The 57,671-nt window shown below is 58.6% G+C and carries 44 protein-coding genes and 1 pseudogene (2 of these 45 running past the window's edge); 16 read left to right on the top strand and 29 right to left on the bottom strand.

Annotated elements, in window-relative coordinates; all coding sequences use genetic code 11:
* Positions 1 to 1,136, top strand: the 3' portion of a protein-coding gene (locus ACL2XN_RS00955; protein WP_410014529.1) for an MFS transporter. The gene continues 76 nt to the left of window position 1, outside the view; 1,136 of the gene's 1,212 nt are visible here — the last part of the coding sequence; the start codon falls outside the window, past its left edge; it ends in the stop codon at positions 1,134 to 1,136.
* A gap of 75 nt (positions 1,137 to 1,211) precedes the next feature.
* Here ACL2XN_RS00955 and ACL2XN_RS00950 read toward each other — a convergent pair whose 3' ends face one another.
* The 4 genes from ACL2XN_RS00950 to ACL2XN_RS00935 all read right to left on the bottom strand — a co-directional run bounded on the left by ACL2XN_RS00950 (position 1,212) and on the right by ACL2XN_RS00935 (position 7,645).
* Positions 1,212 to 1,838, bottom strand: coding sequence for a TetR/AcrR family transcriptional regulator (locus tag ACL2XN_RS00950; RefSeq protein ID WP_410014528.1), 627 nt, complete (start codon positions 1,836 to 1,838; stop codon positions 1,212 to 1,214).
* A gap of 108 nt (positions 1,839 to 1,946) precedes the next feature.
* Entirely contained in the window at positions 1,947 to 3,362 is a 1,416-nt protein-coding gene (locus ACL2XN_RS00945) for an efflux transporter outer membrane subunit (protein ID WP_413729890.1), read from the bottom strand.
* Entirely contained in the window at positions 3,355 to 6,492 is a 3,138-nt protein-coding gene (locus ACL2XN_RS00940) for an efflux RND transporter permease subunit (protein WP_413729889.1), read from the bottom strand. Before ACL2XN_RS00940 ends, ACL2XN_RS00945 begins: the two co-directional genes overlap by 8 nt.
* 10 nt (positions 6,493 to 6,502) lie before the next feature.
* Positions 6,503 to 7,645: an efflux RND transporter periplasmic adaptor subunit gene (locus tag ACL2XN_RS00935; RefSeq protein WP_413728102.1), complete on the bottom strand. Its 1,143-nt coding sequence runs from the start codon at positions 7,643 to 7,645 to the stop codon at positions 6,503 to 6,505.
* 423 nt (positions 7,646 to 8,068) lie between these two features.
* Between ACL2XN_RS00935 and ACL2XN_RS00930 the strand changes: the two genes are divergently transcribed.
* Together ACL2XN_RS00930 and ACL2XN_RS00925 are read left to right on the top strand one after the other, a co-directional pair.
* Positions 8,069 to 8,572 (top strand): Lrp/AsnC family transcriptional regulator, encoded by a 504-nt coding sequence (locus ACL2XN_RS00930; RefSeq protein ID WP_413728101.1) that lies wholly within the window; start codon positions 8,069 to 8,071, stop codon positions 8,570 to 8,572.
* A 240-nt stretch (positions 8,573 to 8,812) separates the two neighbouring features.
* On the top strand, positions 8,813 to 9,223 hold the full coding sequence (locus tag ACL2XN_RS00925; protein ID WP_413729887.1) for a DUF2000 family protein: 411 nt from the start codon (positions 8,813 to 8,815) through the stop codon (positions 9,221 to 9,223).
* 24 nt (positions 9,224 to 9,247) lie between these two features.
* Here the strand turns inward: ACL2XN_RS00925 and ACL2XN_RS00920 are convergent, their stop codons facing one another.
* Positions 9,248 to 10,843: an MFS transporter gene (locus tag ACL2XN_RS00920; RefSeq protein ID WP_413729886.1), complete on the bottom strand. Its 1,596-nt coding sequence runs from the start codon at positions 10,841 to 10,843 to the stop codon at positions 9,248 to 9,250.
* Positions 10,844 to 11,124: 281 nt separating this feature from the next.
* Here ACL2XN_RS00920 and ACL2XN_RS00915 point away from each other — a divergent pair, with 281 nt between their 5' ends.
* Positions 11,125 to 11,595 (top strand): cupin domain-containing protein, encoded by a 471-nt coding sequence (locus tag ACL2XN_RS00915; protein WP_413731034.1) that lies wholly within the window; start codon positions 11,125 to 11,127, stop codon positions 11,593 to 11,595.
* Between the two features lie 82 nt (positions 11,596 to 11,677).
* Here the strand turns inward: ACL2XN_RS00915 and ACL2XN_RS00910 are convergent, their stop codons facing one another.
* Positions 11,678 to 12,889: a multidrug effflux MFS transporter gene (locus ACL2XN_RS00910; protein ID WP_410014522.1), complete on the bottom strand. Its 1,212-nt coding sequence runs from the start codon at positions 12,887 to 12,889 to the stop codon at positions 11,678 to 11,680.
* Positions 12,890 to 13,534: 645 nt separating this feature from the next.
* Here ACL2XN_RS00910 and ACL2XN_RS00905 point away from each other — a divergent pair.
* On the top strand, positions 13,535 to 13,843 hold the full coding sequence (locus ACL2XN_RS00905; protein ID WP_410014521.1) for a hypothetical protein: 309 nt from the start codon (positions 13,535 to 13,537) through the stop codon (positions 13,841 to 13,843).
* A 102-nt stretch (positions 13,844 to 13,945) separates the two neighbouring features.
* Here the strand turns inward: ACL2XN_RS00905 and pbpC are convergent, their stop codons facing one another.
* The 10 genes from pbpC to ACL2XN_RS00855 form a co-directional block, all read right to left on the bottom strand.
* A complete protein-coding gene (pbpC, locus tag ACL2XN_RS00900; RefSeq protein ID WP_413729885.1) occupies positions 13,946 to 16,312 on the bottom strand; it encodes a penicillin-binding protein 1C in 2,367 nt (788 codons plus the stop codon).
* 59 nt (positions 16,313 to 16,371) lie between these two features.
* Positions 16,372 to 22,398: an alpha-2-macroglobulin family protein gene (locus ACL2XN_RS00895; RefSeq protein ID WP_413729883.1), complete on the bottom strand. Its 6,027-nt coding sequence runs from the start codon at positions 22,396 to 22,398 to the stop codon at positions 16,372 to 16,374.
* A gap of 105 nt (positions 22,399 to 22,503) precedes the next feature.
* Positions 22,504 to 23,355, bottom strand: a complete 852-nt coding sequence (locus tag ACL2XN_RS00890; protein WP_410014518.1) for a PA4780 family RIO1-like protein kinase — start codon at positions 23,353 to 23,355, stop codon at positions 22,504 to 22,506.
* Between the two features lie 235 nt (positions 23,356 to 23,590).
* Positions 23,591 to 25,036 carry a PTS N-acetylmuramic acid transporter subunit IIBC gene (gene murP / locus ACL2XN_RS00885; protein ID WP_413729881.1) on the bottom strand — a complete coding sequence of 482 codons (1,446 nt, stop codon included), beginning with the start codon at positions 25,034 to 25,036 and terminating at the stop codon, positions 23,591 to 23,593.
* Between the two features lie 125 nt (positions 25,037 to 25,161).
* Positions 25,162 to 25,959 (bottom strand): SDR family oxidoreductase, encoded by a 798-nt coding sequence (locus tag ACL2XN_RS00880; protein WP_413723464.1) that lies wholly within the window; start codon positions 25,957 to 25,959, stop codon positions 25,162 to 25,164.
* Positions 25,960 to 26,035: 76 nt separating this feature from the next.
* Positions 26,036 to 27,112: an ABC transporter permease gene (locus ACL2XN_RS00875; RefSeq protein ID WP_413723159.1), complete on the bottom strand. Its 1,077-nt coding sequence runs from the start codon at positions 27,110 to 27,112 to the stop codon at positions 26,036 to 26,038.
* 9 nt (positions 27,113 to 27,121) lie between these two features.
* Positions 27,122 to 28,714, bottom strand: a complete 1,593-nt coding sequence (locus ACL2XN_RS00870; RefSeq protein WP_413729879.1) for a sugar ABC transporter ATP-binding protein — start codon at positions 28,712 to 28,714, stop codon at positions 27,122 to 27,124.
* A 10-nt stretch (positions 28,715 to 28,724) separates the two neighbouring features.
* Positions 28,725 to 29,339, bottom strand: a complete 615-nt coding sequence (locus ACL2XN_RS00865) for a DUF2291 family protein (RefSeq protein ID WP_413729878.1) — start codon at positions 29,337 to 29,339, stop codon at positions 28,725 to 28,727.
* 68 nt (positions 29,340 to 29,407) lie between these two features.
* The gene (locus ACL2XN_RS00860) at positions 29,408 to 30,340 is read right to left on the bottom strand and encodes a D-ribose ABC transporter substrate-binding protein (protein WP_413729877.1); all 933 of its coding nucleotides are present in this window, start codon (positions 30,338 to 30,340) and stop codon (positions 29,408 to 29,410) included.
* Positions 30,341 to 30,430: 90 nt separating this feature from the next.
* Positions 30,431 to 31,231: a GolD/DthD family dehydrogenase gene (locus ACL2XN_RS00855; RefSeq protein ID WP_413729876.1), complete on the bottom strand. Its 801-nt coding sequence runs from the start codon at positions 31,229 to 31,231 to the stop codon at positions 30,431 to 30,433.
* Between the two features lie 374 nt (positions 31,232 to 31,605).
* On the opposite strand from ACL2XN_RS00855, the gene ACL2XN_RS00850 reads away from it, so the two are divergent.
* The 7 genes and pseudogenes from ACL2XN_RS00850 (at position 31,606) to ACL2XN_RS00820 (ending at position 35,667) form a co-directional block, all read left to right on the top strand.
* Positions 31,606 to 32,415, top strand: coding sequence for a DeoR/GlpR family DNA-binding transcription regulator (locus ACL2XN_RS00850; RefSeq protein WP_410014512.1), 810 nt, complete (start codon positions 31,606 to 31,608; stop codon positions 32,413 to 32,415).
* 59 nt (positions 32,416 to 32,474) lie between these two features.
* On the top strand, positions 32,475 to 32,696 hold the full coding sequence (locus tag ACL2XN_RS00845) for a 5'-nucleotidase (protein ID WP_413723576.1): 222 nt from the start codon (positions 32,475 to 32,477) through the stop codon (positions 32,694 to 32,696).
* Entirely contained in the window at positions 32,617 to 32,787 is a 171-nt protein-coding gene (locus tag ACL2XN_RS00840) for a 5'-nucleotidase (protein WP_413729875.1), read from the top strand. The genes ACL2XN_RS00845 and ACL2XN_RS00840 overlap by 80 nt, the downstream gene beginning before the upstream one ends.
* 22 nt (positions 32,788 to 32,809) lie before the next feature.
* On the top strand, positions 32,810 to 32,968 hold the full coding sequence (locus ACL2XN_RS00835) for a 5'-nucleotidase (protein WP_413723574.1): 159 nt from the start codon (positions 32,810 to 32,812) through the stop codon (positions 32,966 to 32,968).
* A gap of 281 nt (positions 32,969 to 33,249) precedes the next feature.
* Entirely contained in the window at positions 33,250 to 33,501 is a 252-nt protein-coding gene (locus ACL2XN_RS00830; protein WP_413728092.1) for a type II toxin-antitoxin system Phd/YefM family antitoxin, read from the top strand.
* Positions 33,491 to 33,771 (top strand): annotated as a pseudogene (locus tag ACL2XN_RS00825) (type II toxin-antitoxin system RelE family toxin). The gene ACL2XN_RS00830 and the pseudogene ACL2XN_RS00825 overlap by 11 nt, the downstream one beginning before the upstream one ends.
* Positions 33,772 to 34,011: 240 nt before the next feature.
* A complete protein-coding gene (locus ACL2XN_RS00820) occupies positions 34,012 to 35,667 on the top strand; it encodes a putative transporter (RefSeq protein ID WP_413729874.1) in 1,656 nt (551 codons plus the stop codon).
* 75 nt (positions 35,668 to 35,742) lie between these two features.
* On the opposite strand, the gene ACL2XN_RS00815 is transcribed toward ACL2XN_RS00820, so the two are convergent.
* The 5 genes from ACL2XN_RS00815 to ACL2XN_RS00795 all read right to left on the bottom strand — a co-directional run bounded on the left by ACL2XN_RS00815 (position 35,743) and on the right by ACL2XN_RS00795 (position 41,866).
* A complete protein-coding gene (locus ACL2XN_RS00815; RefSeq protein ID WP_413729873.1) occupies positions 35,743 to 37,059 on the bottom strand; it encodes a c-type cytochrome in 1,317 nt (438 codons plus the stop codon).
* A 16-nt stretch (positions 37,060 to 37,075) separates the two neighbouring features.
* Positions 37,076 to 38,851, bottom strand: coding sequence for a GMC family oxidoreductase (locus ACL2XN_RS00810; protein WP_413729872.1), 1,776 nt, complete (start codon positions 38,849 to 38,851; stop codon positions 37,076 to 37,078).
* Between the two features lies 1 nt (position 38,852).
* The gene (locus ACL2XN_RS00805; RefSeq protein WP_413729871.1) at positions 38,853 to 39,578 is read right to left on the bottom strand and encodes a gluconate 2-dehydrogenase subunit 3 family protein; all 726 of its coding nucleotides are present in this window, start codon (positions 39,576 to 39,578) and stop codon (positions 38,853 to 38,855) included.
* Between the two features lie 417 nt (positions 39,579 to 39,995).
* The gene (locus ACL2XN_RS00800) at positions 39,996 to 41,123 is read right to left on the bottom strand and encodes an iron-containing alcohol dehydrogenase (protein WP_413729870.1); all 1,128 of its coding nucleotides are present in this window, start codon (positions 41,121 to 41,123) and stop codon (positions 39,996 to 39,998) included.
* 119 nt (positions 41,124 to 41,242) lie between these two features.
* The gene (locus tag ACL2XN_RS00795) at positions 41,243 to 41,866 is read right to left on the bottom strand and encodes an NIPSNAP family protein (protein WP_410014505.1); all 624 of its coding nucleotides are present in this window, start codon (positions 41,864 to 41,866) and stop codon (positions 41,243 to 41,245) included.
* A gap of 408 nt (positions 41,867 to 42,274) precedes the next feature.
* Between ACL2XN_RS00795 and ACL2XN_RS00790 the strand changes: the two genes are divergently transcribed.
* Positions 42,275 to 43,873 carry an ABC transporter substrate-binding protein gene (locus ACL2XN_RS00790; protein WP_413729868.1) on the top strand — a complete coding sequence of 533 codons (1,599 nt, stop codon included), beginning with the start codon at positions 42,275 to 42,277 and terminating at the stop codon, positions 43,871 to 43,873.
* A gap of 73 nt (positions 43,874 to 43,946) precedes the next feature.
* On the opposite strand, the gene ACL2XN_RS00785 is transcribed toward ACL2XN_RS00790, so the two are convergent.
* From ACL2XN_RS00785 to hutC, 8 genes are all read right to left on the bottom strand, one after another.
* The gene (locus tag ACL2XN_RS00785; protein WP_410014503.1) at positions 43,947 to 44,900 is read right to left on the bottom strand and encodes a chemotaxis protein; all 954 of its coding nucleotides are present in this window, start codon (positions 44,898 to 44,900) and stop codon (positions 43,947 to 43,949) included.
* On the bottom strand, positions 44,893 to 45,183 hold the full coding sequence (locus tag ACL2XN_RS00780; RefSeq protein WP_410014502.1) for an ATP-binding cassette domain-containing protein: 291 nt from the start codon (positions 45,181 to 45,183) through the stop codon (positions 44,893 to 44,895). Before ACL2XN_RS00780 ends, ACL2XN_RS00785 begins: the two co-directional genes overlap by 8 nt.
* Positions 45,170 to 45,988: a phytanoyl-CoA dioxygenase family protein gene (locus ACL2XN_RS00775; RefSeq protein WP_413729867.1), complete on the bottom strand. Its 819-nt coding sequence runs from the start codon at positions 45,986 to 45,988 to the stop codon at positions 45,170 to 45,172. The genes ACL2XN_RS00780 and ACL2XN_RS00775 overlap by 14 nt, the downstream gene beginning before the upstream one ends.
* Before the next feature lie 98 nt (positions 45,989 to 46,086).
* On the bottom strand, positions 46,087 to 47,046 hold the full coding sequence (locus ACL2XN_RS00770; protein ID WP_410014500.1) for a hypothetical protein: 960 nt from the start codon (positions 47,044 to 47,046) through the stop codon (positions 46,087 to 46,089).
* A 55-nt stretch (positions 47,047 to 47,101) separates the two neighbouring features.
* Positions 47,102 to 47,896 carry an amino acid ABC transporter ATP-binding protein gene (locus ACL2XN_RS00765; protein ID WP_410014499.1) on the bottom strand — a complete coding sequence of 265 codons (795 nt, stop codon included), beginning with the start codon at positions 47,894 to 47,896 and terminating at the stop codon, positions 47,102 to 47,104.
* The gene (locus tag ACL2XN_RS00760) at positions 47,886 to 48,683 is read right to left on the bottom strand and encodes an amino acid ABC transporter permease (RefSeq protein WP_410014498.1); all 798 of its coding nucleotides are present in this window, start codon (positions 48,681 to 48,683) and stop codon (positions 47,886 to 47,888) included. The genes ACL2XN_RS00765 and ACL2XN_RS00760 overlap by 11 nt, the downstream gene beginning before the upstream one ends.
* 29 nt (positions 48,684 to 48,712) lie before the next feature.
* Positions 48,713 to 49,552 carry an ABC transporter substrate-binding protein gene (locus ACL2XN_RS00755; protein ID WP_413723169.1) on the bottom strand — a complete coding sequence of 280 codons (840 nt, stop codon included), beginning with the start codon at positions 49,550 to 49,552 and terminating at the stop codon, positions 48,713 to 48,715.
* A 1,854-nt stretch (positions 49,553 to 51,406) separates the two neighbouring features.
* On the bottom strand, positions 51,407 to 52,234 hold the full coding sequence (hutC, locus tag ACL2XN_RS00750) for a histidine utilization repressor (RefSeq protein WP_410014496.1): 828 nt from the start codon (positions 52,232 to 52,234) through the stop codon (positions 51,407 to 51,409).
* Between the two features lie 328 nt (positions 52,235 to 52,562).
* Between hutC and ACL2XN_RS00745 the strand changes: the two genes are divergently transcribed.
* The 3 genes in view from ACL2XN_RS00745 to ACL2XN_RS00735 are tightly spaced (at most 40 nt apart) and all read left to right on the top strand, a layout consistent with a single transcriptional unit that may run on beyond the window.
* Entirely contained in the window at positions 52,563 to 54,614 is a 2,052-nt protein-coding gene (locus ACL2XN_RS00745) for a hydantoinase/oxoprolinase family protein (RefSeq protein WP_413729866.1), read from the top strand.
* A gap of 2 nt (positions 54,615 to 54,616) precedes the next feature.
* Positions 54,617 to 56,584, top strand: coding sequence for a hydantoinase B/oxoprolinase family protein (locus ACL2XN_RS00740; protein ID WP_413723173.1), 1,968 nt, complete (start codon positions 54,617 to 54,619; stop codon positions 56,582 to 56,584).
* A gap of 40 nt (positions 56,585 to 56,624) precedes the next feature.
* A protein-coding gene (locus ACL2XN_RS00735; protein WP_413729865.1) for an ABC transporter substrate-binding protein crosses the window boundary here: on the top strand, positions 56,625 to 57,671 show its 5' portion. The gene runs 498 nt beyond the window's last position; 1,047 of the gene's 1,545 nt are visible here — the first part of the coding sequence; its start codon is at positions 56,625 to 56,627; the stop codon falls past the right edge of the window.

The following is a 57,671-nucleotide window of genomic DNA, read 5'->3' as shown; positions in this document are numbered from 1 at the left end:
TGTGCGTGGCCATTCCTCTCCCTGTCATTCCCGTATTCGTGACCGGGAAACTGGGGTTCGGCAATGTTTACGCAGGTCTCGGCGTTGGCGTCGCCTTCCTGTCGACGGTATTGACCCGCGGCTATGCCGGCAACCTGGCCGACCGCCGTGGCGCCAGGTATGCGGTCAGGATGGGGCTGGGCTTTTATACGTGCGGGGCGCTCATTTCGTCGGGGGCGGGATTTTTGCCCTACGCCCCCTGGCTTGCGTATCTGGTTCTTATCGCGGGCCGGTTGCTGGTCGGCCTGGGCGAAAGCCTGGTCGGCGTCGGCATTATCCTATGGGGGGTGGGTTTGGTGGGGCCCGCGCGTTCAGGCCAGGTACTGGCCCTGGTCGGCGCCGCCATTTACGGCGCCCTGGCCGTCGGCGGCCCGGTGGGACTGGCGCTGCTGAAATGGTTTGGCTTTTCCAGCACCATGGCTGTGAGCGCGCTGCTCTGCGCCCTGGGCCTGCTGGCGATCTGGCGCGTGGCCGGCGTCGCCCCGTCTGCGCACGGCAAACGCCCCGCCTTTACGAACGTGCTCGGCAGAATCTGGCTGCATGGGGTGGTCGTTTGCCTTCAAGGCATTGGATTTGCCGCTATCGGCGCGTTCTTCGCCCTCTATTTCCTGCATCAGGAATGGCATTACGCCGGGCTGGGCCTGACGGCTTTCGGCTGCGGATTCGTCCTGGTCCGCGTGCTATTTGGCCATCTGCCCGATCGCATGGGCGGCCTTCCCGTGGCGCTTGGATCGCTGGCAATCGAAGCCATCGGCCAGATTCTTATCTGGAGCGCGCACGATCCCTCCCTCGCCCTTGCCGGCGCATTCCTTACCGGACTCGGGTGCTCATTGGTCTTTCCGGCCATGGGGCGTGAAGTGGTTCATCTCGTGGAGCCGCATCTGCGCGGCAGCGCCATGGGCGGGTACGCGGCCTTCCAGGATCTCGCCTATGGCTTGACGGGGCCTGTGGCGGGATTTCTGGCGGACCGCGCCGGCTACGGCAGCCTATTTCTGGTCGGCGGGATTGCGGCGGCGATGGGCTTTTTCATCGCGCTTTATCTCTATCGCGCCAATACCGCCGTGGCTGCGCGCAACTCCCGCGCGTCGGGAGATTGACCACGTCAGCGCGTGCGCGGGTTATCCCTGCGCATTCGCCTACGGGCCTCCCAGGCCCTGTTGCTTGCAAATGCATTACTCGGGAGCGGTTTCGGGCCTGGCGGGAAACACCGCCGAGAAGAGGTTCAGATAGATTTGCTGCAAACCCTTATGCGTGGTTTGCCGCTGCTGTGTCAAGATACGCAGCATGGTTCCCTCGGTGAGCACCGCCATCAGCTCCGCCAGACTGGCGGCGGCGTCATGGCTCATCTCCGGATAGGCCTGCATTAGCATCTTGCAGCCCTCCCGGAAGAGTACGGCATCAACATCCAGCAGAATGCGGGCAATACGCGGATTGCGCGTCGCTTCCGCCGAGACCTCCAGCATCAGCGCCTGGTTGATTTCCGTCTCATCGCCATCCAAAAGCCGGTGATCCGCCAGCGCTGAAGCCATATGTTCCAGGTTGTTATCGTTATCAAGCATGAGTTGCACCCGATGCTTGACGATACGATGCGCGATTTCTTCGATAATCGCCTCTTTATTGGTGAAATAGCGGTATATCTGGCCGACGCTCAACTGGGATTGCGCCGCGATTTCAGCCATACCGGCGCCATGGAAACCGTGTTTACGAAAGCATAGGCGGGCAGCGGCAATAATCTGATCGCGCCGATCCGCAATTTTCTGTTGCCTGTCGGGCACCAGGGGTTTGTTTTTAGTTGCCATCAGATCTTAATCCTTTACCGGGGCCAGCAATAAATCTAGCGGTAAGCCGGTCTAAAAGGCAATCGCCAGGCGCCGATGATAGCGGACCGGGGGCGGTAAGCGCCAGGGCTACTGTCGCCACCCGCCGCCCAGAACTTTGTACAGGGTAATCTGTTGCTGCAGTAAATCCAGCTGCGTCGTGATTTGCGACTGTTGCGCGCTATAAAGCGAACGCTGAGCCACCAGCACAGACAGATAATTATCCACACCCTGGCGATAACGCATATTCGACGCATCATAGTTTCGCTGGTTGGCCGCGGTGTTCAGCGAACGGGCGGCCAGTTCGTCCTGATAGGTCGACTGGCCGGCCAGGGCGTCCGAGACTTCTTTAAACGCGGTTTGGATGGATTTTTCATAATTCGCCACCTCGATTTTTTGCGAGGTTTTAGCGATATCCAGATTGGCCCGGTTCACGCCGCCATCAAAAATCGGCAGGGTGATTGTCGGCACAAACGACCAGGCCGCGGTCCCTCCCTCCAGCAAATGTCCCAGGCTGCTGCTTGAGGATCCGCCCGCCGCCGTCAGGCTGATGCTTGGGAAAAATGCCGCCCGCGCTGCGCCGATATTGGCGTTAGCCGCTTTCAGGGTATGTTCGGCGGCAATAATATCCGGCCGCCGCGTCAGCAAATCGGACGGCAGGCCGGCCGGTGTCGCCGGGAAACGCCACTCTTTATTCAGGCGGGCATGCTCGGCCAGACCGGCGGGCAGCCCGGTTCCGGCCAGCAGGCGCAGCGCATTGATATCCTGCCGTACCTGGCGGGTATATTGCGCCACATCGGCCTGGGCGCTGCGCACCGTGGTTTCCGCTTGCGCCAAATCCTGCGAGGTGCTGACGCCGGCATCATAGCTGCGTTTGGTCAAATCATAGGATTGTTGCTGGCTGGCGGCGGTCTGTTGCGCCAACAGTAATAATTCATTGTCCGAACACAATGTCAAATATCCCGTCGCCACTTCGGCAATCAGGCTGATTTGCGTCGCCTGCTGCGTCGCCTCGGTCGACAGATAGCTTTCCAGACTTTTGTCGCGCAGACTGCGCACCCGGCCGAAAAAATCCATCTCCCAGGAAGTGACGCCCAGGCTGGCATCGTATTGATGGTAGGTTACCGGCCCGGAGCTTTGGGTCGAATACAGGTTCCCCGGCAAATGTTCCGCCGTTTGACTGGCGGACAAATCTACCGTGGGCAGCAGCGCGGCCCGGTCGATATGGAATTGCGCGCGCGCCGTCTCGACATTCAGCGCCGCCACTCGCAAATCGCGGTTATTGGCTAACGCCAGGCCGATCAGCTGATGCATGGCCGGGTCGGTAAAGAATGTTTGCCAGCGGATATCCGCGCCGTCCGCCGCCTTGCCGCGCTGGCCGGCGGCGTCCCAGTCCGCGGCCACCGGCATTGCCGGCCGGTGGTACGCCGGCTGCAAGGTACAGCCGGCCAGCGCCAGGGAAATCATAACAGGCACAAGAGCCGGAACCAGATAACGTTTATTCATGAGAGGTCGCCTCGGACTGCGATGTTTTTTTGTTTTTACGGGTGAACAGGTTGACCACGACGACATAAAACATCGGCACAAAAAAGATGGCCAGGAAGGTAGCGGTAAGCATGCCGCCCACCACGGCGGTGCCAATGGAATGTTGACTGCCCGATCCGGCGCCATGGGAAATCGTCAATGGCAAGACGCCGAGGATAAACGCCATCGAGGTCATGATAATGGGGCGGATCCGCAGCCTGGCCGCGTCAATGGCAGACTCGACCAGATCTTTGCCCTGCTTTTCATGCAGCTCTTTGGCGAACTCCACAATCAGGATGGCGTTCTTCGCCGCCAGCCCGACCGTGGTCAGCAGCCCGACCTGGAAAAAGACATCGTTTTGTAATCCGCGCAGCAATACCGCGCCGATGGTGCCCAACACGCCAAGCGGTACCACCAGCAGCACCGAAAAAGGTATGGACCAGCTCTCATACAAGGCGGCGAGGCAAAGGAATACCACCAGCACCGAAAGGCTGTACAGGGCCGGCGTCTGCGAGCCGGACAATTGTTCTTCATAAGACAGTCCGTGCCACTGCACGCTGAAGCCCTGCGGCAATTTGGCGGCGATGTCATTGACCGCCTTAACCGCGGCGCCCGAACTCAACCCGCTTGCCGGCGATCCCATAATCTCCACCGCCGAGACGCCGTTGAAACGTTCATAGCGGGGTGAGCCATAGATCCATTTACCGCTGCCGAAAGCCGAGAACGGTACCATCTGGCCGCTGCCGTTGCGGAAATACCATTTATCCAGATCTTCCGGGGTCACGCGCGATGAGGCGTTGCCCTGGATGTAGACCTGCTTGACGCGGTCCTCATACATAAACTGGTTTACATAGGTGGAACCCCAGGCGGCGGACAGCGTATCGTTGATATCGTCCAGGTTCAGGCCCAGCGCGCTGGCGCGCTCGTCATCAATAAGCAGTTGGTACTGCGGTTCGTCCTCCATCCCGTTGGGACGTACCGCCGTCAGGCGTTTATCCTGCGCGGCCAGTTGCAGGAACTGATTACGCGCCGCCATCAAGGCGTCATGGCCTTTGCCGGCGTTATCCTGCAGGTAGAAGTCAAAACCGGTCGCGTTGCCCAGCTCCATCACCGCCGGTGGGATCAGCGCAAAGGCCTTACCGTCTTTTAACGTGGCGAAGTGCTGCATGGCGCGGCCGGCCAGCGCCTGCACCGACAGGTTGCCGCCGCCGCGCTCGCTCCAGTCCTTGAGTTTGACAAACGCCATGGCGCTGTTCTGCCCGCGGCCGGAAAAGCTGAAGCCGTTGGCGGCGAATACCGAGCTCACCGAGGCGGATTCCTTGTCCAGCAGATAGTTTTCCATATCCATCAGGACCTGCTGGGTGCGCAGCGCCGAGGCGTTGGCCGGCAGGGTCACCTGCATCATCATCACGCCCTGGTCTTCGTCCGGCAGAAAGGACCCGGGAACACGGGTAAACAAATAACCGGTGGCCGCCACGATAAGCAGGTAAACCAGCATAAATACCCTGCGCCGTGAAATAACGCCGCCGACATAGCGGGTGTAATGCACGGTGCCCGAATCGAATTTGCGGTTGAACCAGCCGGAGAAACCACGCTGCGATCGCTCTCCCGCCGAGGCCCTGAGCAGGGTGGCGCATAATGCCGGCGTGAAAATCAGCGCCATCAGCACCGACAACGCCATGGCCGAAACAATGGTGATGGAGAACTGGCGATAAATAATCCCGGTGGAGCCGCTGAAAAAAGCCATCGGGACCAGCACCGCCGCCAGCACCAGGGCGATGCCAAACAACGCGCCCTGAATTTGCGCCATGGATTTGATGGTGGCGTCTTTCGGCCCGAGCTTTTCTTCGGACATGACCCGCTCGACGTTTTCCACCACCACGATGGCGTCATCCACCAGCAAGCCTATCGCCAGCACCATACCGAACATGGTCAGCGTATTGATCGAGTACCCAAAGGCCGCCAGTATGCCAAACGTACCAAGCAGGACCACGGGCACCACCATGGTGGTGATGAGCGTGGCACGCAGATTTTGTAAAAACAGCAGCATGACGCAGAACACCAGCACAATGGCTTCAAACAAGGTTTTGACCACCTCTTCTATCGAGGCGCTGACCACCGGCGAGGTTTCGTATGGGTATTCGATCCTGACGTTGTCCGGTAGGGAAGACTGCAGACCGGCGATGGTGGCTTTGACCGCTTTGGCGGTATCCAGCACATTGGCGCCGCTGGCCAGCCTTAACGCCATCCCGGATGAAGGCTGGCCGTTAAAAGTTGACGAAATGCTGTAATCTTCCGGCCCCAAATCAATATTGGCGACATCGCGTAAGCGCACCTGCGAGCCATCGGTATTCACCTTAAGCAGGATATCTTCAAACTGTTTCACGCTTTCCAGGCGGGTTTTACCGATAATCGTGGCGCTGAATTTGGCATTCTTTACCGAAGGCAGCCCCCCCAGTTTACCGGAAGAAATTTGCACGTTTTGCCGGGTAATGGCGGTACTGACGTCGCTTGGGATCAAGGAATATTGATACAATTTGGCCGGGTCCAGCCAGATACGCATGGCGTATTCGGAACCCATCACCATAAAGTCGCCCACCCCTTTGGTACGGGCGATGGGGTCTTCCAGTTTGGACACCAGGAGATTGGCCAGATCGGAATCGCTCAATTTGCCGTCTTGCGAAATCAGGCTCACCACCATCATGAAATTGGCCTGATATTTGGCGACCCTCAGCCCTTGGGTGGTCACCTCGGTGGGCAATTGCGACTCCGCCAGCGAAACCTTGTTTTGTACCTGTACCTGCGCGGTATCCGGATCGGTGCCTTGATCGAAGGTCGCGATAATGGTGGCGCTGCCGTCGCTGTTACTTTGCGATTCAAGATAACGGAGATTGTCCAGGCCGTTCATTTGCTGTTCGATAACCTGAACCACGGTTTTTTGCGTGGTTTCCGCGCTTGCGCCAGGATAGGTCACGGAAACCGAAATAGCCGGAGGCGCGATATTAGGGTATTGGTTGATCGATAAAGACAAGATGGACAAGCCGCCCGCCAGCATAATGACGATGGCGATAACCCAGGCAAAAATGGGACGTTCGATAAAAAACTTCGACATCTTGTTTCCCCTATTGTGCCGACGGATCGGTCATCGAAGAGTTGTTGCTGCCCGTTGAGGCGACGGCGTTCCGACGTTCGCTGGCGTTAACCTTGATACCGGCGCGGATATTCTGGAGCCCGTCGGTAACGACTCTTTCACCGGCCTGCAGCCCCTGCACCACCAGCCACTCCCCGTCGATCATTTCGCCGGTGGCGACAGTGCGTTGTTCGATGGTGTCATCGGTTTTCACCACATAGACGTAAGGTTTACCTTTGACGTCATGGCCGACCGCTTCCTGGGGAATAAGAATGCCCTGCTCCTGCACGCCCTGGCGCAGGACCGCATGCACAAACATCCCCGGCAGCAGTTCGTTATGCGGGTTGGGGAACGATGCCCGCAGGGTTACCGATCCCGTCCCCTCATCCACCGTCACTTCAGAAAACTCCAGCTTGCCCTCCTGTTGATAGATGCTGCCGTCCTCAAGGGTCAGTTGTACCGCCGCGGCGTTATCGCCGGCCGATTTCAGATGGCCCTGCGCCAGCGCCCGGCGCAAACGCAAAAGATCCTGAGAGGATTCGCTGATATCGACGTACATCGGATCCAGCTGTTGGATGGTGGTCAGATAGCTCGTCTGCCCGCTGGTCACCAAAGCGCCCTCGGTGTATATCGACCGGCCGATATGGCCGGAAATCGGTGCCTTGACCTGGGTGTAATTCAGATTGACCCGCGCGGTTTCCACATCAGCGGCCGCTTCTTTGGCGGCGGCGACCGCATCGTCGTAAACCTGGCCGCTGACGGCGTGGGCTTCCGACAGCGGCTTGTAGCGTTTGGCCAGCGCAGCGGCGTTGGTGAACGTCGCCTGCGCCTTATCATAGGCGGCCTGATACGTGGCGGGGTCGATCTGATATAACGGCTGGCCGGCCTTCACCTCGGCACCCTCGGTGAAAAGCCGCTTCAGGATAATGCCGTCGACCTGCGGCCGGACCTCCGCGCCCTTTACCGCCGTGGTCCTGCCGGGTAATTGGGTGGTAAGTGTTACCGGCTGGGTATGTAGCGTGACAATACTGACTTGCGGTATGGCGGCTGGTTGTCCGGCCGTTGGCGAGGTCGAGTCATCACAGCCGGCAATCAACAAAAACATACTGATAATCAGTAATTTTGGATGCGTCATCGGTTCACTCTTTCAATCGTTATGTTTTGAGAACAATCATTCTCAGAAAGAGTGGATATTACCCTAACGCCGGCCGCGATAACGTAAGGATTGCGTTAACAATAATGTCAAATTGAATCGCAAAAACACCTTTTTTGCCGTTATGGTATGCCAGGAGGATTAATATCATGGCAAGGAGACGTTTATTTTCGCTGTTTGCCTTGGGGAATATTCAAGCGCACTCATCGAGGCAAAATCTGCCGCCGGCTGTATTAACGATCAACAAGAATAAAGCAGCCGGCATAACGTAACAAAACGGCCAATACCGATAACACGCGGGATGTGGCATTCATATGAGACGGGGTCACTTCCAATGACTTTATCTCATTCCCCGGCTGTTTTATGATGCCGAACCAGCGTCAATACTTTCGGGGGTGGAAACACGTGAGTAAAAGCAAACAGACCGCAAGAAGCGCCTTTTCCCGCCTTGACGCGGCGGATCGCAAGCTCCTCGCCCTGCTGTCGGAGGACGCAACGAGAAGTTACGCCGAGCTGGGCCAGTTAATGCATTTATCGCCGCCCGCCATCCACGAGCGGGCCAAGCGTCTAAGACAGGATGGCGTCATCAAAGGCACGGTCGCCCTCTTGGACGGCAAAAAGCTAGGCCGCCCCTTGCTTGCTTTCGTGCACGTTGACACCAAAAACTGGACAAGTACCCGCCGGATTCTAGAATTTCGCGCCTTTAATGAAGTCGAGGAAATCCACACGGTCACCGGGGAAAGCGCTATCCTGCTCAAGGTCCGCACGCAAGACACTCAGTCCCTGGAGGCATTGCTTGGCAAGATTCATGAAATAGAGGGCGTGTCTTCCACGCATAGCCATATCGCCCTCTCTACCTACCTGGAACGCGGCCCGAGCCCGTTAATGGATGGCGACGACGCGGATTGAAAAAATGGCCGCCGCATTTCCCTGCGTTTTTTTTCAGGCGTGTTCCCAAGGTACATACAGGCTATCAGGGCTGAAGAATATTCAGGATTTCATGGTCCGGCAAGACACTTAAACAGATGTGCCGCGAACCGCGTTCGTATTTTCGCGCCTCTCGCCTTATACACTTCCTAGCGCCGAATATTATGTGAGAAAATTATATTACCGCAGAATAATGTTCAACCAGCGATAGTGAATGACGATATGGTACCTCTGACCAAGACCGCGATAATACTTTTGGATCCCCTCCCGCTCTGGAAAAAACTGAACGTCACGGCTTTTCTGGCGACAGGCATTGGCGATGCCTCCCCCGAGGCCATGAGCGAGATATATATCGATGCGGATGAGCGGCAATATACCCGACTGTTCGGGCAACCTATAGTCGTATTTTCGGCTTCGCAGGATACGCTGTTACGCGCGCTGCGGGTTGGTCAGGAGAGGGGCCTGACGTGTTCCGCCTATGTGAACGCTATGTTTGATCAATCCCATGGCGAGGAAGGGCGCAGGGTTTTTCGCGCCGAGCACGCGCACAGGCCGGATTTAGTGGGGCTTGCCGTGCGTGGCCCGCGCAAGGATGTCGATAAGGCAATCAAAGGCGCCCGGCTCCATCCGTAAGCACGGGTAAAAATACCGCCGGTGTCACGGGTTCGATGACCGCGTCAATTCCGCCGTGCGTCCCGCGCCCCGCAATGCGATAAAGATGACGATGGCGGTTATTGCCGCGATTGCCGAAAGCACGTCGAGCAGGAGGCTGAACACGCTCTGGTAAATTGCGGTCAGGGCCTCAGGGGAAGACGCGTTGAGGGCGGCATTCGCCCCTGCCAAATCGCCGCCTGCCAGGCGCTGCGCGGCTGCGCTGGCCGATGATGGCGCCTCCGGCAGTAAAGAATCAAACCGGGGGATAAGCAACGCCACAAGCAGCGCGTTTACCATCGCGAGCGCGATGCCTTCACCCGCCACGCGGGTGGTGTTGAAGATGCCCGTCGCCATGCCGGCGCGTTCGCGCGGCACGACGCTGAGGGCGAGCCCGTCCATCAGCCCCCAGGGAAGACTGATGCCGATGCCGATCAGCAGGAGCGGAGCAATCAGCGCCGGGCCGGCCTCGCCGCCCGCCCAGCGGCCCAGCCATAAGAGACCGCAGGCCGACAGCATCAGCCCTGTTCCGCACAGCGCAGCGGAGGATAACCATCGCGTGAGCAGGCCCGCGATGAGCGGCAGGACCAGGAGCGGACCGCAAAGCGCCATCATGATCCATCCGACCTTCAGTTCACTCATGCCATTGATGCCGACGAGCCGGATGGGAAGCAGCACCAGCAGGACCACAAAAGCGTAAGCCGGCGCCGCGGCCAGCAGTTGTACAGCGACGAAACGCGGAATACGGAACAGCGACAGGTCGAGCATCGGCCGCCGCGCGGAGGTTTCTACCAGGACAAAAACGGCGCCGAGGAGCAATGCGCCGGCCAAAGACACAATGACCGGCATAGCCAGCCAGCCGGCCGCCGGCGCGACCAAAATGCCGTTGGTAAGGAAAGCCAGCGCGGCGGTGAAGCTGACGGCGCCTTTCCAGTCGAGGCCTGCGGCGTCGGGATCGCGCGATTCGCGCACCACGCCGGTGCCAAGAAGGAACGCCGCGCCGGCAAGGACCGCCGCCAGGAAAAAGATTGAGCGCCAGCCGAAGATAGCAATCATAAGCCCTGAACTTATCGGCCCGAAGGCCAGGCCGATGCCGAAACTCGTGCCGACCACGCTGAAAGCCCTGATGGCGCCGGGGCCGGTGAATTCTTGCGCCAGCGCCGCCATCACGCCGGAGAACGCTAACGCCGACGCGACGCCCTGGGCGGCGCGCAGCAAATCGGCGGTGAACAGGTTTGGCGAGAAGGCAAGCGCGGCCGAAACGATGCACAGGGCGCAGGACCCGCAAAGGAAGATCTTCTTTCGTCCAAAGGTGTCGGCGAGCGCTCCGGCAGCCATCAGGCAGCTGCCGAAGGCGAGCATGAAGGCATTGGAGATCCAGGCGAGTTCCAGCGAACTGCCTTCCAGCGCCCGGCCGAGCGTCGGAATGGCCACGGCCGGCCCGGTGAAGGCGAGCGGGTTCGCCACCGCGATAAGGCAGGCAGACAGGAGTACGCAGGCCTTGCGCAACGCGCCGCCTGAAGTCTGGTTAGTGTTCAAATAAACCTCATTGATGATTTCAGCGTGCCTTAACGGCGGCGCTGCCGCATAAAATAATGCCATGGAGCTTACGCGATATATTGGCGAATAGGTGTCGCCACAGCGGCGACACCTATGATGCAAGGACGGGGGGCTGGCGAGGAAAGGGAATGTAGGACTGATATCACTTATGAGCATGATGAATAAGTCCTATGAATAATGGTCCCATTGTCATTAATCATCTTTGCCTTATGCTGGCGGTGGCATCCTCGAAAAAGGATTCTCGCTTTTCCCAGCCTTATTCACATCATAATGACCAGCAGGCTGGTCATTATCGTCGGGCATCTATGCTGGAGAAAATAGTCATAAATCGACTGATGATATCCGCCTTACCGTTGGCGCTACCTCCGTCGGCCACTTTTGCTGAGGAAACATCCATGATTGATATTACCAGACACGGCTCCACGCCCGCCGCCAGCGGTCCGGAGAGCTATTTTACCGGCACGGTACGTATCGACGCGCCATTCCAGGCCACGCCGCCCGCGCGCGTGGGGGGCGCGACCGTCACGTTCCAGCCCGGGGCCCGCACGGCCTGGCATACGCATCCGCTGGGCCAGACGCTGATTGTCACCGCAGGCCAGGGGTGGGTGCAGGAATGGGGGAAGCCGGCCCAGGTCATGAATAAGGGCGATATCATCTGGATACGGCCCGGCGTTAAGCACTGGCACGGTGCGTCGGCCACCTCCGCCATGTCGCATCTCGCCATTGCCGAGTCCCTGGACGGCAAAGCCGTCGACTGGCTGGAAAAAGTCACCGACGAGCAGTATCAGCAGTAAGCCCCGCCATACTATGGCTCGCCTCCCGGCGCGCCATGGCAATACGCGCCCCACGCCTGCCTTGCGATTCTGCTGCGCGCTATCACGATAGTGCGCTTCCCGGGCTTTTCCGTATCACCATCAGGGCGCTGGCCGAGGTGAACAGCGCAATGATCCAGGCCATCGTCCAGGGCGTGCCGTCGCTCAGCCACGCCAGCAACAGGGATGAAATAATCCCGCTCCCGTACTGTAATGAACCCATTAATGCCGAGGCGGATCCCGCCATTCCCGGCACGTCATCCATTGCCGCGGCGGTAGACGTGGCGGCAATAACCCCGTTCATGGAAAAAAAGATAAACACGCTGATGACAATGAGCACGATACCGCCCACCTGCATTTTTGTCGCCAGCGCCAATATCACCGCGGCGGCGGCGGCAATCGAGGTGGCTATTTTCAGCAGCGTGTCCAGTTTGTGGCGCTGCACCAGCTTACGGTTGACGGCGCTGATGGCCATCAGGCCAATCACGTTTATGGCGAACAGCCAGCCATAATGCTGGGGATCAACCTGGTAATAACTGATATAGACAAACGGCGAACCGGTAATAAAGGCATACGCGGCAACATAATAGAAGGTCACGCACAGCGTATAGCGCATGAATGTCCTGTTCTTCAGCAAAGAAACATAATTAGCGAAAGCGCCAGCGAGTGAGGCGTTGATCCGCCGCGCCTGCGGCAGCGTTTCCGGCAGCCACCATAAGGAGATAAACATCAGCGTTCCTATAATGGCCAATAACCAGAAAATGGCGTGCCAGGACGCCACCCTGATCATCTGTCCGCCGAGCAGCGGACCTGCTATGGGCGCGATGGCCATAATCATCATCAGCGTCGACAACATTTGCGCTGCGCGGGTGCGGGTAAATAAATCCCGGATCATCGCGCGCGCCAGCATCGGTCCAATACAGGCGCCCATCGCCTGGAATACCCGCCAGAAGACGATTTGAGTAATATCACGCGACATGGCGCAGCCTATGGACCCGAGGGTAAACAGCACCATCCCGATAAATAACGGCACCCGGCGCCCCAGGCGATCGCTTATTGGCCCCCAAATAAGCTGTGCTATGGTAAAGCCAATTAAAAAACCGGTGATGGTCAATTCCGCGCTCCCCCGGAGATCGGCTGACATGGCCGGCATCGCGGGTAAATAAATATCTGTCGACAACGAGGTGAATGCCATTAAAGCACTCAGGATGACGATAAATAACAGCCCGGTATTGTGACTTGTGGCGATAAGCACTCGTCTTTCTGTTTTCTTCATAATGTTCTTTTTAGCGTATACGGGAGGTGGCAGAAACCTCATCTTAGCCTTGAACCCTTCCCGGGTAACCTGATGAAAATATAATGTGGCTATGAGTCAGATTCATAAATGGCCGTTTTGGCGCCGAGGGCCGCCATTCGAGCGCTAGCGGCCGTCGCACCCCTGGCCGCCCTTGGCCGGTAAACGCGCCGTTTCAGGTTTACCGCGGTGTTGTTATAGCGCCTGACCCTGGGGACATAAATGATAACAAACGCAATTGCCGATATTCGCAACGGATATCACGCCGGGATAATTTTAAATCGGTTAATATATTAATTCTTTTTACCGCTTGAATTTTATGGGGTTTTTATTACTCTTTACTGAGAGTTTTCTCAAAGCAAAAAAATAACCGGATATGATAAAAGTGGCAATTGCACCTGCCCATTATGAACGGTAATTTGTAAGTGTATTAATAATGAATTAATCGGGAAAATATATCTCAACACTCAATTACGCGTGTTTATTCAGCGCTGAATTTATTGTAAGAATGGATTATTATTTTTTATTTACACATTAACGCAATGCAATAAAATTGACATCGCACGTTGCATCTGGACATATCGCTATTACGCGACATTTAATACACAGCTTATTCAGGTATCTGTTATGACAAAAACCACCCTTTCCATAATGTTGGCCGGTTTTATGCTGCTCGCTTCCGGGTGCGCCTATATTGCTAATTCGCCCGGCACCAAGCCTTCCGTGACGCCGCCAAAGCTGGTAAGCCCCCCGGGGCAAAAGCAGTTTTGGAATAATGCTAAACTGTTCGGCCCTGTTCCGGAAAGATACCAGAATGAGGGCGATAAAGAATGTGCCGCGCAGGGAAATGGCAAAGCCATCGGTTATCATCCCAATCCAAAAGATTATTATGGCAAGTATTTTGGCAAAAGGGGCTATCTGTGCGCGTTCCATTGACGCCGGCCCAGGCCGGTATTCCGGGCCTTGCGGCATCGCGCGGCCCGGCGCGCCCATGTCAACAGCCAGGCCGTATGCTCACCCGCCGCGCGTTTTGCCGCCTTAATCGACAATCTCAATATTCACCAACCGGCTGTCGGCGCGCCCGCGATCGTCGATCGCCCGTATGCGGTAGCGCCCGCTGTTGATGGGCCGCCAATCAAGGGCCGTTTTGCTGGCGGAGCTGCCGAGATAGATATCATCGGCAAACCAGTACACCCGGTTGCTGTCGGCATCCGTCACCGCATTAAACGAAATCCGGTCGCGCCCCGGCTGTGATTGCCTCAGGGTATAGGTCGTGTTCTTTAACGGCGACGTAATCCGCGGCGGATTACCGCTGACGTCCACGCCGCCATCCTGGCAGTGATTCGCCGGCGGTTTGCGCTTGGGCAGGCCGGCCTGGGCAAAGACGTTCGCCAGATCCGACGGCCAGAATTCAAACACCTCGGTGCGGGTCTTATCTTCATCGTAAGGCGGGCAGGCCACGTCGCCGGTCAGTTTATCCAGCCGCACCGGACGATACACCGTATCGACCTTGATTGGCGACTTGCCGGGAATAAACCAGGTTTTGCCTGTTTGCCGGCACCACGGCGTCGGTAAATCCCCGCTGGCGAGGCAGATATCGACCCGTTTCAGCTGCTTTGGAAAAGGCTGCTTCGGTTCCTGTAATGAGGGATAACTGGCGTTAATGCCGTCGATTATGTTGAAGAACAGCGGCGCGGCCGCTTGCGCGCCGACAAAGACATTATTGCCGGCGCCGTCGAAATTCCCTTCCCATACCACCAGGACGTAAGGGCCGAAAATCCCGACGCTCCACGCATCGCGAAAGCCCCAAGAGGTGCCGGTTTTCCAGTACACCGGTAACGATGCGGGTTGTTGAGCCAGCGTATCGCCGGGACGGCGGTGTTGGCGCAGCATGTCGAGGGTGATGAAGCTGGCTTGCGCGCTGAGTAACCTGACCGGCGCGGGACGCGGATCGGTTTTTTGCATCCGCAACGCTTGCAGCTCGCCGCGATTCGCCAGTAGCGCATACAGTTTTGCCAGTTCCTGCATCGTCACCTCGCCCCCGCCCAATACCAGCGCGAGGCCATAGTGGTTCTCACTGGACATATCGGCAATGCCGGAGAGCCGCAGGAACTGATAAAACGACGGCTGCCGGAGCTGCGAAGCGACGAACACGGCGGGAATATTGCGGCTGAAGTTCAGGGCATCCGTCGCGGTGACCGGGCCGAGAAAGCGGCGGTCGAAATTCTCAGGGGCATAGGCGCCAAACGCCGAGGGCACATCCTTGAGGATAGTCATCGGATGCAGCACGCCCTGCTCCAAGCCCAGCGCATAAATAAAGGGTTTGAGCGCCGACCCCGGCGAGCGTTTGGCGTTGGTGCCATTCACCTGTCCCTGAATGCCGCGGTTGTAATAATCCGCCGACCCGGCCAGCGCGCGTATTCCCATATCGCGGGTATCCACCAGCAGCACGGCGGCATTATGGATGCCCCGGCGCTCGTTGCGGGTGATAAACGCGGTTACCTGCCGCTCGACGAGCCGCTGCAAGCCGGCGTCAAGCGTGGTGTCGATACGGGTATCGGTGCCGATATAGCGCTGGTTTTGCTGGCGCAGCTGCTCGATAAAATGCGGCGCGATAAACGGCAGCCGCTCGGGCTGGCGCAGCGCCAGCGGCAGCCTGAACAGCGCGCCCTGGCTGGCGTCGACGCCGTAGTGCCGCTGCCAGCGCTGGAACAGCCGGTTGCGCGCCTGCGAGAGCAAGGCGCCCAGCACGCCGGCGCCGGCATCGATGCGATAACGCGGCGACTGCGGCAGCACCGCCAGCGTCAGCGCTTCCGGCAAGGTCAGATCTTGCGGCGCCTTGTCGAAATAAATCAGGCTGGCCGCCCCGATGCTCTCTATATTGCGGCCATAGGGGGCGCTGTTCAGGTAGGCTTCGAGAATATCGTGTTTGGAGTAACTCAGTTCCAGCTGCGCCGCGCGCAGGACCTGCATGATTTTGCCCGACGGCGCGCGGGTATTGAGATGCCAGCGCATGCGCGCCAGCTGCATGGTGATGGTCGAGCCGCCCTGCATTTTACCGCCCGCGACATAACTGCGCCAGAACCCCCGCGCCAGGCTGAACGGGTTGAAGCCGGGGTGGAGGTAAAACCAGCGGTCCTCATGCAGCAGCAGGCCTTTGACCGCCAGCGGGGAAACCCGCTCCAGCGGGGTCCATAAACGGTAGCGGTCGTCGCTGGCGAGGGCGATACGCATCAGCGTACCCTGCCGGTCATAGTAGACCGACGATAAAGGTTGCCCCCGGGAAAGCGGCGGATGAGGCCACATCCGGCATGCCAATACCAGCAGCGCCAGTAAAAAAACCGCCATGGCAATGTTTTGCAGCCGGCGTTGCAGGGCGGCGGATAACACGGGAAAGAGGTTCATCTCACTACCCAGGGCGGTTTACGCCCCGGCTCTCCCTGGCGGGGCGCTGACCGCGCATATTATTGTTTAGCCGCCGCGCCGACCAGCAGTTTTTGGCCGCCGACGGACAGCGCCTGGACGTCACGATCATACATGGCCTCGCCATAAGCCGGCGGGATGACAAAGCTGCCGGTGTTGGTGGCTTTGATCTGATAGACAAACTCCTGCGCAACGGGGCCGGCGCTGCCGTAGATAACGACACGATCTTCGCGGATATCGCTGTAATCCGGCGCCCAGGTGGACCCGGAGGCCGCCAGCGGCGATTGCCAGGACGGCGGCGCGTTGGCCTCGCTGTTCTCGTCGGTGTCCCCATCGCCCTGGCCGGACGCCGGTTCCGGCGGCGTTTGCTGCACCACTTCAAACCCGCCCGGCAGCAAATCGACAATCGCCAGATTGCTTTGCCCTTCTTTGGCGTTGGCGCGTATGTTCAGATGCACGCTTACCGTCTGTCCCAGCGTTACCCGGGTTACCGGCTTGCCCTGGTCATCGGTGTAACTGCGGGTGATTTCCAGGCCGCGCGCTATGGCTTTTTCCGGCGCGGCCAGATCGTAGCCGGCCTGCGTCACCACATACCAGGCCGGCGCGTCATGACCATTTTCAACGCGAATCGCTTGCGCATCGGCGGTAAAATCGCCTTTGGCCAGCCACCCCTGCATGCTGGAAATCAGCTTGGGCCCGACCTGTTTATCCGCGCTGATTTGCGTGATTTTCAGCGCGCCCGGTGCCGTGGCCTGTGCCGCCGCCTGCGCGGAGTAACTCTCCAGCGCCAGAATACTCATCGCCGATGAATAGGTGGTGTAGCGCTCCTCCTTCAGCGCCCTGATCATATTTTCCAGCACCTGCGGCGGAATCGAGGACACTTTTTCCGGGAAGTGACGGGTGATGAGATACAGTCGCGTCGCGTCCTGTACCAACGGGTCGAAATAAGCCTGGGTCCACCAGGCTTTTCCATATGCGTTGCCCAGTTGCGTCCAGGTCGGCTGCAACAGCGCATTGGCTTCATCGTCCATTTTCAGCAGGCGATAAGCCGACGCCAGATACAGCGCGCCGAGGTCGGTTTTCCAGCTGTCGGGGTACCGCTGCTGTAAAGCGTCCTGTACCGACGCCAGCGAACTGGTGGTGATTTCCCCCTGCCGGGTCAGCAGATAGGACGCCCACGCGCGCAGGCGCAGAGTATACAAGTCGTCATGCTGGTTGGCGGCCAGCGCGCGCAGCGCCGCGTTCGCCTCGTCCAGCATACCGTCCGGCAAGGCATATCCCGCGTCTCTCGCTTCCAGCAGGGCTTGCACCACATACGGGGTTACGAACGGATCGGTTTCCGGCGACGAGCGCCACATGCCGATCGCGCCGCTGCCGTTTTGGCGCGAACGCAGCACCGCCAGCATGTTTTTCAACTGCTTACCGTTTTCCGCCTGGCTTTGATTGCCGTTGATTTCCGGGTGCGCGCCCGCGAGAATCAGCGGAATCGAGCGGCTGACGATCTGCTCGGAACAATAATACGGATAATCCGCCAGATATTGCGACAACCCGCTGGCCAGCACCAGCGGCGAATTGGAGACCGCCGCTTTACGCATCGCGTAAGCATCGAACATCCGGCGCAAACCGGCGATATCCTGGCTACGGCCGCTCATGCGTCCCATGATGGACTGGGTGCGAAATGGCATGGCCGGACGCACCGAGATACTGAGCGTGCGGCGGCTGGCTTTGCCGGTACCGGCGTCATCCCGCACCTGGGCGTCAAACACCAGCGGCGCATCGCCCGGAACGGCATTGGCGCGCAGGCGGAAGCTGATGGCGCCTTCGTGTTTTTCGGCAAGCTGGAGGTCGCGATCCGCGCCGCCGACCACGCTCAGCTGCGGCGGAACCGTGAGATGCACCGCAATCGCCGCAGTTTTGCCATTCAGTCCTTCGAGGTTATTGCTGACGCCGACGCTGACATCAAATTCATCGCCCGGAGCCACCATCGCCGGGACATTCGGCGTCATGATGACGTTGTCGCGCACGACGGCCGAGGTTTGCGCTTTACCGATTTTGTCCGGCGTTACGGAAATCGCCATTACGCGGATTTTGCCGTTGAAGTAATCCGGCACCTGATAATCAAATCGCTTCTCGCCGTTCACGTCGGTAATGCCGGACCAATACGCCACCGGCTTGTCGCGCTGACGTTTGAACGGATTGACGTTAAGATCCAGTCCTTCGCCGCCGTCACCGCCCGGCGCGGCCGCCAGTTGCATCAGCTTGCTGAACTCCGGCAGGATCAGGTCGAGGATTTGCGCGCTCTTAACGCCCAGCTCACGTTTGCTGAAGAAATACTCGAGCGGATCCTTCAGGCGATAACGCGCCACCTGCAAAATGCCCTCGTCGACGGCGAACAGCGCAACCTGCTGCGGGCCGTCGGTAGACACCGTCATCGCCAGGTTTTCGCCCGGTTTAATCACTGCCGGCACCGCGACACCGAGGCTGTTCTGACGCGCCTTGGTGCTGATTTTAAACGGCATGACGCCGTAGCTCAGCGGGCTCATAAAGATTTCATTGGAATTCACATCGCGCACAAACTGCACGTTGATGTAGCCGTTACCCTCCATGCCCGCCGGAACGCGGATTTTCTGCACCGAACTGGTGGTATCGGTATGGAACCACTGCCAGCTGTAGACTTTGTCTTTTTCAATGGTTATCAGCCCGCTGCCGGTGTACGGCGCGTTAATCGACACCTCGATGTCCTCCCCCGCCGCGTACTCCGCCTGGTTCAGCTTCAGCGTCAGTTCCGCGTTGCGATCCAGGGCGCGGCTAAGGTTGGCGTTGCCGGCGACGCTATAGGCGATGCGGTTCAGCGCCTTGCCCCGCGCGTCTTCAATCACCAGCACAAAGTCGCCCGGCCGGCCGGTGGCAAGTTTGAGATCGGCGCCCTGCTCGGTCAGCGCCAGCGGCTGTTCAGACAGCCGCACTTCCTTCATTTTCGATTGATATTTATAGACGCCGGAATCCTGCCGGGTCAGCACGGAAATGTATTTCTGCTCGATCAGCGCGGCTTTCAACGCCGGCGGCGCGATCCGCCGGAGCGAAGGGTCGACGGCGATGATATTCAGGTGACGGACGGCGTCACGATTGATGTAGCCCAAATCGCCGTCCGCCTTCACCCCGACCAGGTAATCGTACGGCGACACCAGAACGCGCGCCGTGGCCGCGACGGAACGGCCGCCGCCGGCCACAAAGGCTTCCGCTAGCAGCTGCAATTGATAGGTCGCGTCGGCGTATGACGTCAGATCCAGCGGAATAGCCGCCGCGCCGTTTGCGTCGGTCTGGCGGTCCTCCAGCGCGGTCTCAAACCCATCGCTGTTCTGGCGATCTTCGTAGAACGCGTAGTCCGGGTATTGATCAAAGCTCGGATACATCGGGCGCAGCGTCAGTTTCGACGTGACGCGCCGATCCTGCGCCGGCGTCCCGAACAGGTTCTGCACATCGATATTGGCCCGCAGTTCCGAGGGTTTGACCCAGCCCTGCCGGCGATCCGGCGTCAGCTGCAGTTTCACTTGCAACTGATCCGGCTCGAACGCTTTCACGTTTACCGCGGTATGCCCCAGCAGCGTCGACGACGCGTCGTCTTTGCCGACCAGATACAGATAGACGTTCCATTCGCCGGTGGGGGAATTATCGTCGGTGGTATAACTCAGCTCGTTGAAACCGCCGGCGCCCAGCGTCAGCGGAATAGTGCTCATCAGCTTGTCGCGCGGATCGTGGATTTCAGCGCGCACCGGCACGCCGGCCAAGCCGATGCCCCAGTCGGCGGCACGGGTAATCAGGCCGATATGAAAGGTCTCCCCCGGGCGATAAACGCCGCGATCGGAGAACAGATAGCTGTTCAGCGTACGCGGATCGGTCGGGGTTTCTTCCCCGTCGACGTCAAAGCGCGAGAAGTCGAGACCGCGATCATTGTTGCTATCGGCCGGCAGGAAGGACACATCGCCCTCTTTTTCCACCAGAAACATGACCGGCGCGCGCTCGCTGGTGTAGACATCCAGCGCGGGAAAACGCACGTGGCCGTCGGCGCCGGTGGTCCGGCTCAGCAGCGTGACGCCGTTTTTGGCGATAACCGACACCTTGGCGTTGGCGACCGGCGTACCGCTATGAATCGACTGCACAAATACGTCGCGGGTTTTATCCTGCGCGCGCTTGGCGATAATGCCCAGATCGGTGACGACCACAAAGCGCGAATCCCCCGCCGCGGCCTCTTCTTCGTGCTGGTCATCGTCCTGGTACGGGTTGTCGTCGTCAGCGGCCGGCGTCGCCTGCTTTTTATTGGGATCCCACTCCGTAAGCGTCAGCAGGAAGACGCCGCGATGCGAGCGCGGATCGGTGGAAAGATAACGGGAGAGATCAACCCCCTGATAATTTACCTCCCCCGGATGGCCGCTGTTCACCGCCGCCTGATAGGTAAAGCGCTCGGTAAAATACTCATCATTCAGGCGGTTGAAATCCGCCGATGAATACTGCCGGCTCTTAAACGACACAATGTGCTGTAGCTGGCTTGGAATCACCCGTTTGATATCGAGACGCAATCCCGGCACGTTACGCGCGGCTAAGCTGATTTGCCTGTCGCCGTTCACCGACAGCAGCGAGCCTTGCGACACAAATTGCAGGGATTTGGGATACTCCGGCACCGGTACGACACGGTAGACTTTTTCCGGCATTTTATAGCCGCCGGCAGAAACCAGAACGTTGTCGATTTCCACCAGCATGGCGCGGTGCGCCGGGGCATCGAAACGAAAGCTGAACTGCGGCTGGAACTCGTTTTCGGCGTCATTAAGCTGGACATCCACGGGCGAGGACTGCGCGAGCACGTTATTTTCAACGTTCCCGACCTCCCAGTTGGCGTAGTCATCCGGGCCGGCGGCGGCATCCCGATCGTTTGGATTGTGCTGCGGCAGCAGCCAGACTTTCACCGCGCGGCGCAGGTCTTTATCTTTTACCGCATCGCTGAAGGCTAAGATCAACGCGCGCTGGCTGCCGGCGCCATCGGCATCAACAACCTGCGCGCTGGCCTCTTTAACCGCCAGGCTGTAGAGCGTCGGCACGGAAACCGTCGCGCCGCCGGGCTGCGCGGTGGCATTGGACGGCACCGCGGCTTTCACGCCCGCGCCGATGGCGATACGCACCGAACCGCCGTGATCCAGGGGTTGCAGCGGTTCGGAGTGCACCCAGGCGTTGAGCTTTTTCTGGTCATAGACCACGGAATAACGCAGTTTCGACCCGGACTTGGCGTTACCTTCGAGCAGATCCAGGGCAATCCGTGTTTCGAAACTGGCGGCATCCACCGGCGCGTTGAACTGAACGTTAAAAATCGCGCTGCGTTTTTGCGCATCCTGCGGGTCCTGAAAATACTCGGCTTCGCCAAGCTGATAGCCGAACGCCGGCGCGCTGAAGGCGTACCGCCTGGTCGCCAGCGTGGTTTGCGGCGCGAGCAGGACGTCCGGGGTGAAATTCACTTCATATCCGGCGCCCATCGGCAGCGGATTTTTCGGCGTGAAGACTAACCTATGGTCGTTCACCCATCGCCACTCGCCGGCGACGGCCGGTTTGAGCGCAATGCCTTTTGCGACGACCTTGCCGACATCGCTCAGCGGCGCGGCGGCGTTGCTGAAATTGAAGATAGCCTGCTGCGGCGCGGCTTTTTGCGCCGTGTAATTCACCGCTTCCGGGCCGCTGACGCTGACGCTGGTTTGCTCAGGCACCATCGGCGCCGATTCGATGAGTTGCGGCCGGTTCAGCCACCAGTGCCAGCCGTAAACGGCCGCGCCCGCGGCGCACAGCAAGACCAGAATCGACAGGCTGACGGCGAGCGGGTGTCTATCCGCCCCGCGTTCCATATGCCCGACGCCGCGCTTGAGCCCACGGGACAGCGCCGTCCACCAGGCAGGGGCGCGCCAGTGGATATTGCCGACTAACGGTTTCATGATGCGGCCGAGCAGACCCAGGAGAAAAGTCAGCGCGCGCAACAGGCCCTTTATCAGTATAAAAGGCAGGCGCAGCAAGAATCTGAGTACATCCATTTGTAGCGATACTCCCCATCCCTATCAGTGTTACTGATACTTTAACTAAAGACAGGGGTAAAAAGTGATTTACGCAGAGTATTTTGGCGGCCGTTCACGTTGTTTCTACAAATCGCGCTCTTTTTGTGCCCGCTGCCGGTCATAATATTCATATTCGGCGGCGATGATTTCATCAAGCAACGAATCGACGTCGGCTTTATGGGTATCTTCGGCGAACTGCCCGGTCAGGAGGGTTTCCGGGGTCAATTTACCGTCTTCATATAATGCCCAGATTTCCTTCGCATAGCGGGTTTCCAGCAACCGCGGCGCGAACCGTCCGTAGTATTCGGTCATATTATTTACATCGCGCCCGAACATCGCGGCGGCAAGATTGTTCGCCGCGGCATCGACGGCCTGGGGCAGATCGATAATCACCGGCCCGTCGGCATCCATCAGCACGTTAAATTCGGATAAATCCCCGTGGACGATACCCGCGCACAGCATCCGCACGATATTGCGGATCATGACGGCGAAATCGGCCACCGCCTCTTCTTCCGTCAGGATCACGTCGCTCAAACGCGGCGCGACCACGCCCTCGGCGTCGGTGATAAGCTCCATCAGCAGTACGCCGTCCAGGCAAATATAGGGCTGAGGTACGCGCACGCCGGCTTGCGCCAGGCGGAACAGCGCATTGACTTCCGCCGTCTGCCAGGAGTCTTCCTGCTGTTTGCGTCCGAACTTCGAGCCTTTTTGCATCGCGCGCGCGTTGCGGCTGTTACGGACTTTGCGCCCTTCCTGATATTGCACGGCCTGTTTAAAGCTGCGTTGCGTGGCTTCTTTGTAAACTTTGGCGCAACGAATCTCTTCACCGCATAACACGGTGTAAACGTCGGCCTCTTTGCCGCTGCGCAGGCGACGGACCACAGAGTCTATCAGACCGTCATCCACCAGCGGTTGGATTCTATTTGGAATTTTCATGCAGCCTTGTACCCTATTTCAGCGCTTGAGGGAATGACCGGCGCAATATTCTTGCGCAGCCCGACACCTTTTGCCGCACTGATTAGTAGCATTATCCATTATCTCTTTATGCCCAGATTGACGCCATTATGCCACATTATTTATCGATGCTGGGCGTTATGCGCGCATTCCCCCCACCTGCCGACAAATGTTTCGTCACAAAGCGCAACATCGGCGGGACGCCGCGGCGGGGGAATTAACTTGAATCAACGTTTTTGCTGCCGCAGAGCCAGGTGATGATAAAGCCGGCGGCATAGGACACCAGCAGCCCGGCGCTATAGACCATCATCCCGGCATAGATGCCCTGCGCGGACGTCATCAGCGGGATGGTCAGGATACCGGAAGGACCAAAAACGGTATTGAGGCCGACCGGTAATCCCAGATAGGCGACGGCGCCCAGGAAGAACCCGCCGACGGCGCCGCCAAGACAGGCGGTGACAAAAGGTTTTACCCTGGGCAGCGTGACGCCGTAGATCAGGGGCTCGCCAACGCCGAGGATGCCCGGGATAATGGCGCCCTTGATCTGGGTGCGCAGCAGCGAACCCGTTTTCGCCCTGACGTACAGCGCCATTGCCGCCCCCACCTGTCCCCCGCCGGCCATGGCCAGGATTGGAAACAGCGAATTAAACCCCTGGGCATCCATCAGGGCGAAATAAACCGGGACAAAACCCTGGTGAATGCCGAACATCACCGCAAGCAGGAACAGGCCCGCCAGGACGGCGCTGCCGAACGGGTTGCCGTTCAGGTGCAGAAACAGCCATGACATGCCCTTATACAGCGCCCCGCCGGCCGGCATGATCACCACAAAGGTCACCGCCCCCATGATCAGCAGGGTGATGACGGGGGTCAGAATCATATCCAGATTATCGGGCATCACCCTGCGCACCCTGCGCTCGACCCAGGCGCCCATGATGGTGGCGATCAGCACGCCGATAATGCTGCCCCTGGGATCGATGGGCAGGCCAAAGAAGCTGTCGATACCGGAATAATACCCGACCCTGGCGTCCGGGACGTAGCCCAGGACAAACAGCGAGGCGATAATGGCGCCGTTCACTCCCGTGCCGCCGAACGCCTTTTGGGCGTTATGGCCTATCAGGATGCTCAAAAAAGCGAACAGGCCTTTACTGAACACTTTCATATAACCGATGATGCCGATAAGCCAGGCATTGGGCGACGCAACCCCGATAACCAGGCTTTGCTCCAGCAGGGTGGCGATCCCCAGCAGTAATCCGGCGGCGATGAATCCTGGGATAAGCGGCGTGAAGATGGTGGCGAAGCGGGTGAAAAAGTGATGCAGGGCGCCGCTCTGGCGCGATTTAAGCTGCCTTTTATTCTGCGCGGCGATAGTGGCGAGATCGCCTGCGCCCTCGTCGGCCTGCGGCTCCACGCGGCTTAGCGCAGCATTCATGATATCCGCCGCGGTTTGCGCCTTGCCGGGGCCGAGCACGATCTGTAGCTGATCATCCCCCTCGATCACCCCCAGCACGCCGGCGATTTTTTTCAGCGCCGCGCCATCAACGCGCGCGCTGTCTTTCAACGTGAGCCGCAGCCGCGTCATGCAGTGGCCGCAAACCGCGATATTATTACGGCCGCCGACCAGGGCCAGTATCTGTTCAATCATTGCTGTGTTGATTTTCGCCATGCGCATGGACACCTGTGCTGAAAGACCGCCCGGTTAACACCGGTGCCGGGCTTTAGCATCATGCCGCCGTCTGGTGATGCAATCAATTCACCTCATGAACATTTTTGTCCCTGCCGCCGCCGCGGTCAGGACATGATCAGACCGCCGTCGATATTAATGGTTTGCCCGGTCAGGTAGCGGGCGTCGTCGGAGGCTAAAAACGCCACCAATCCGGCGACGTCCGCCGGCTGCCCGGCCCGTTTCAATGGAATGCCGCGTACCCACTCCGCCATCAGTTCGCCTTTACCGTAGCGCTTTTGGTCGGTGCTGAGGATTTCGCCCCAGACCCGGTCGTTATACTCCCACATTTCGCTTTCAATAATGCCGGGGCAAAACGCATTGACCGTAATATTATGCGGCGCCAGTTCATGGGCCAGGCTTTGGGTGATGCCGATGACCCCCATTTTGCTGGCGGCATAGTGCGGCGTGTAGATAAACCCCTGCCGTCCCTGGCCGGAGGAGGTATTGATCAGGCTGCCGTACCGCTGTTTCACCATGATTTTCGCCGCCTCGCGGCAGCATAACCATACGCCGGTGGTATTTACTGCCAATATGCGCTCAAAATCGCTTTTCGGCATCGAATCAAAATAATCGATGGTGATGACGCCCGCGTTCTGGATGGACACCTCCACCGCGCCGAATTTCTCCAGCGCCTGCCGGTACAGATCCCGCACCTGCGCCTCGTCGGTCACGTCGACCCGCAACGGTAAAATGTCCGCGCCGTACTGTTGCCGCAGCCGATCGGCGGTGGCGAATATCCGTTCGGCGTCCGAGACCATCACCAGATTGGCGCCGTCGCGGGCGAAACGTTCGGCGATGCCGGCGCCGATGCCGCGACAGGCGCCGGTAATCACCACGGTTTTACCACTGAAATCTCGTTTCATCATGTTATCTCCACGTTGTTGGCGACGACATCCGCCGCGCGCCGGAATGGATCCGCGCGTTCAGCCGGCGCGGCGCTTAGCCATGGCTCGCCTCAGACATCGCCTGCTGCGCCGCCTGCTGCTTTTTTTCGTGGCGGCGCATCAGCGTGACCTTGCTTTGCAGCCGCTGCTGGAACTGATCGATTACCACGGCGGTGACGATCACCAGGCCCTTGATCACCATTTGCCAGAATTCGCTGACGCCCATCATCACCAGGCCGTCGGCAAGAAACACGATGACAAAAGCGCCGATAATGGAACCGAACACCCGCCCGCGTCCGCCGGATAGCGCCGTGCCGCCGAGCACCGTGGCGCCGATGGCGTCCATCTCGAACATGTTGCCGGTCATCGGATGGGCGGTTTGCAATTGCGAGGCCACCACCAGTCCGACCAGCGCGGCGCACAGGCCGGAGAAGGCATAGACGAAAATCTTCACTTTCACGATGGGCACGCCGGCCAGGCGCGCCGCCGGCTCGTTGCCGCCGATGGCGTAGATATAACGTCCCAGCGGCGTTTTTTTAGTCAGGTACATGCCCAGCAATACGATGGCGGCCATCAGCCAGATCGGGTTATACACACCCAGCAGGGTGCCGGAACCCAGCGTGGCGAAGCCGGTATTGCCCAGGGCCGCCAGGCCCGAGAGATTGGGAAAGGTTTTGCCGTCGGTGGTGAGCAGCGCCGCGCCGCGCGCCACATACATCATGCCCAGGGTGCAGATAAAGGGCGCCACCCCCAGCCGGGTGATCACCACGCCGTTGATCGCGCCGATGACCGTACCGGCGAGCGCCACCACGATAATTGTCTCCACCACGTTTAAAAACAACAGGTTGTCGCCCCATAGCGGGATGCCGAGGGTGAGCAGCGCGCCGCCGATCATGCCGCACATCCCGGCCACCGCGCCGACCGACAGATCGATGCCGCCGGTGAGGATCACAAGCGTCATGCCCACCGCCAGCAGGCCGGTGATGGCGACATGCTGCGTCATAATCAGCAGGTTCGACGTGGTGATAAAGTTCGGCACCATGGCGCTGAAAAAGCCGATGACGATTAGCAGGGCGATAAAGGTGCGCGCCTTGAGCAAATACATATAAACGAGATATTTTCGGCTTTGCATAACCTGTCCTTAATCATGAGGCGTCGAAGCGCGGATAAGCGTTTCCCGGTCTACCCCGGCGCGTGGCAGGTCGGCGGTGATTTTACCGTCGGCCATGACAATGACCCGGTCCGCCAGTTGCATCACTTCGTCCAGTTCGGACGAGGAGAACATCACGGCCAGTCCCTGCTGCGCCATGGCGCCGATCAAATGATACACATCGGTTTTCGCCCCCACGTCGATGCCGCGGGTGGGTTCGTCGAGGAATACCACCCGCGGCTGGGTCAGCAAGGCTTTGCCCAGCACCACCTTTTGCTGGTTGCCCCCGCTCAGGGAGGTGACCGACAGATCGACATCGCTGACTTTGATGGCCAGCGTATCGATCATCCGCCGCACCGCACCGGACTCCTTGTCATTGCGTATCGGCAGCAGCGTTTGCCAAAAGCGTTTGCTGCGCAAACTGGAGAGGGTCATATTGGCTTTGATCGACAGCAACTGGACCAATCCTTCCGCCTGCCGGTCCTCGGGCACCAGCGCCATGCCCAGCGCCAGGCGCCGGCGGAACGAAAGGTGTTCGATGCGCCGGCCGCCGAGGGTTATCTCGCCGGCATCGGGTTTAAACACGCCGAGCAGCGTCTTGAACAGCTCAGTGCGCCCGGCGCCCAGCAGCCCATACACGCCCACCACTTCCCCCCGGTGCAGGGTCAAACCGACGCCGTTAAGGGCGTAGCCGCCGTTTTGATGCAGCAGCGTCAGGCCGCGGGCCGCCAGGACCTCCTCCCCTTTCACCGCCGGGCTGTAATCAAAATGCTTGGCTTTTTCCCCCACCATGCTGGCGATGATCCAGGGGATGCTCGCCTGGGCGATTGCACGCTCGGCGACGAATTTGCCGTCGCGCAAGACCGTAATGCGATCGCCGATGGCCATCAGTTCCTCCAGCCGATGGGAGATATAGATAATGGTGACGCCGCGGCGCTTAAGCTGTTCGATAACATTGAACAGCACCTTTACCTCGGACTGGCTCAGCGCCGACGTCGGTTCGTCCATGATAAGCACCCGTGTGTCTTTTGACAGCGCGCGGGCGATCTCCACCAACTGCTGGTGGCCGATCGCCAGCTCCTCCAGCGGCGTGAGCGGATCGACATCCAGCTCCAGGCGTTCGAGCAGCGCCTTCGCCAGTTGATACTGGTAAGCCACATTGATGCGGCCGCGCTGGAAAAACTCGTTGCCGATAAAAATATTGTCCATGACCGTCATGTTGGGAAACAGATTCAGTTCCTGGAAAATAATGCTGATGCCCAGTTTTTCCGCCTGATGGGTGGAGCCGAGCGCCACCGGCTGGCCGTCGAGCAGGATTTGACCGCTGGTGGGGGTTTCGACGCCGGCCAGCATTTTCATCATGGTGGATTTACCGGCGCCGTTTTCACCGATCAGCACGTTAACCTGGTTGCGGTAGACCCGATAATCAACATTATCGAGCGCCACCACGCCCGGATAGAGCCGCGATACGCCGCGGGTTTCGATAATGACCGGCGCGCCCTGGCGCAGGGAGGCGCGCGGCGTAACCCGATCGTTGACATAATGGGACCGGGGTTCGGCGGCGGCGGTGCGGGGGTTTGCCATGGCGCTCTCCTTATTGCGTAATCTTAACCGGCGTGATGAGCAGCGGCGGTTGCGGCGTATCAAAGGCGCTGAACACCCCGTACACCGTTACTTTGCCGCCGACGGCAAAGGTCTGTTTCGCCACGGTGTTGATGGCCTGTTGGTTAATGGCCTTGCTGAAATCACCAAACAGATTCTGATCGTTAAAGTCGGCATAACTCAGCCCGCGATAGCTGTCGCGCAAATCGGTGCCGCGAAAGGTCGGGCCAATCTGCACATTGACTTCCCCGGCCGCGTCGTCGCTCTTTATCACTATCTGACCGTTGCGGGAGGCGGTATTCACCTCGCTGATGGCGCCGGTCACCGAGACGGCAAACACACAGGGATTTTCCTCCTGGCTGCGGTAGCCGAACTGCTGGCAGGCGGCGTCAAAATCCTTGGCATGGCCGATTTGCGTCAGCAGGCTGCCCAACGGCCTGGCGGAGGCGATCACCTGGGGCGCGATTTTCTGGTCGAATAACTGTGCCGCCTTGGCTACATTGGCGTTCGGCGGGTTTTTCAGCTCCGCCAGCTGCCGCTCCGACACGATGCGGCAGCCGGATAACGCCACGGCAACCAGCACCGCCCATAGCATGCGCGTTGACATCCGTTTTATCTCCTTACGCGCCCCGCGCAGCCACGGGGCGCGATACACATCGGTGACGATCGCCGTCGTTATTGCTGATAATTAAAACCGTTCACTTTATCGGCGTTGTTCTGTTTAATCAGAATGCCGCGGAACATGATGCGTTCCTTACCGCTATAGCTGCCTTTTTGCAGATACTGGTCAAGGATTTCCACGCCCTGGGAGGCGATGGCCTGTGCCTGGAGCATGACGCTGGCATAAAGATCACCGGCCTTGATGGCGTCGCGTTCATCGTTGCTGCCGTCAATGCCGACCACGGTGACATCTTTACGGCCCGCGGCTTTGAGCGCCGCTATCGCCCCCAGCGCCACCGGACCGTTGCCGGATATCACGCCTTTGATATCGGGGTGGGCCTGTAAGATACTGTCCATGATACGTTTCCCTTCAAGCAGGTTGCCTTTGGCGTCCTGGCGGGCAATCATTTTCATCTCGGGATACTGGTCGATGACATTGTGAAAAGATTTTGAACGCGTCACGCAATTGTTGTCGGCCAGGTTGCAGGTCAATTCGGCATAACTGCCTTTTTCTCCCATTTTTTCGACGAATTCATTGGCCACATCGGAGCCGGCCTGGAAGTTATTGTGGGTGATCTGCGCCAGCGCCACGCCGTCCACCGGGATTTCCCGGTTGATAAGCACCACCGGCACGCCAGCGTCCTTAGCCTGTTTTACCGCCGCTACGCTTGCCTGCGAGTCGGCGTTATCCAGAATGATGCCCTGCACTTTACGCCCGATAACCAGGCTTATCAGTTCCCCCTGGCGTTTCACATCCTCGCCGTGGGACAGCACCAGGGTTTTGTAGCCCATCGCCTGCGCTTTGGCTTCGGCGCCTTTGGCTTCGGCGGAGTAATAGGGGTTATCAAGGGAATTGACCAAGATGGCGATGGTGCCTTTCTCGGCGGCGAGGGCGTGCGGCAGATAACAACCCGCCATGAGGGCGAACAGGGTAAGATATTTTTTCATGATAAGGTCTCTCGTGGTCATTGTTTTTTTTACCGTGGGTACAACGGGTGCACAACGTGGTTTGCCTGAATTCGTCCTCCGGCGCGCCGGTTACCAGATGGTAAACCCGCCGTCAATCATCAGATCCGCGCCGGTAATCATGTCGCTGCCGTTGCTGGCGAAAAACACGATGGCGGCGGCGATTTCGTCGGTATAGGCAAAGCGTCCCAGCGGAATTAATTTTTTCATCTGCTCCCCTTTCTCTCCGCGCCAGGCTTTCTCGCCCATGGGCGTCAATACGACGGTGGGCGACAGAGTATTGACGTTAATGCGGTGCGGCGCCCACTCTTTCGCCATCACCTTGGTCATGCCCAGCAGGCCGGCTTTGGCCGAGGTATAGGCGCAATGATTATCGATGGCGATGGAGGCGGCCTGGGAGGCGATATTGATGATCTTCCCGCCGCGGCCGCGGGCTATCATGCTGCGGGCGGCGGCCTGCGCGCACAGGAACGGACCGGTCAGGTTTACCGCCAGATGTTTTTGCCATTGGTCGAAGGCGGTGTCGATTGCCGGCTCCAGCTGTACGTAACCGGCGCAGTTCACCAGGATATCGATCTGGCCCTGGCGCTGCTCCACCTGGTTAAACGCCTGCGTGACCTGCGCCGGGTCGCTGACATCGCATTCGATATAGCTGACCCGGTCCTCGCCCAATTCCGCCGCCGCCGCGGCTTTGCCCGCGCTGTCGAAAGCCGGATAAAGCAGCGCCAGCGTCGCGCCTTTCGCCAGCATCATGCGATTGGCGGCCATGGCGATGCCGCCCAGGCCGCCGGCGACCACCGCCACCTTGCCGGCCAGCGATTGCGCTGGGTCCACGCCATAGCGCAGATTGACGTCATACTGATTATCGTTCATCACGGGTCTCCATGGGTGAAAGGCCGTCGTCACAGCCGGTAAATGATGGCGATTTTCGCGCGCGGGGGTGGTTTAATTCATTTTCGAATAAAACTATATATTGTCATTTTGATCATTTATGAGGCCAGGATCAGGTTTCAAACAAAAACTGAATATGATGACATAAGCTTGTTTTTCAGCGGGTTATAAATTTGATGGCAAAATTGACCCTGATTAACCTGCTGAAATGTAGGATTTTTTAGCTATCTTTTTCCTGTTCATTTTCGAATGAAAATCAAAAAAAAGACAACCGACGCAACTCGCTTTCGCCTGCGCGCGACGTTACTATTTGCCGGTAAGCCTCGGGGGATGGAATACCGATAGGAGTATCATGATTGAAAAGCAAAAATGAGCAGTGGGCTGATATGCAGCATCGCCGCAGCAAAATACTGGAAATGATAAAAGAAGACGGCACCGTGTCGGTGAAAATGCTTACCGATACCTTTGACCTGACCGAAGCGACGATCCGTTCAGACTTACGCGTGCTGCAGCAGCAAGGCTATATCCAACGCTACCACGGCGGCGCGACGCTGCTGGACGGCAAGCAGAATACCCACGCGCTGCTGCTGGCGCGCCAGACCCAGCTTGGCGAAAAAGACGCCATCGGGCAATTGGCGGCCAGTTTTATCGAGCCGGGCGACACCATTATCCTGGATGCGGGCACCACCACCACGGCTATCGCCAATCATCTGAACCATATCAAAAAGCTGTCGGTCATCACCACCGCCGTCAATATCGCCCTGCAATTAGGCGGCGAGCCGGGGGTGAATATCCTGTTGACCGGCGGTACCTTTAAATTTCCCACCCTGTCGACCTCCGGCGAGAAAGCCGCCAGCTTTTTCGAAAATATGCTGGCGGAAAAACTGTTCCTGGCCACCGCCTGTATTTCACCGCGCGCCGGGCTGAGCTATCCCAGCGAAACGGACATCAAGGTGAAAACGGCGATGATCAATTCGGCCAATACGGTATTTGTGGTGGCGGACTCCACCAAGATCGATAAGGTCTCGATGTTCGCCCTGCCCTGTGAATGGCGCAAGATTCATTATCTGATTACCGACAGCGGCATTACCTCCGACGCAAAAGCCGCATTCGAGGCCTTGGGCATCCAGGTACTGGTGGCGCAAACCGCCGGCGCGAGATCCTGATGCGCCGGGCGGCAAGCTTAAAGGCAGTCTCAGGGGAGAATAAAACTGAGGAAAATTGAATGGCCTACGATCTTGGGCATCGTCATGTTATTGGCGTCTGCTCGAGCGCTGTTTTTGATTTGACAGGGTCCGACGCGGTATTCAAAAGCCAGGGAGAGGAAGAATACCGGAAATTTCACGAGTTCCAAAGTCAAAAACGTCATGCAGCCGCACAATCCTGGCCCCTTAAAGGAATTTCTTGTCAGGATGGCGAAAATTCAATCCGTGGAAGAAAAGTATAAGATTCTACATCCGGGTTATGAAAATCGCCTGAGAATTTCCATAGTCACCGCCAGGAATGCGCCATCACATGAACGCGCCTTAAACACGTAGAAGAGCTGGGGCGTGATGGCAAATGACGCATTCTTTCTCGGCGGTATTGAAAAAGTCAATGTATGAGGGGGTACTGAAACCACACATTTTTTTCGATGATCGGTCTCCCTATCTTCTGACCGCCAGCGCGGTTGTTCCCTCCGTGCATATCCCCTTCGGTGTTATCAATCAAGCAAATTGACGCGATAAGACCTGCCGTGTACAGGTAAAGACCACTATCACGCGTCCAGATACCTGTGCCGATTCCCGCTCGACGAACGTCCGTATGCGCGGGACCACGCCACTGTCCCGCAGGGTTTTCAATATCACCAGTCCCAAAGACGGCATAAGCGGATGAGATTGAAATTGATGCAAACCACCCTTATTTAAACAGGTAGGGTCGCTCTTAGAAGTGTGTTTAGAGGCGCCTTGAAAAGCACCTTTAAAAGACTTAAAACAAGCGAAGCTAACAGGAGACTAAAAATGACCTTTACAATTTTGACCTCTACCGCCGCCAGTATTACTGAGCTAAAACGTAACCCGATGGGGACGGTCGCCGACGGCGGAGGCAACGCAGTGGCTATCCTAAACCGTAATGAGCCCGCGTTTTACTGCGTCCCCCCCGAGCTTTACGCTTATTATCGGGAACTGGCGGAAGATGACGAGTTAAACCGGATTGCTGATGAGCGTTTGGTTGACCCTGCGTTTATCAGCGTAAAACTCGATGAATTATGAATTAAAATTTGAAAAGCGGGCGCTAAAGGAGTGGCATAAACTGGGTAATACCGTGCGGGATCAGTTTAAAAAGAAACTTGCCGAGCGCCTTATGCAGCCGCATGTACCTTCAGCTCAGCTGCATTGCAGCAGCAACCGTTATAAAATTAAACTCCGGGCCAGCGGCTACCGGCTGGTTTATGAAGTTAATGATAAGGAAATCCTGTTGCTGTCATCGCTATAGGCAAGCGCGATAACGATGATGTCTATGCTGCGGCCGACAAGCGCTGAACATTTTTCTCTTAATGTATCTTCTCAATCCGGGGCAATCAAATTTATAAGACGAACCGCTATGCGATCAGGTCATGAACCAGGCTGCCGCAGGCTGGAAGATGAGCTCGATAATCAATAGACGCAACTATCACCCGTGGTTCATATAGCTTGATGTTTTGTGCTCTTTACCTCATTTCCTTCGCCACGCCTCTGCCAGAATACCCGACAACAACCTCATGATTTTCCAGGGATGCGGCAATGAGCGATATAGCACTGACGGTCAGCATGCTGGCACTGGTGGCGGTGATAGGGTTATGGATAGGTAACTGGCGTATATACGGCGTGGGTTTGGGTATCGGCGGCGTGCTGTTCGGCGGCATTATCGTCGGCCATTTCGCCCATACGGCGGGACTGAGCCTGAACGGCGATATGCTGAATTTTATCCAGGAATTCGGGCTTATCCTGTTTGTGTATACCATCGGCATCCAGGTCGGGCCGGGATTTTTCTCCTCATTACGCGTCTCCGGCCTGCGGCTCAATCTTTTCGCCATGCTGGTGGTGGTGTTGGGGATGCTGCTCGCGGCCCTGATCCATAAAGCGTTTAACGTTCCCCTGCCCGTGGTGCTCGGCGTGTTTGCCGGCGCGATAACCAATACGCCGGCCCTCGGCGCCGGTCAGCAAATTCTCACCGATCTCGGCACCGGTCCCGCCCAGATTAACCAGATGGGCATGGGCTACGCCATGGCCTACCCCTTCGGCATCTGCGGCATCCTGCTGACCATGTGGTTTATTCGCTTTGCATTGCGCATCAATGTCGAGCGCGAGGCGGAACAATTCGATAGCGCCAGCGGCGCCGGCCACGCCCAGTTGCAGACCATGAATATCCGTGTCGTCAACGCCAATCTCGAGGGGCTGGCGATGCAAGAGGTGCCGGTGCTCAACAGCAGCGAAATCGTCTGTTCGCGCTTAAAGCGCGGCGAGAGCTTGATTGTTCCGCTGCCGACCACCCTGATTCAACAGGATGATTTGCTGCACCTGGTGGGGTTGAAAAGCGATTTGGAAAAAGCGCGCCTGGTGATCGGCCAGCAGGTGGATACGTCGCTGTCCATGCAGGGCACCGACCTGCGCATGGAGCGGGTGGTGGTCACCAACGAAAAAGTCCTGGGCAAAAAGATCCGCGACCTGAATTTTAAACAGAAATACGACGTGGTGGTTTCCCGCCTGAACCGCGCCGGGGTGGAACTGGTGGCCGGCAGCCATGCCAGTCTGCAGTTCGGCGATATCCTCAACCTGGTGGGCCGGGCGGAAGCAATCAATGCCGTGGCCGCGCTGGTGGGCAACGCACGGCAAAAATTGCAGCAGGTGCAGATGCTACCGGTGTTTATCGGCATCGGTTTGGGCGTATTGCTGGGCTCGCTGCCGCTGTACGTACCGGGCTTTCCCGCCGCGCTGCGCCTCGGCCTGGCCGGGGGACCGCTGGTGGTGGCGATTATTCTGGGACGCATCGGCAGTATCGGCAAACTCTATTGGTTTATGCCGCCCAGCGCTAACCTGGCGCTGCGCGAGCTGGGCATCGTGCTATTTCTCTCGGTGGTGGGCCTTAAATCCGGCGGCGGTTTCGTGTACACGCTGATCCAGGGCGACGGCCTGTCGTGGCTGGGCTACGGGATCATCATCACCGCCGTTCCGCTGCTAGGCGTCGGCCTGCTGGCGCGCGTGGTGTTCGGGATGAACTATCTCACCCTTTGCGGCATGCTTGCCGGCTCCATGACCGACCCGCCGGCGCTGGCTTTCGCCAACGCCCTGCATGGCACCAGCGGCGCGGCGGCGCTTTCCTATGCCACGGTTTACCCGATGGTGATGTTCCTGCGCATTCTGTCGCCGCAGCTGCTGGCGCTTATTTTCTGGGTCTGACGGCGCGCCGCCGGCCGGGAGGGAGGGACGGGCGTACGCGGCACCCGCGTACGCCTGGCGCGGAGGCTAAACGCGTTACTGATGCGCCTGTCCGGTATTCGGCTCATTGGCCTTATTGGGGTCCTTGCGCTCCACCGTCGACGTCGCGTGGCGCAGTTTTGCCACCGCGTTGGCACTCACCGCCGGCGCGTCATTGCCCCAGGCGCCGCGGATAAAGCTGAGCAGATCCGCTGCCTGTTTGTCGTCCAGGCGCCAGCCGAAGTCCGGCATGGTCAGGCCCGTCACGGCGTCCCTGGTGACCGCCATTTTACCGCCATGCAAAACGATGCTGATTAACGACGACGGATCGTCGCTCAACACGACCGGATTGCGCGCCAGCGCCGGGAAAGTTTTGGCATAACCCCGGCCGTCGATACGGTGGCAGGCGGCGCAGTTGTCCATATATTCCTGCGCCCCCGGTTTGCTCATATCGCCCCGGATAAGCGCCGCGGAAGTGACATCATCCGCGTACGGCGCAGGCGCCGCGGCGGACGGCCGCAACGATTTAAGATAGACCGCCATCGCCCGCAAATCCGCGTCATTCAGGTATTGCGTACTGTGTTCCACCACATCCGTCATGGAGCCGAAGGCCGCGCTGGTATCGGTATGGCCGGTTTTCAGGAACATCGCCAGCTCATCCGCCGACCAGCGCCCCAGGCCGTCTTTGCCCGTACCGGTAAGATTGGGCGCATGCCAGCCCTCCAGCGTGCCGCCGGTCAGGTAGGCGTCGTCGGACTGATCCAGCGCCTTCTCCTGGAACGCGATGCCGCGCGGCGTATGGCAGGTGCCGCAATGCTCCAGCCCCTGCACCAGATAGGCGCCCCGGTTCCACTCTTCGCTTTGGCCGCGGTCCGGCTTGAACGCATCATCATCATGAAATACCCAGTTCCAGGCCGCCAGCGGCCAGCGCATATTCAGCGGCCAGGGAATATCGCTGTCGCGATTGGCCTGCTTCACCGCCGGCACCTGCTGCATAAAAAAATCATACAGCGCGTGCATATCTTCATCATTAATCCTGGCGAACGCGGTATAAGGCATGGCCGGGTAGAGGTGATGGCCGTCCTTCGCCACGCCTTCGCGCACCGCTTTGGCAAAATCCTCATAGCGGTAGTCGCCTATACCGGTGTCTTTGTCCGGCGTAATATTCGTGGAGTAAATCGCCCCCAGCGGCGTGGACATTTTCAGCCCGCCGGTAAACGGCTTGCCGCCGGCGGCGGTGTGGCAGGCCACGCAGTCGCCGGCGGTGGCCAGATATTGTCCTTTGCCGGCCGGCGGGCTAACTGCCGCGTTGACCGCGGCCGGCAACAGCGCCAGCGCCAGCAAGGGAAGCGCTGCATTCCATAGAGTGCTCATCTCAGTCCCTTCCCTGTTAAGCCTGGACCAGCGGTCCGGGGTTGGCCAAATACTGCGTGCGAATCGCATTGGCGGCAAATAGCGCGGTGGCGCCGACAATACCGGTGGGGTTATACGACAGGTTCTGCGGGAAACAGCAGGCGCCCAGCACAAACAGGTTGGGGACATCCCAGCTTTGCAGGTACTTGTTCACCACGCTGGTGGCGGGATTATCGCCCATCACCGCGCCGCCGGTGGTATGAGTGGACTGGTAGGGCCGTACATCGTAGTGGGCGTTCATGCCTTTAAAACCCATTTCGTAATGCTCAGGCCCGATGGCCTTGGCGATTTCCTCCGCCTTGCCGCCGATAAAATGGGTCATTTTCAGCTCGTTGTGCTGCCAGTCAAAGGTCATGCGCAGCAGCGGCTGGCCGTGATGATCTTTATAGGTAGGGTCGAGATCGAGGTAACACTGTTTATACGGCATCACCGATCCGGACGAACCGACGCTCATGGTGTGCAGGTAATTATCTTTGATCGCCTTCTTCCAGCCGGTTCCCCATTTTGGCGCCTGGTTGGAAATGCTCATCTGCTGGATGGGGCGCCCGCCGGTAATGGTGGCGGAAAGCGTGGCGCCGCCGATGAATCCCAGCCCGCCGTGGTCAAAGTTTTCCGCGTTGAAATCATCGATAAACGTACCGGTGGCGCCGGTGGCGGCAAAGGGATTGAAATGGGTGTCCGGGTCGAAGAACAACGCGACGCCGCCGTTCATCTGGTAGGCATAGTTACGCCCGACCACGCCTTCGCCAGTGGCGGGATTGTAAGGCTTGCCGATTTTCGACAACAGCAGCAAACGTACGTTGTGCAATTGGAACGCGCTCAGCACCACCAGGCTGGCGGGCTGTTCAACTTCCTGGCCGTTAGCGTCGATATAGGTGACCCCGGTCGCCCGGGTGCCGGCGGCATCGGTATTGACGCGCAGCACATGGCACTGGGTGCGCAGCTCAACGTTTTTATGTTGATAAAGCGCCGGCAGCACGGTGCTTTGCGGCGACGCCTTAGCGTAATTAAAGCAGCCGAAGCGCTCGCAAAAACCGCAGTAGTTGCACACCCCCAACTGAACGCCATAGGGATTGGTATAAGGTTCGCTGCACAGCGCCGCCGGCAGCGGAAACGGATGATAGCCCAGTTCGGTCGTCGCTTTGCTAAACAGCATGCCGGAATACTGTTGCTTGAGCGGCTTGGTCGGATACGGGTTCTGGCGCGGCGCCTCGAAGGGGTTGCCGCCGGCGATTTTTTCGCCCTTGAGATTGCCGGCCTGTCCGGCGGTGCCGCAAATTTTTTCGAACTTATCGAAAAACGGCTCCATCTCCGCGTAGGTAAAGGGATAGTCCTGCACCGTCATATCCTGGGGGATAAAATCCGCGCCGTACCGCTCAATCACGGTGCTGCGCATGCGCAGATCAGCCTCCAGGGGGCGCCACAGCATGCCGTTCCAATGCACACCGGCGCCGCCGACGCCGTCACCCGGCAGGAAGGAGCCAAAACGCCGGTAAGGCAGCGCGGTTTCGCTGGTGGTATGCCGCACGGTTACCGTCTCTTTTGACGCATTCTGAAAGAGCTTTAACCGGATACCGTAGGTCAATTCATCCATTATGCGCGGGTAGGCGAAATCGGGATAGGTATCGCGCTGCTCGCCGCGCTCCAGGGCCAGGATATTCAGGCCGGTTTCCGCTAGTTCCATCGCCATCAGCGAACCGGTCCAGCCGAAACCGACGATAACGATATCGACCGGGTCTTGTTTTATCGCCACGTCAGACGCTCCTTTTCCCTGAAATACTGACCGGTCCCAATGGATAGGGCTTATTGGGGTTGTCCATCGTCTGCTGGTAATCGGCGCGCGCGCCCGGGAACCCAATCAGCCGCCACGACGCCAGCGTTTGATTGCCGCCGTGCATGGGATCGGCCAGGTAACCTTCTTTGGCGTTGTCCAGCAACTGGGCAAAAAACAGCGCGCCCGGCACATTAGCAAACGTCAGCTTGCCGCTTTCCAATTCGCGCAGCACGGATTCCTGCTGTTGTTGGCTCAGGGCGGCGAATTCTTTGGCAAAGAACTGCCGGCAATGATCGTTGACGGCCTTGATGCCGCGGCGATAGGTATCGCGCGGCGCCAGCGGGGACTGATAACCCAATTCGGGCGCGGCGTCGGCAAAAGGAGGCTGCATATACCAGAGATGGCCGTAACCGTAGGGCAACTCCATTTGCTTATCGATATAAACCGGAACGCCTTCACTTACCGCGCCCGGCCCATATTCATCGGTGGGAATCAGCCGGTCGACGGCGGCCAGGATAAAGCGCCATTCATCATTATTAAAAAAGGTGGGAACGTAGTGGGCGGAAACGCCAGCGGATGTGGCGGTGGTTGCCTGGCCGGCGAAGGAGACAAGGCCGCCCCCCGCCGCGGCCAGGGGAATAATCGACAGCGTTTGTTGCAAAAAACGCCGCCGTGAGGGGATGTCCTCATCGTTTTGCTTGCTCATAGATCTTCCATTAAGGGTGTTAATCAATGTGCTGAGCGCCACCGTCACCAGCCCGGTAACATAGGGCGCTAATAATTATTTGTATGATAATTTTATCGCCAGAATAAGCGGAATTTTTGTCAGCACAAGTTATAAAAATGTTAACTTATGTAAACTTCAAACACAGTTACCGGTAACACTTTTACTTTTTGCAAAATTAACAGATTGATATAAATACTTATTTTTCCCAGGTATTGCTGTGCGTCATGGGTTATTACCAAAACGTGCTATTGGCAAAACCGGTAATCTTGATTTTGGCGACAGGAAGGTTGAGCGGCGAGGATAAGCAGAATAGAAAATCCTTCTTATGTTTCCCCGCGCGGGCTTCGGGAGAGCGCGTGACGTATGATGCCGGCGGTCACCGCCGGGCTGATGGCGCTATTCGATGCGAAACGCCGTGACAATCATGTGCCGGAGCTGTGCCGGCGGGTAGTCCAGCAGCGCATTTTTGCTGGTGGATTTTTCCAGGCACACCGCCAGTTCTTCCGGGCTGAGCGGCAGGTCGTCCCGCCAGAAAGGGACAATGGCGTTGCGGGTGATAAATTCCAGCAGATAACGTTCCGGGTCGTCCCGCCCTGCGGGAAGGACGCTGACGGCCAATGCGGCCATCAGTGCCCGTTGCCGGGGGTGGTCGCTGTCCGCCAGCAGTTGCAGAAACGGCAGCAGCAGCCGGCCGCAGACCTGGCCATGATGGTAGCTGCGCAAGGCGCCGACTTCACCGGCGATGCCGTGGATCACGCCCAGTCCCGCCATGCTCAGCGTCAGCCCGCCCAGGTAGGAGGCCTGCATGATAGCCTCGCGGGCATCGGCGCTGCGGTTTAACGCCGGCCAGGCCCGCAGGAAAAGACGGATACCGGTAAGCGACATTTCGCGCGACAGGCTGCTTGCCGTTTTGGACAGATACGCCTCGAACAGATGGGTGAACGCGTCGATGGCGCAGCAGGCCAGCACCGCATCCGGCGCGCCGGCCAGCAGTTGCGGGTCCAGGATGGCCACCTGCGGCACAAAGTTCGGGTGGCGCAGCGACGCCTTGACTTTATGGGTGCGGGTATCGGTGATCACGGCGTTTTGCGTCGCTTCGCTGCCGGTGCCGGCGGTGGTGGGAATGGCGATTAAGGGCAGCGTAGCGCCGCTCACCTTGGCGTCGCCCACCTTTTCCATATAGCGCAGCGCCGGCAAAGGATGCTCCGCCAGGGCGGCGAACGCCTTGGCGGCATCCAGCACACTGCCGCCGCCGATGGCGACGATGCGCCGCGCTTTGCCGCGCCAGCGCGCCACCCACCCGTCAATATCCTGCGGCGACGCCTCATGGCCGACGATCTCGGTGCCGGCCAGCAGGGGCGCCAGCGCATCCGCCATCCCGGCATAGATCGCCCCGCCAAGGAACGAGCGGCAGCTGAACAACAGCGTCGGCTGCGGGTCGGCTTGCAGCAGGGGAAGCAGTTGGCTGATACTGCCGGCGCCGAACCAGGTTTGCCGGTTGGCGATCATCAGGCTGGTGGTCATAGAGTCTCCTTGGCGGGGGGCTAGAACCACAGCATAATCCAGCGCCGCCGGGCAAAACAACGCTTTTCGCCGCCGGGCCTGACAGCCAGGCACGGCGCCAGACGCCGGCAAATCCGGCGTCAGGCATCCCCGGCGCGGCGGTTTTCCGCCAGGCAGATAAACGAGGCAGCCCGGATAATCTGCTGCGGCCCGCCCTTTGGCGGCCACAGTCCCGCGGCATAGTGTTCCGCGCGTAAACGGGCGCGCTCCTCCAGGCTGGCGAAGGTCCAGATATGCGTGATGCGCGGCGGCCCGTCCAGCGCGTACATATTGATGATCAGATGCGAGGTGTAAGCCTGCGCCGGCGCAAGCGCCTGCGCCCATCCCGCAAGCGTGGGAGATAATCCCCCGGGCTTCAGCCAATAAGTGCGGAATTCATAACAGGCCCCCGGCTGCGCCAGTTGGGACGGCGCGGGCGGCAGGAAAGGAAAAGGCTGATAACTTTCCATGCTGAGGGCGGTTTGCGCATTTACGATATTAAACGGCGTGCTGTCCAGCTGCGCCCGCCGTCGCTCCCGCCACAATGCCTCTTCTGAGTGAAACTCGCGCAGCAGGAGTAACTGGAACAGCTCGCCAAGCTCGGTACGCCAGAAACCCACCACTCTTCCCCCGGCACCGGGCGCCGTCACCCATGCCCAGGCCCGGGCTGACGCCGTATCAAGTTCCAGCGCCGGCACGGACAGTGTCGTTAGCTCATATAACATAAGTTTTCCAATGGAGTAGTTGATATCCGCGCGGCTGAAAGGATCCTTCCCCACCCTCTCCTCTCCCTGCCGCCGATAGGCCGCCTTGCCGGGAAGGGTCGCGAGGGGAAAGTGTAACCGGCGCCTGGCCGCGGATAAATCCGCATTCGGTTGCGGGTATCGCTACCCGGCGTTGCCAATGCCCGCCCTCCCGCAGAGATCACACCTTCTTTACAAGAAGAATGTCTCCCGGCTGGCAAATTCCGCCGGCAGATCGCCAGGCAATACTGCCAAAGGGCAGCGCTTATACCTAAAAGCCGGGCATTTATAAGCAGAGGATTTTTTCCATTTCGCCTGCCGCCGCTTATAATGGCAAGACGAACAATCACGGATTCATTTCCTATTAATCACCTTATTAAGGCAATAAAAATGGATTTACGTAAAACCTCTCTCGCACTGCTGATCGCCGCGATGCTGCCGGCGGGCGGCGCGCTGGCGGCGGCCAACGATGTGCTGGTCTATTGCTCAGAAGCCTCGCCTGAATCGTTCAACCCGCAGATTGCCAGCTCCGGCCCGTCATTTGTCGCCAGCTCGCAGGTGCTGTATAACCGGCTGATCACTTTCCGGGAAAGCGATAATCTGCCCATCCCTTCCCTGGCCGAGGCGTGGACCATCAGTCCCGACGGCAAAACCTATACGTTTACCCTGCGCCAGGGCGTTAAGTTCAACAGCAATAAATATTTCACCCCGACCCGCGACTTTAACGCCGACGACGTTATTTTCTCCGTACTGCGGCAAAAAGACGACAATCATCCTTATCATAACGTGTCCCACGCCGCCTATGAGTACTTTAACGACGTCGGCCTGGGTACCCTTATCCAGGAAGTGAAAAAACTGGACGATCGGCATGTCCAGTTTACCCTGAGCAAACCCGACGCCACGTTCCTGGCCGACTGGGGCATGGACTTTACCTCCATCCTCTCCGCGGAATATGCCGACGCCATGCTGAAGGCCGGCACGCCGGAGCGGGTGGACACCGATCCCATCGGCACCGGCCCGTATAACCTGAAAGACTATAAAGTCGACTCCCTGATCCGCTACGAGGCCAATCCGCATTACTGGCAGGGCGACGTGCCCACCAAACGCCTGATTTTCTCTATTACCCCCAACGTCAGCACGCGTCTGGCCAAGCTTGAGAAAAACGAATGCCAGATTATCCCCGCGCCGAACCCGGTCAATTTTGACCAAATCAAAAGCAATAAAGATCTGGTGCTGCACAGCGTGGACGGCATGAACGTGGGCTACCTGGCCTTTAATACCGCGAAAAAGCCGTTCGATAATGTTCTGGTGCGCCAGGCGTTAAACTATGCGGTGGATAAAAAAGCGATTGTCAACGCGGTATTTCTCGGTTCCGGCACGGTGGCGAAATCGCCCATTCCGCCCAATATGCTCGGTTACGATAAGGATCTCGCCGATTATCCTTATGACCCGGCCAAGGCCAAGGCCTTGCTGAAGCAGGCGGGTTTTGCCCAGGGCTTTACCACGGATTTATGGTCGATGCCGGTGCAGCGCCCGTATAATCCCAACTCCCGCCGCATCGCGGAAATGATCCAGAGCGATTGGGCCAAGGTGGGCGTGACGGTAAAAATCATCACTTTCGAATGGGGTGAATACCTTGCCGGCATCCGCAAGGGCGAACACGCCTCCGCGCTGTTCGGCTGGATGTCGGATAACGGCGATCCGGATAATTTCGCCAATGTACTGCTGGGATGCGACAGTATCAACAGCGGGTCCAACGCGGCGTTCTGGTGTGACAAACAGTATGACGCGCTGATAAAACAGGCCAAGGTCATCAGCGATCCGGCCCAGCGCGCCGCGCTGTATAAACAAGCGCAGGACGTGTTCCATCAACAGGCCCCGTGGGTGCCGCTGGCAAACGGTAATACCTTTTATGCCACGCGCGCCAATGTCACCGGCTACAGCGTCAGCCTTAACGGCAGTGATTTTTCCAAGGCCAGGCTGAACTAAGAACGACAGCAACGGCGCGGTCGGGGGCAGGATTCCGGCCGCGCCATGACGGCTCAGGGAACCGCGGCCGTCTTTACGGCAGCACCCGCTTGATGGCGGACTCCAAGTCGTTGATATCGAATTTTGCCACATACGCATCCGCCCCGACCTTGCGCACATGGTCCTCATTGGCGCTGCCCGACAAGGACGAATGGATAATAACGGGAATGTGTTTCAGGAACTCATCGCGTTTGATATTCAGCGTTAGGGTAAAACCGTCCATCTCGGGCATTTCCAGATCGGTTAACACAAACGCGATTTTATCCGTGACAGGTATGCCTTCCGCCCGCGCTTCTTCCGCCATTTTATTGATTTTTTTCCAGGCTTCCAGGCCGGTGACGTGCGTCAGGAAGGGGATGTTCATCATCGTCAGGCCCTGTTCCAGCATCGAACGGGCGACTTTGGAGTCCTCCGCCACAATGGCCACCGCCCCTGGTTTCAGGGTAAAGGTCTGCTTCTTTTCGCTTTCCAGGTGCGCCGTGCGATTGGCGGGAATGATGTCATACAAAATCTGCTCAACATCCAGCACCAGCGCCAGCGGGGTGTCGGTTTTATCATTGTTCAGGCGCGCGATGCTGGTGATATTGCGGCTTCTGACGCCCGCCTCGGCCGCCAGGACCTGGCTCCACTCAAGACGGACGATATCGTCGACGGATTCCACCGCGAAAGCCTGGGTGCTGCGGGCATATTCCGTTACCAGCAAGATATTCAACCCGGTCTTCGGCACGCAGCCGACGATGGCCGGCAAATCGATAACGGGCATAATCTCGCCGCGGATATTCGCCATGCCCATCAGCGGCGACGTCATGCCGGCGGCTTTGGTCAGCTTCGGCATCGGCACTATTTCACGCAGCTTAAACACGTTGATGCCGTACAATTCGGCGTGTTCTTCATCGGGGGGCGACCCCAGGCGGAATAACAGCAGTTCAAATCGGTTCGATGAGGTGAGATTGGTTCTCTCCTCTACCTCTTGTTGAAAATTATCCATACTTTCCCCAATAAAAATAGCGATTGATGCGTGGAAACAAGGCGGTTTGACTGATTCGGAAAATAAAGAATAATTCAACGTATAATGTTATCGGCCGACGGGGGGAAATACTTAATATTACTGCGGCAGCATAAAAACGGGCGTCGGCGACCTGGCGGCCGTTTAACAGGAACTCGCCGCCAGGCTGGATAAACCCTACCACCATGCGCAGCGTGGTGGTTTTACCGCAGCCGCTGGGCACCAGCCGCTCGCCCGGTGCGATGGCGAGGTTAATGCCCTCCACGGTGCGGCGCCCGCCAGACGACCGGAAAGGAGGGACAATCCAGCGCCCCGCCGTCTTGCGGGGCGTCCTGTAGCGGCGCCGGGGGCGACATTTTCCCGCTGCGGTAGCGGAAAACCGCGTCATCGCCGGTCCAGCGGGTGGATAACACCCGCCGCGGCGCGTCCTGGAAATTGCCGGCGGCGCCGTGCAGGGTCAGGCCATGGAACACCAGGCAGTCGCCGGGTTCCAGCGCCCAGCTGATAATCCGGTAGTCTTGCCGCCGCGCTTCAATATCCGGCAGGATGTCCCAGCTGTCGTCGTCGCCCTCGCGCAGTTGGCCGGTGGCGAACCACTGGGGACGGAACCATTTACCCCAGCGGTGCGAGCCGGCGACAAATTCCAGCGCCGTGGCGCGCGTCACGGCGCCGGTAGGCAGCCAAAGGGTGCAAAAGTCATTGCCGTCCACCGGGCTATACGGCTGATCCTGATGCCACAGGGTGCGCTGGGAGGCGCCGGGCATTTTAGCCAGCACATGATCATGCAGGAAATTGATTTTGCCGGACCCTAGAAGGCCGGCGGCGATTTCCTTGGCGGGCGATTCATAAACAAATTGTTTGATGGCCGCAATGCGCCGCCAGTTATCGCTGTCCTGGAAAAACAGTTTAGTTTCGGGGTCGGTATAGCGGCCGTGATCGCTGGGCGCGGCGATATTAGCCATGATGCCCTGCTCCACTTTCTCCAGCCATTGGCGGGAAAAGGCCTGGCGGATAATAACGGCGCCATCGCGCTGAAACGCCGCTTTATCCTGGGGTGTGATAGTCAACATATTGCCTCCCGGCTGAATGCGGCGCGCAACCCGCCGCAGGCCGTTTGCGCCGGCAAAAGCGTTCCGGCGGGCTTAACGCGGGCGCGTGGCCATTATTCTCAGACTTTTTCAGGATTCCAACGGCCCGGAAATTCCTGGCCGCCGAGCTGGCGGTTATAGAACATGCCCAGATACCATGGGAAATAGTGATAAGACCAGGCGCACAGGCGATTGCCATATTTCAGAAAAGCGCGCAGCAATTCCTGAAGTTCTTCTTTGGTTTGCGCCGCGGCTACCGCCTCGCGCAAGATACCGGCGTATTCTTCCAACTGATATAACCCGCTGACGCCTAAATAGCTGGAGTAAGGCACGTCGAATTCCCGCAGCGTTTTATTAAAATCCTGCACCGAAAGCGTATTGGTCAGCGTCAGTAACGGGTACATGGTATACATAATATAATCACGCAGCATGCCGTTGGCGAAATCCCAGGCGGTAAAATACTGGCCGTAGGTGCCGGTGGACTCCACCTGTCCCAAACGGATGGCGCGCAGGTCTTCGGGCTCCGTCAACTGGATCCTGTCGGCTTCCGCCAGGAAGCGTTTGGCCGCGTCCGTGGTGGCCGCGGGCTGGCGCGGTACGCCCGGGTGGGCCTGCTTATCATGAGCGGAAACCTCGACAAAAATCTTATCCTTTTGCCAGAAGAGATTATTCCACACCGCCTTGCCCACATCGGGCAGTAAATGACAATATTCCGCCAGCACCTGTCCCAATACCGGCTGGGCCAAAGGCTCCAGGCCGACGCCATATTGAATCGACATTTTATTGCCCGTTGACTGGGAATAACGCAGCCGGCCCACCGGGCAATCGGTAATCATTTCGCGATGGTGCACCGGCGCGCTGCTGACGATGGGCGTCCAGGCATACATGGATGCGCCGGACACAACCGGATGCGCCTGCAGCACTTTAAACGGCAGGTGCTGCCAGAACTCTTCGCACAGCTCGGGGTTCTTTTCATCATTTAATTCAGCGACCACGGTAACGCCCAGGTCGGGCCAGCTTATATCAATTAAACGTCCCATCTTTATTCCTCGTTGGTAAAAATACGTTGTCTTATAATCCACCGCCGGGCGATGTTTATATTTTGTGTAATACCTTATTCAGAAAGGTCCTTGTTCTTGGATTCTCCGGCGCAATAAATATTTTTTGCGGCGGTCCCTGCTCGATAATTTCGCCGCCGTCCATGATGACCACCCGGTCGGCGACATTCCTGGCAAATTCCATCTCATGGGTCACCACGATCATGGTCATGCCCTGGCGCGCCAGGTCCTGCATTACGCTTAACACTTCGCCAATCATTTCGGGATCAAGGGCGCTGGTGGGTTCGTCAAACAGCATGACCTCCGGGTTCATCGCCAGCGCGCGCGCAATCGCTACGCGCTGCTGCTGCCCGCCGGATAATTGCGTGGGGTAATAGGCTAATTTATCCGCCAGGCCCACCCGGGCCAATAATTCCGCGGCGTTGTCGCGCGCCTGTTTTTTATTCATTCGCAGGACGCTTACCGGCGCTTCCATGACGTTTTGCAACGCGGTCATATGTGAAAACAAATTAAAGCGCTGAAAAACCATGCCGATGCGCTGGCGCAGCTTGGCGATATTTTTCTCGCTGTCTTCCTGCATCAGGCCGTTTTTCATGCGGTATCCCATCAGGGCGCCGCCGACGTGGATGGTGCCCTGCTGAATTTTCTCCAACCGGTTGATACAGCGGATAAGCGTGGTTTTTCCCGAACCGGACGGGCCGATAATCACCGTAGTTTCGCCGGTTTTCACCGTCAACGACACATTACGCAGTACCGGCAGTTCGCCATAGAATTTCATTACGTCACGGCAGACGACCGCATCCGGTAGGCTATCTGATTGATTAACGCTCATCGGCAAGCTCCGCTAAAAGAGATGAGGATTTTTTGGCACGCCGCTTTATGCTCGCCCCTTTTAAATGCCGGTTGAGATTTTTTTCCAACAGCATTTGGATGGCGGTCCAGCACGCGGTCAGCAGCAAATAATAAATAGAGATGCCGAGATAAACCTCAAACGTCATAAAGGTGGCGGCCTGTAATTGCTCCGCGACACGAAACATTTCTGAAACACCGATAATACTGAGCAACGCCGTGGTCTTGAGCATATTATTAAATTGATTGCCTAGCGCGGGGACAATCACCGGGATGGTCTGCGGCAGAATAATGCGCCGCATCAGCAACCGCGGCGGCATGCCCAGCGCTTTGGCGGCCTCGGCCTGGCCGCTGTCGATGGATATAATGCCGGCGCGCGTAATTTCGCTCATATACGCCGCCTCGTGCAGGGCGAAAGACACAATGCCCGCGACCACCGCCCCGGAAATCATGAACGGCCCCAACGGCATCACGGCGGGGAAAATATCAAAACCCAGTAAATAGGGCAGGCCAAAATAAATCAGTACCAATTGTACCAATACCGGCGTGCCGCGAAAAAACCAAATATAAAGCTGGTTAAACGCCTTTAATATCCATAAGCGGCTTATTCCCGCCATTGCCAATGTAATACCTAATACCGTGCCAATAAGCTGGGACAGTACAGCGGAAACAATCGTTAATATCAGCCCCTGAAATAAAACGGCTTGCGGATGAAACACAAAATTCAGGAAAAATGGCAGATTAAATTGCATATGAATTTGATTTAGCACGGTACGCTCCTCACAGCATGGCCGCCCCGTCAATCGCAGGGGTGTTCGCTGTCGCACAGGGCTACGCCATGTTCAATACCCCATTTCTGGACGATTTTCGTCATGGCGCCGGATGTATTCAGTTCATCCATTGCCGCCTGGATCGCCTGGCGCAGGTCGGTATTGTTTTTCACCATGGCCACCACCCACGTTTTGGCGGGCACCGGCATATCGACAGTCTGGAATTTATTTTTGGCCTTCGACATGTAAAAATTAATCACCACCGTATCGCCGACCATGGCATCGGCGCGGCCCAGCAGCAAATCATGGAACGCGGCGACGTTGGTGCCCAACGACACCAGGGTAATCGCCGGTTTACCTTCGCTCACCAGTTTGTCGCTTTCCTGCTTGACCACCGACTCATTGCGGCTGCCCATCAACGCCGCCACCCGGCGGCCCGAGAGATCCGCAAACGACGCCAGATGCAGGGGATTTCCCTTGACCACCAGCAGGCCGGACTTTACCCGCCAGTAATCCACCAGCCCATAGCGCTCCGCGCGTTCCGGGGTTTTCCCCAGGCTGGCCATGACCAGGTCGCACTTGCCGGTATCCAGCGCGGCAAAAATACCGGAAAATTGATAATTATCGATCTGGGTTTTCACTCCCAGGGTCTTGCCCAGCGCATTCATAATATCCACCGCGGCGCCGCTGGGTGTTTTGCCGTCCTCGGCCATGCCTTCCGCCGGGGGGTTTTCCAGGTCGGAGCAAAAGGTCAGTTGCCCTTTCGCCTTGATATCCGCCGGTGCGGCGACGGCGGCGTTTGCCCACCCCGGCGCGATGCCGAACGACAGGCTTAACACGGTACCGATAATCAATTGTTTTTTATTCACCCTGCTCTCCCGACACCTTGGTTGCTGTTGATAACGTCGTCACACGAGAATGATATCCAGGCCGTTAACATCTGTTTAACCCGATGAAATTGAACATACCGCCAGCAAAACGGGGCGTCAAGTTATGTATATACAAATAAGATAATTATATGGATGATTTTTGCGCTATTTTAGATAGATTTAAGTTAAATATTTGATTTTTATAAATATTATATTATTATTAGAGTATATACATAAGATATCAAATGTAGTGGCTTTTGACCGGATTGACTTCAGGACGGATAGATTTATATCGTTTGCGGGGGGATCTGCCGCGCCGGTGGGGGTTTGGTTTACGGCTGGTGGTAAGGACTATGTTGCGCCGGTGAAGGTTTCGCTTGCCGTGCGTTTGGTTGTTTTATGTAGTGCCGGGTGCCGGCAAGCGACAAAGAGGCCGTACCGCGACGGCCTCCTTGACCTCCGCGCGTCCGGCAGGTCGCGCGTCGCTGCGCGATGCCTTCCGCCGCCAGTTCCCCCGTTATGCACCGGCCCGGTTAGCGCTCCCGGCGCAACCGGGCCTTTCGCCGCTCCCGGCGGCTCATGCCGGGGTCACAGGCGCCGTCAGCGCGCTCTATGCCGGCCCGACTATCGCTGTCAGTAATAAATAGTAAGAAACAATAGCGCCGCTGTTGATAAGGAGAAGGAAGAGTGAGCCGGGAAGCTGACAATCATTGAGGTAAACAGCCGCAGCATGAAATTACAGCCCGCCAAACCCGGCCTATGCCCTAGTCCCCCGAATCTGTAAGCGTATTAGATACATCGCACCTGGCGCTTTTAATTTAAAGCCGGAAGCGAGCATATGGCATTAGACATTAGACATAGGGCTTTGGGCTTTGGGCTTTGGGCTTTGGGCTTTGGGCTTTGGGCTTTGGGCTTTGGGCTTTGGGCATTTAACGTTTAGCATTAGCCATTTGGCTTTGAGCATTTATCGTTTGGCATTAGCCATTAGCCATTAACCATCAGGCTGTAAACTTTATCGCAAAATGAATACTGATACCTTCCCGGTAAGTGCATGCCGCAAGAAACCCAAAAACGCTATTTTACTCACAGGCGATGGTGTTGACCTGGTGCCGGCATAGAGTGCGCCGGCGGCGCACATCGCGGCTGGATGAGCCGCCGGGAGCGGCGAAAGCTAAGGGCCGCGCCGGGAGCGCGTCCCGTGCGGTCCAAAAGCCGGGATGGGTGATGCCGGGAACCGCGCAGCGGCGCACGACCTGCCGGACGCGCGGAGGTCAAGGAGGCCGTCGCGGTACGGCCTCTTTGTCGCTTGCCGGTACCCGGCAACACATACGAACACCTCACGCACGGCAAGCGAAACCTTCGCGAGGCGACATATGCCCTAGCGCACCCTGACGCATGGCACCCTAACGCACGGCAAGCGAAACCTTCGCCGAGGCGATATATGCCCTAGCGCACCCTGACGCAGAGTACCTTAACGCACGGCAAACGAAACCTTCGCCGAGGCGATATATGCCCTAGCGCACCCTGACGCAGGGTACCTTAACGCACGGCAAACGGAACCTTCGCCGAGGCGATATATGCCCTAGCGCACCCTGACGCAGGGTACCTTAACGCACGGCAAGCGAAACCCGCGCCACGGCAACATAAAGCTTACCGCCAACCGCAAACCAAACCCCCACCGGCACAACCTAATCCTTGCCCCAAGCCTCTCCGCCGGCTCCGGCGCGAACTCATCCATAAAGCGACTATAGCGTCGAAACCCTTTAGCGCAATCCACCAGTATTCGAAGCACGCAGACGTGTTTATCACAATCCAGTGGCTCACAGGATGTCGGCCAAAAACACCGGGAGGGTTTCAGCCCGGGTTGGGCGTATCCCGCTGCAAATTCGCCGGGCTGGGCCCGAAACGCACTAAAAAGCGGTGGCGTTCCCCCGGATAAATCAAGCGCACAAAGGTGATCAGCTCCCCCGACAGCCAGGTGCGCCTGGCAATGGAAATGCACGCCGTGCCGGGCGATACCGATAATTGCCGCGCCAGCACATCGTCGGCGGAAATAGCGCGCAGGGAGTGCTCGCCTTCCGACCAGGGGATATTGCTTAACAACCAGCTGCCGGGCGGCATCTCGATAAACTCCTCCTGCGCCGCTTCCGGCACTACCGCCAGATTGATTTGGCGCGCCTCCAGGGCGAAAGGCAGGTTATCGGCGTAATGCATGACATCGATACATAGCATGCGTGCGTTAACGGGTATGCCGATATGTTCCGCTTCGACCGCGTCGGTAATAGTGCGGATGCCGCGCGACAGCAGCGAAAAACTGTACATGCTGTCGCTGGCCAGGACTTCGGCGCGAATATCCTGAATGGCCAGCAACGGCTCCTCGACACGCGGCATGGCGACGAAAGACCCTTTCCGGCGCTTGCGCACAATCATCCCGGCGGCCACCAGCGTCGACAGCGCTTTATTTACCGTCATTCGCGAGCATTGATAGACCGCCATCAATTCCTGTTCGGTGGGCACCCGATCGCCGGGATGCCACTCGTTGCTGAGGATTTTGTTTTTAATATCGTTCTGGATGCCCTGATGGATGGGCAGGGGTTTGACCCGCGAACGCTTAGGGATGAGCGGACTTGGCTCGGCGTGAGCGGGCGGGGCTTGGTGTAGCGGTGACTCGTTTTTGCTCATAATGGAGGTTTTCCCAAAGTATCAGCGATTAAGTATATACAAAACAAAAAGCAAATTCGCGCTATCATTTTTTCTTATTCATTTTTATCTTCGTTTTATGTATATACATAAAATAAGCCTATATGAACACGGCGTTTCCACCCCGATAAACACATTAATTTACTGTTTTAACGCTGCTTTATCATAGGATATTCGTATGAATATTGCTCTGTTTTTCATCATAATGATATTTACATCCCAGTTCTTTATTATATTGTATATACCAATAGACTTCATCAGGGCGCCATTTTCGCCGGGACGCGGCGTCGGCGGCACAAGGGCTAATCGCATGATAAGAGTGGGAGTTGATATCGGCGGCACGTTCACCGACTTTGTCGTCTGGCGCAGCGACGCGCGGCAGGCGCCGTTATATTGTTTTAAAGTGCCCTCCACTCCGCCCCATTTTGCCGAGGGTTTTAAACAGGGCTTCGAGCGGTTATTGTCGGCATTGGCCGTGGGGCCGGAAGAACCGGTGGTGGTCATGCACGGCACCACTGTGAGCACCAACGCCGTGATCGAGCGTTCACAGCCGCCGGTCGCCCTGTTCGTCACCCAGGGATTTCGCGATATCCTGGAACTGCAGCGCCTGCGTCTGCTCGATCCCACCAATCTGCGCGGCACGCGCGGCCTGCCGTTGATCGAGCGGCACCAGGTTTTTGAAATACGCGAACGCATGGCGGCTGACGGCGGCGTTATCGACGCGCTGTCGGCGGAATCGGTGGCCGGCGCGGTGGCGCAGGTGGTGGCCGCCGGGCTCGACAGCATCGCCGTCGCCTATATCAACAGCTATCAGGATCCCCGCCATGAGCGGGAAACGCGCGCAGTGATCCGGCGGCTCGCGCCGTCCCTGGATGTCTGCCTGTCCAGCGAGGTGTGGCCGCGCCCCGGCGAATACGAGCGGGCGGTCAATGCGTTGCTTAATGTCTATGTTAAGCCCCGGATGTCCTCATACCTGGGGCAGATTGAACACTACCTGACCAGCCGTCTGCGCCACGTCCAGCTGTTTATCACCCGCTCCAACGGCGGGGCCATGTCCGCGCGCGAGGCGCGCCATTTCCCGGTGCATACGCTCCTGTCCGGCCCCGCTTCCGGGGTAACGGCGGCGCAGCTGATTACCCGCGCGGCGCCGGAGCAGCATTATCTGACGATGGATATGGGCGGCACCAGCACCGATATTTCCCTGATCCGCGCCGGCATGCCGACGGTGGTGGAGCAAACCGAGGTCGGCGAGTTCCCTCTGACCATGCCGGTTACCGGCATCGAGGCGATAGGCGCCGGCGGCGGTTCCATCGGCCGTTTCGACGGGCCGGTGTTCCGCGTCGGCCCCAAAAGCGCCGGCGCCTGGCCCGGCCCCGCCTGTTTTGCGCGCGGCGGCACCGAGCCTACCGTGACCGACGCCTACTTATTATGCGGTTATCTGGACGCCGCCACTTTTCTCGGCGGCGAGATGCCCCTGGACACCGCTGCGGCCCGCGCCGCCTTCGCTCCCCTGGCCGCGCGCATGGCCGCGACGGAGACGGACGCGGCCGGCGCCGCCATCGCCATCGCCACCTCCAATATGGTCGCCAGCGTATTGCCTTATCTGGCCCGCCACGGTGTCGATCCGCAGGACGTGACCCTGGTGGCGTTCGGCGGCAACGGCGCCATCCACGGTCCGCTGCTGGCGGCGGAAATCGGCATCCCACGGGTTATCGTGCCCAACAATCCGTCGGTGTTCTGCGCCGTGGGCGGCGTGGTCGCCGAACTGACCCATGACACCATCGCCATCGTACAGCAGGGCGCGATGGATACGGCGCGCTTGCAACAGACCTTTGCCGGGCTGGCGGACGCGGCCAGGGCCTGGCTGGCGCGGCAGACCGACCCCGGCAACGTGGTCGCGATCGCCCTGGAGTACTGGGCGGATATGCGCTATCGCGGCCAGTCGTTCCAGATCCCGGTGCGCATTGAGGCGGCCGCCCCAGACGGCATCAGCACCACGCTCGCCGTCGCCGCGTTTCACGCGGAGCATTTACGCTTGCATACCCATGCCGATACGGAGGCGTCCGTTGAATTTATCGAACTGCGGGTGCGGGTGCGCGGCGCGCTGGCCGCGCCGGAAGGCAATGCGGCGACGCGGCCGGCGGGCGGCGGCCGACCCCGCCCCCGCGGCTTTCGGCGGCTGCATATCGGCGCGGCGTTGCTGGAGGATTGCCCGGTTTATGACCGCACCGTATTGGGAGTGGATGCCCAGGTACCGGGGCCGTGCATTATCAGCCAGAGCGACGCCACCGTGCTGGTCCCGCCCTTTTTTACCGCCAGGGTGCATGCCGGCGGCGACATTATCCTGACGCAGGAGCATTGATTGTGGATCCCATCCAAACGGTCATCATGAATAATCGCTTTAACGCCATTGTCGAAGAAGCCTCCGTCACCCTGTATCGCACCGCCCATACCACCTTCGTCAAACTGGTACAGGATTTTCAATGCGGGCTGGCCACGCCGGCAGGCGAAATGTTCGCCTATCCCAGCCACAACGGCGTTAACGCATTCATTGGCCTGCCGATAGCCGGCGGCCTGCACGGCATCGGCGTAGAACATCTTGAGCCCGGGGATTGCATTATCACCAACGATCCCTTCAGTACCGACGGGATGGTGACGCATATCATGGATGTATCCATGGTGCGGCCGGTCTTTGTCGGCAATGAGCTGGTGGCCCTGGCCTGGTCGTTCGTGCATGCCTCCGATATCGGCGGCGCGGTGCCGGGCAGTATTTCGCCGGCGTTTACCGAGGTGTTCCAGGAAGGCCTGCGCGTCAGGCCGACCAAACTCTACAAACGCGGACAGCTCGATACCGCCATCCGCAATATCTTTATCGATAACAGCCGCATCGCCGATGAGCTGTGGGGCGACTTCCAGGCCATGATATCGGCGCTGGCCAGTATGGATAAGCGGCTGAATCAACTGTGCCAGCGCTATGGCGTGGCGGCGGTGCGCGCGGGCATGGAAGCGTCCATGGCCCTGGCCGATGCCAAGGCCCGCCAGGTTATACGCCGCATCCCCGACGGGGATTATCCCTTCGCCGATTATGTCGAAGGCATGAGCGAAGGAGATTTTATCCATATCCACGCCGTGATGCGCGTGCGCGACGAGCGCATCGTATTCGACTTCAGCGGCACCGACCCGCAGGTGGCGGCGGCCTTTAACTACGTCACCGGCGCGCGCGCCCACCCCTATACGCTGCAGGCGTTTATCTATTATATCCTGACCCGGGAGCCGGAAGCGCCGCGTAACGCGGGCCTGCTGCGCGCCCTTGAGGTCATCGCCCCGCGCGGCACGGTGATGAACGCCGAGTTTCCGGCGGCCGGCGGTTCGCGGGTCACCACCAGCACCCGCGTTTACGACGTCATCCTGGGCTGTCTGAACGCCGCCCTGGCCGACGGTCTCACGGCGGCGGGTCCCGGCATGTCGGGAGTGATCGTGGTTTCCGCCAAAGATCCCCATGGCGAGGGCAATCGCGTCAGCGTGATCAATCCCTTGTGCGGCGGCGGCGGCGGACGTTTCGGCCTCGACGGCACCGACGGGGTGGACTCCCGCTCCGGTTATCTGCGCACGGTGCCCGCCGAAACCATCGAGGCCGAAACGGTGATGCGGGTGAAACGGTATGGCCTGGTGACCGACAGCCAGGCGCCCGGCCGCTGGCAGAGCGGCGCCGCCATTGCCCTGGAGCTGGAAAATACGGGTCCCGAGGCGGTGATGACGGTGCGCGGCATGAATCGTTTCTATTTTCAGTCTTGGGGCGCGCGGGGTGGGCAATGCGGCCATTTGGGATCCGTATTGCTCAATCCCGGCACCGATGATGAGCGCAATCTGGGCAAGATTGATGTCCTGAAGATGCAACGCCACGACGTGGTGCGCCTGACCTCGCCCTCGGGCGGCGGCTTTGGCGACCCTTTCCTGCGCGATCCGCGCCAGGTTGCCCGCGATGTGCGGCGCGGCCTGGTGTCCGTCTACAACGCCCGGGCCAGTTACGGCGTGGCGGTGGACGACAGCGGCCGGCTCGACCCCGATGCCACCGCGCGGCTGCGCGCCGGGCACAGCAGCGTCGCGCACGGCCTGTTTACGCTTGGGAGCGCGCGCGATCGCCTGGATCGGGTCTGGCCGCGCGAAATCCGGGCGGCGCTGGCCATGAGCCTGATGCGTGAGGAGCGCCGCCTGCGCCAGTCCCTGCGCCTGGCGGTCATTAAACGCCTGACGGCGGAAAACCGGCCGGTCAGCCTGACGATGATGGCCGCGGTTATCGCGGAAGAATTGCAGTACCTCAGGATGCACTGATTTTCCCCATCGCTCCGTTCTCTCATACTGGAGATCAACCATGTGTCATGTTCTCAGGCTTGCCTTGTCAGGCAAAGCGCGCCAATTACGACTGCTGGGCTGCGCCGCGTTATTATCCGTTGCCGGCAGCCTGCCGGCGGTCGCGCTGGCGGATACCGTCAATATTGCCTTTTCCGCCGCGGTGACGACGCTTGATCCGCAGCAGGCCACCGTGGTGCAGACGGATTTAAGCGTCATCAGCCATATCTACTCGCCGCTGGTGATACGCAATCCCGACCTCGGCATTACCGGCATCGTGGCGGAATCATGGCAGGCTATCGACGACAACACCTGGGACTTCAAGCTGCGCCCGGGCATTACCTTTGCCAATGGCAAGCCGCTGGATGCCGCGGTGGTAAAGTGGAATTTCGATCATTTACTCGATCCCGCGCATAAAACCCGCGTCAAGGAATGGTACAGCCTGATCGATCATGTCGACGTCGTGGCGCCCGACGAGGTGAAAATCATTACGCGCATGCCCTTCCCCGGGCTGGTGGCGCAGCTGAGCATGCTGTTCATGATGGAGCCGTCTTGGACCGCGACGCACGATCCCAGCCGCGAGGCCATGGGCAGCGGCCCGTATCAGCTGGCGGAATACGTGCCGGGCGAACGGGTGGTGCTGACGCCCAACCCCACGTATTTCGGCACCCAGGTTTTCGGCACGCCGGCGCCGCATGACAAAGTCGTGCTGCGCATGATAAGCGAACCGGCGGTACGGGTGTCGGCGTTGCTGGCCGGCGAGCTGGATCTGGCGCTGGATATTCCGCCCACGGATATCGCGCGCATCAACAGCAGCGGCATCGCCCATGCCGGCTGGGGAGAAAGCAGCCGCGCGATGATCATTAAAATGAATAACCTCAAGCCGCCCTTCGCCAACAACCTCAAGCTGCGCCAGGCGATGAACTACGCCATCGATCGCCAGGGCATTATCGACGCCATTTATAACGGTCACGGCGCCATCAGCAAAGGCCAGCTGCTGTCGCCCATGTATTTCGGCTACAACGATAAACTGCAGCCCTACCCCTACGATCCGGACAAGGCGCGCCAG

Source organism: Sodalis sp. RH22, from assembly GCF_047324165.1.
Classification (GTDB): Bacteria; Pseudomonadota; Gammaproteobacteria; order Enterobacterales; family Enterobacteriaceae; genus Acerihabitans.
Note: the sequence above shows the minus strand (reverse complement) of the source record. Positions and strands in the feature narration are given on the sequence as shown.

Bases quoted from the DNA above. Each gene is read 5' to 3' on its own strand.
- ACL2XN_RS00905 (WP_410014521.1), top strand. From the start codon at position 13,535: ATGACAAAAACCACCCTTTCCATAATGTTGGCCGGTTTTATGCTGCTC.
- ACL2XN_RS00935 (WP_413728102.1), bottom strand. From the start codon at position 7,645: ATGACGCATCCAAAATTACTGATTATCAGTATGTTTTTGTTGATTGCC.
- ACL2XN_RS00840 (WP_413729875.1), top strand. From the start codon at position 32,617: ATGCAGCCGCACAATCCTGGCCCCTTAAAGGAATTTCTTGTCAGGATG.
- ACL2XN_RS00920 (WP_413729886.1), bottom strand. From the start codon at position 10,843: ATGGCATTATTTTATGCGGCAGCGCCGCCGTTAAGGCACGCTGAAATC.
- ACL2XN_RS00945 (WP_413729890.1), bottom strand. From the start codon at position 3,362: ATGAATAAACGTTATCTGGTTCCGGCTCTTGTGCCTGTTATGATTTCC.
- ACL2XN_RS00800 (WP_413729870.1), bottom strand. From the start codon at position 41,123: ATGACCACCAGCCTGATGATCGCCAACCGGCAAACCTGGTTCGGCGCC.
- ACL2XN_RS00795 (WP_410014505.1), bottom strand. From the start codon at position 41,866: ATGTTATATGAGCTAACGACACTGTCCGTGCCGGCGCTGGAACTTGAT.
- ACL2XN_RS00910 (WP_410014522.1), bottom strand. From the start codon at position 12,889: ATGAAGAAAACAGAAAGACGAGTGCTTATCGCCACAAGTCACAATACC.
- ACL2XN_RS00890 (WP_410014518.1), bottom strand. From the start codon at position 23,355: ATGAAAATTCCAAATAGAATCCAACCGCTGGTGGATGACGGTCTGATA.
- ACL2XN_RS00785 (WP_410014503.1), bottom strand. From the start codon at position 44,900: ATGGATAATTTTCAACAAGAGGTAGAGGAGAGAACCAATCTCACCTCA.
- ACL2XN_RS00875 (WP_413723159.1), bottom strand. From the start codon at position 27,112: ATGCAAAGCCGAAAATATCTCGTTTATATGTATTTGCTCAAGGCGCGC.
- ACL2XN_RS00775 (WP_413729867.1), bottom strand. From the start codon at position 45,988: ATGTTGACTATCACACCCCAGGATAAAGCGGCGTTTCAGCGCGATGGC.
- ACL2XN_RS00830 (WP_413728092.1), top strand. From the start codon at position 33,250: ATGACCTTTACAATTTTGACCTCTACCGCCGCCAGTATTACTGAGCTA.
- ACL2XN_RS00870 (WP_413729879.1), bottom strand. From the start codon at position 28,714: ATGGCAAACCCCCGCACCGCCGCCGCCGAACCCCGGTCCCATTATGTC.
- ACL2XN_RS00835 (WP_413723574.1), top strand. From the start codon at position 32,810: ATGACGCATTCTTTCTCGGCGGTATTGAAAAAGTCAATGTATGAGGGG.
- ACL2XN_RS00860 (WP_413729877.1), bottom strand. From the start codon at position 30,340: ATGAAAAAATATCTTACCCTGTTCGCCCTCATGGCGGGTTGTTATCTG.
- murP (WP_413729881.1), bottom strand. From the start codon at position 25,036: ATGGCGAAAATCAACACAGCAATGATTGAACAGATACTGGCCCTGGTC.
- ACL2XN_RS00950 (WP_410014528.1), bottom strand. From the start codon at position 1,838: ATGGCAACTAAAAACAAACCCCTGGTGCCCGACAGGCAACAGAAAATT.
- ACL2XN_RS00790 (WP_413729868.1), top strand. From the start codon at position 42,275: ATGGATTTACGTAAAACCTCTCTCGCACTGCTGATCGCCGCGATGCTG.
- hutC (WP_410014496.1), bottom strand. From the start codon at position 52,234: ATGAGCAAAAACGAGTCACCGCTACACCAAGCCCCGCCCGCTCACGCC.
- pbpC (WP_413729885.1), bottom strand. From the start codon at position 16,312: ATGAACCTCTTTCCCGTGTTATCCGCCGCCCTGCAACGCCGGCTGCAA.
- ACL2XN_RS00895 (WP_413729883.1), bottom strand. From the start codon at position 22,398: ATGGATGTACTCAGATTCTTGCTGCGCCTGCCTTTTATACTGATAAAG.
- ACL2XN_RS00815 (WP_413729873.1), bottom strand. From the start codon at position 37,059: ATGAGCACTCTATGGAATGCAGCGCTTCCCTTGCTGGCGCTGGCGCTG.
- ACL2XN_RS00865 (WP_413729878.1), bottom strand. From the start codon at position 29,339: ATGTCAACGCGCATGCTATGGGCGGTGCTGGTTGCCGTGGCGTTATCC.
- ACL2XN_RS00845 (WP_413723576.1), top strand. From the start codon at position 32,475: ATGGCCTACGATCTTGGGCATCGTCATGTTATTGGCGTCTGCTCGAGC.
- ACL2XN_RS00880 (WP_413723464.1), bottom strand. From the start codon at position 25,959: ATGAAACGAGATTTCAGTGGTAAAACCGTGGTGATTACCGGCGCCTGT.
- ACL2XN_RS00925 (WP_413729887.1), top strand. From the start codon at position 8,813: ATGGTACCTCTGACCAAGACCGCGATAATACTTTTGGATCCCCTCCCG.
- ACL2XN_RS00765 (WP_410014499.1), bottom strand. From the start codon at position 47,896: ATGAGCGTTAATCAATCAGATAGCCTACCGGATGCGGTCGTCTGCCGT.
- ACL2XN_RS00770 (WP_410014500.1), bottom strand. From the start codon at position 47,046: ATGGGACGTTTAATTGATATAAGCTGGCCCGACCTGGGCGTTACCGTG.
- ACL2XN_RS00820 (WP_413729874.1), top strand. From the start codon at position 34,012: ATGAGCGATATAGCACTGACGGTCAGCATGCTGGCACTGGTGGCGGTG.
- ACL2XN_RS00745 (WP_413729866.1), top strand. From the start codon at position 52,563: ATGATAAGAGTGGGAGTTGATATCGGCGGCACGTTCACCGACTTTGTC.
- ACL2XN_RS00805 (WP_413729871.1), bottom strand. From the start codon at position 39,578: ATGAGCAAGCAAAACGATGAGGACATCCCCTCACGGCGGCGTTTTTTG.
- ACL2XN_RS00855 (WP_413729876.1), bottom strand. From the start codon at position 31,231: ATGAACGATAATCAGTATGACGTCAATCTGCGCTATGGCGTGGACCCA.
- ACL2XN_RS00940 (WP_413729889.1), bottom strand. From the start codon at position 6,492: ATGTCGAAGTTTTTTATCGAACGTCCCATTTTTGCCTGGGTTATCGCC.